Origin of the sequence: Massilia sp., assembly GCF_046293535.1 — a bacterium.
In the GTDB taxonomy this organism is placed as follows: domain Bacteria; phylum Pseudomonadota; class Gammaproteobacteria; order Burkholderiales; family Burkholderiaceae_D; genus Telluria.
On sequence record NZ_JBKBOV010000020.1, the window covers coordinates 1 to 56,864 of the forward strand.

Sequence of the window (56,864 nt, forward strand, 5' to 3'; positions counted from 1 at the left end):
ACTATTACAACCACAACCGCATCAAGCTCAAGTTAAAAGGCCTGAGCCCTGTTCAGTACAGGACTCAGGCCTTGGCTGCCTAGAGAACTTAACCGTCCAACTTTATGGGGTCAGTTCAGACGCCGGCTTTTCTACCCGCCCGGCGCCGCGTGCGTGTACGCGGCGCCGGGTGCGATTGATTACTCCTGGCCCTTGCGCTTGAACGCTTCGACGCCATTGGTGATCTCGGCCTTGGCGGCTTCTGCGTCGGCCCAGCCTTCGATCTTGACCCACTTGCCCGGCTCGAGGTCCTTGTAGTGTTCGAAGAAGTGCTGGATCTGCTGGAGGCGCAGTTCTTCCAGGTCTTCCAGCTTCTGGATCTTCTTGTACATCGGCAGGACTTTCTCGACCGGCACCGCGATGACCTTGGCGTCGCCGCCGCCGTCATCGGTCATCTTCAGCACGCCCAGCGCGCGGCAGCGCACCACCACGCCCGGCGGCAGCGGGAACGGGGTGATCACGAGCACGTCGCACGGGTCGCCGTCGTCGGCGATGGTCTGCGGCACGTAGCCGTAGTTGCACGGATAGTGCATGGCGGTACCCATGAAGCGGTCGACGAAGATCGCGCCGCTGTCCTTGTCGACCTCGTACTTGACCGGGTCGGCGTTCATCGGGATCTCGATGATGACGTTGAAGTCGTTCGGCACGTCTTTGCCGGCTGGGACGTTATTCAGGCTCATGGAATTCCTTGCTTGCTGAAGTTTTAATAAGGTGCGTCATTATAGCGAAAGCGGCAAGCGGATGGCGCGTCAGGTGCTGGCCTGCACGGCATGCGGGGCCGTAGGGTGGGCGGCTCTACCCGCGACTGTGGCTGGCCGCATTGCCGGCGCCGCCCACGCGGTGATACCTGGCGGCTCCGATCGCGCGCGGGATGATCTTGCCGCTAACTCTCACCGCGTGGGCGGCATCGATGGCGCAGCTCGGCATGGCCCCGGTCGAGCCGCCCACCCTACGAAAACAAGCTTGGATCAGAGAATGCTGGCCAGCGCGCACTGCCGGTAATGATTCGCCGCTTCCTGCTCCTGCCCCAGCGCCTCGTGCATCTGGGCCAGTTTCAGGTGCGCCTCGCGCACCATCGACGCTTCGGTGGCATCCGACAGCGCCCCTTCCAGGTAGCGCTGGGCCTTACCCCAGAGCTTTTGCTTGAGGCAGAGAGAACCCAGGGTCAGGGACAGTTCGGCATCCAGCGGGCGCTCCTTGAGCCAGGCTTCGCAATGCTCGATCTGGGCCAGCAGGGTCGGCGAGCCGGCCGGTCCGGCCGCTTCGCGGTAGGCGCGCACCACGCGCTCGTCCCAGTTCGCCTTGAGCGCTTCCTCGGCAATGGCGCGCGCCTCGTCGTGCAGGCCGCGCGCATTGAAGGCGCCGGCCGCGCGCGCCGCGATGTAGGGCACCAGGCGGTCGCTTGCCGGCACGCCGGCCCAGACGCGGCGGATCGATTCGGCATCGTGGCCGGGCGAATCGAGCAGGGCCTCGTAGGCCAGTTCGCGCAGGCGGCTCGAGAGCGCCGGATGCAGGGCCTTGCGCTTGTCGAGGATGCGCACCAGGCGCAGCACTTCCGGCCAGTTGCGCGCCTGCTGGTGGGCCTTCATCGACCATTGCAGCGCATGGATGTGGCGCTGGCCGCTCGCGTTCAGTTCGGCGACCGCCTCGAGCGCGGCTTCCGGCTGGTGGTCGTCGACCAGCAGCTCGGTCACCGTCATCAGGCGCGCCGTCTTGAGCGAGGCATCGTGGGCGATGCCGGCCAGCCAGGCGTCGCGCCTGCCCGGTTCGCGCATGCGGTGCGCGGCGCGCGCGCCGATCAGGGCCGCCAGGCCGGCGTTCTCCGGCAGCTCGGCGGCGCGCATGGCGGCTTTTTCGGCGTGGCCGAAGCGCCCTTCGAACAAGGCCTTGAGCGCGTCGCGCAAGCCCTTGTTGCCTTCGCGCTCGCGCTTGCGCTGGCGGTAGGCCGCTACCCGCTGCGGCATCTTGAGGGTCGACTTCAGTGCCCGCACCAAGCCGTAGGCGACCAGGAACAGCAGCACCAGCAGCACCACGAACAGGTTGAGCGACATGTCGAGCCGGTGCGGCGGGTAGAACAGCACCACGTTGCCCGGGTTGAAGCGCGCCGTCACGGCGATGCCGATGGCCGCGGCCATCAGGGCGACTAACCAGAGGAGGAGCCGCATCTTATTGCTTCGCCTTGTAGTTGCGCACCGCGTTCAGGCTCTCGGACAGCGTCGGCATCTCGATCGTCAGGTTGTTGGCCTGCACCTGGCGCAGCGCGCCCTGCGCCGACTGGGTGGCGCGCGAACGCGTGTCGAAGTACTTGAGCAGGATTTCCTGGCTGCTGGCCAGGTCGTCGCGGAAGGCCGTCTCGTTGCGCGACAGCAGGGCCAGGCGCGCGTTCAGCAGGCGCAGCTTGAGGTTCTCGCGCACGAAGAAGGACTCGGTGGGCGACAGCATCAGCGCTTCCGGCGTCTCCACGCTGCGCACCCGCACCAGCTGGCGCACGTCGTCCCACATCTCCTGGCTCCAGTTGCGCCAGGTCTGGATCATGCGCTGGCCCAGGCCCAGGTTTTCCGGGGCCGGCTCGGCGCCCTTGCCCGCTTGACCGCGGGTGCTGCGCACCGGCGCCGCCGGCAGCAGCGGCTTTTCGTCGGACAGCATCGGCAGCGTGTCCACCTGGGCGATGACGTTGTCCAGGCGCAGCGCCACGCCGGCCAGGTCGACCGCCGGCAGCGCCTTCAGGCGCTCGATGTCGGCGCCGATCGCGCGGCGGATGTTCAGGAATTGCGGCTTGTCCGAACGGCCCAGCGAGCGGTCGGCGTTCTGCAAGGCGATCAGGGCGCCCTGCACGTTGCCGGCCAGCTGCAGCTGCTGGCTGGCGGTGTTGAGCACCTGCTCGACCTCGGTGAGCGCCCATTCGTCGCGGTTCTTCGACAGGTCCTGGTAGAGCTGCTCGAGCGCCAGCTGCTGGGTCTGGGCCTCGGACTGGCGGCTTTCCAGCACGCCGACCTTGATCTGCAGCTCCTTGGCCGTATCCGATACCTCGCGCGCCAGCGCCGCGGTCTCGGCATTCACGGCATTGCCTTTCTGCAGGCTTTGCGCCATGTCGCGGCGCAGGGTGTTGATGCGGCTGTGCGAGCTCCAGGTCTGCACCGCCAGCAACAAGGCCAGGATGGCGACCGCCAGGGGCAAGGGGCGCTGCAGCGCCGCGATCAGGCCCTGCCCCGGCGGGCGCGGCGGCGCCTTCTGGACCGCGACGCTGCCCGACGAAATTTGTTCTGGATTATTTTGTTGTTCGTTCATTCTGAGATTGTAACGCGGCAAGTAAGCGTGCGTCGCCAGAGCCCGTGAGGGTAATCCGATCGCACCCGAGGGCGTGCGCGGTCTCCGCGATGCGCCCATGCGGGACGATCAGGTGCTGCGCCCGCAGCCGCCCGAGGCCGGCATCGGGATCGAGCCGGCTCACCATTCCTGCGAGCCCGCGCAGCGCTTCCGAACTCGTGATTATCCAGTCGTTTGGCTGTGCCAGCAAGGCGCCCAGCTCGGCCGCCAGCGAATTGTCGAGCTGCGGCACGCTGCGGCGGTAGGCCGCCACGGTATCGACCCGGGCGCCGGCCGCGCGCAAGGTGCTGGCCATCAGTTCGCGTCCGCTTTCGCCGCGCACGATCAGCACGCGGCGCCCGGCGAAGCCGGCCAGGTCGAGGCTGGCCAGCAGGTGCTCGGAGTCGCTCGCCGCGGGATCGGGCGGGCAATGGATGGTGGCCTTGTCAGCCGTGACCCCGTGGCGGGCCAGCGCCGCCCGGCTGCCCTCCCCGACCACGCCGATCGGCACGCCGGCCGGCCAGCCGTCCAGGTGGGCAAACGCGGCGTCCACCGCATTCGGCGACACGAACACGACCAGCGCATACGAGGACAGCCCGGCCAGCGTCGCCCGCAGGACGGAGGTATCCTCGAGCGGCGCGATCTCGAGCAGCGGCAGCAGCACGGCGCGGCGCCCGAGCGCGCGCACGGCCTGCGCCAGCGGCTCGGCCTGGGCGCGCGGCCTGGTGATGACGACTGCCCGCTCGAGCATGCCTCAGCCGCCCTGGCCCGGGGCCGGCAGCACGTCGGTGGCGGCCTCCTGCGCCGCCTCCTGCTTGCAGGCTTCCAGGATCGCATGCGCATCCTGGTCTTCCAGCAGGATGGCCACCTGCTCGCCGAGGAATTCCGGATGCTCCCAGGAGCCCGCCACCTCGGCCCGCGCGCTGCGCTGGCCGTCCGGGGTCGCCACCATCGCGCGCAGGCGCATGGTGGCGCCGCTGACGGTCGCGAAAGCGGCCAGCGGGATCTGGCAGCTGCCACCGAAGATTTTCGACACCTTGCGCTCGGCCGTCACGGCGCGCGCGGTGGCCTCGTGGTTCAGCGGGGCCAGCAAGGCGCGCAGGTCGACGCCGTCGCTGCGCGGGCCGCTTCCGATCTCGATCGCCATCGCGCCCTGTCCGGCTGCCGGCAGGCTGTCCTCGGGCTCGAGCAGCGCGCGGATACGCTGGGGCAGGCCGAGGCGCTTGAGGCCCGCCGCCGCCAGGATGATGGCGGCATACTCGCCGCGGTCGAGCTTGCCCAGGCGGGTGTCGAGGTTGCCGCGCAGCGGCTTGATCACCAGGTGCGGATAGCGCGCGGCGACCAGGGACTGGCGGCGCAGGCTGCTGGTGCCGACGATGCTGCCGGGCGGTAATGCATCCAGGCTGGCATGGTCGTTCGAGACAAAGGCGTCGCGCGGATCTTCGCGCTCGAGCACGGCGGCCAGCTCGAAGCCTTCCGGCAGTTCCATCGGCACGTCCTTGAGCGAGTGGACCGCCAGGTCGGCGCGGCCCTCGGCCATCGCCACCTCCAGCTCCTTGACGAACAGGCCCTTGCCGCCTACCTTGGAAAGCGTACGGTCGAGGATCTGGTCGCCCCGTGTTGTCATTCCGAGAATTTCAACACTACACTCCGGATATAATGCGGCGAGCCGGGCACGCACATGTTCCGCCTGCCACATGGCCAGGCGGCTCTCGCGGGATGCGATAATGAGCTTTTGAGGCGTCAGCATCGCGGGCGCTCCCTGCGCCGATTCATTTGCTTTCAACACGGATTCTTTCACTGTCATCTAGCCCACCAGGACGATGCCGGTTAACGGCCCTTGCTCAAGATCACAAATTTTAGCATGGGCCTCCTGCAGACGATGGCCAACCGCCATGGCACTAACAATTCATTTGTGGTCGATATGGAAAACCCAGCTGCACTAGACAACCCTGCAATGCCCGGCGCCGGCGACAAGGACGCGCCGCTGAAAGAAGACATCCGCCTGCTCGGCCGCCTGCTCGGCGACGTGCTGCGCGAACAGGAAGGCGAAGCCGTGTTCGCGGTCGTCGAGACCATCCGCCAGACGGCGGTGCGTTTCCGGCGCGACGCCGACCCGGTCGCCGGCGAGGAACTCACCACCCTGCTGCACCGGCTCACGCGCGACCAGACCATTTCGGTGGTGCGTGCCTTCTCCTACTTCTCGCACCTGGCCAACATCGCCGAGGACCAGCACCACATCCGCCGCCGCCGCGCCCACCTGATGCGCGGCGCCGCGCCGCGCCAAGGCAGCGTCGGCCACGCGCTCGGCAAGCTGGTCGATGCCGGCGTGCCGCGGGAGGTGGTCGAGGACTTCTTCAAGGACGCCCTGATCTCGCCGGTCCTCACCGCCCACCCGACCGAAGTGCAGCGCAAGAGCATCCTCGACGCCGAGCACGACATCGCGCGCCTGCTGGCCGAGCGCGACCGCGGCCTGACGCCCAGGGAACTGGGGCGCAACACGCAGCTGCTGCAGGCGCGCATCGCCACGCTGTGGCAGACCCGCATGCTGCGCTATTCCAAGTTGACCGTGGCCGACGAGATCGACAACGCCCTGTCCTACTACCGCATCACCTTCCTGCGCGAAGTGCCGGGCCTGTACGACGACATCGAGGAAGAGATCGCCAGCGTGTACGGCGGCGAAGCCGATCTGGGCGAGGCGCAGTACTTGCAGATGGGCAGCTGGATCGGGGGCGACCGCGACGGCAACCCGAACGTGAACGCGGACACCATGCGCCATGCGCTGGTGCGCCAGTCGACCACCATCCTCGACTTCTACCTGGACGAAGTGCACGCGCTCGGCGCCGAGCTGTCCACCTCGACCCTGATGGTGCCGGTGACGCCGCAGATGCAGGCGCTGGCCGACGCTTCGGTCGACAATTCCCCGCACCGCAGCGACGAACCCTACCGCCGCGCCCTGATCGGCATCTACGCGCGCCTGGCCGCCACCGCGCGCGAACTGGGCGTCGACCACATCCTGCGCAAGGAAGTCGGCGAAGCCCCGCCCTACCTGGACGCGGCCCTGTTCGCGGCCGACCTCGAGGTGCTGGCCGATTCGCTGCGCGCCAACCATGGCGCCGTGCTGATCGAGCCGCGCCTGGCGGGCTTGAAGCGCGCCGCGCGCATCTTCGGCTTCCACCTGGCTTCGCTCGACATGCGCCAGAGCTCGGACGTGCACGAGCGCGTGCTGGCCGAACTGTTCGCACGCGCCGGCAGCCAGACCGACTACGCCGGCCTGGACGAGGCGGACAAGGTCGCGCTGCTGCTGCGCGAACTGGCGCAGCCGCGCCCCCTGTATTCGCCCTACGAGAGCTATTCGGACGAGACCAATTCCGAACTGGCGATCCTGCGCGCCGCGCGCGACATCCGCCAGCGCTACGGCAGCCGCGCGATCCGCAACTACATCATCTCGCACACCGAGACCGTGTCGGACCTGCTGGAAGTGCTGCTGCTGCAGAAGGAGACCGGCCTGATGCGGGTGTCCTCCGGCGCCAGCGACGTCATGGTGATCCCGCTGTTCGAAACCATCCCCGACCTGCAGCGCGCCAGCGGCATCATGGACGAATGGATGTCGATCCCGCTGGTGGCCGGCATCATCGAGCGGCAGGGCCGCCTGCAGGAGGTCATGCTCGGCTACTCGGACTCGAACAAGGACGGCGGCTTCCTGACCTCGAACTGGGAGCTGTACCAGGCCGAACTGAAGCTGGTCGACGTGTTCGCCGCCAAGGGCGTCAAGCTGCGCCTGTTCCATGGCCGCGGCGGCACCGTGGGCCGCGGCGGCGGCCCCAGCTACGACGCGATCCGCGCCCAGCCGCCGGGCACCGTCAACGGCCAGATCCGCCTGACCGAACAGGGCGAGATCATCGCCTCGAAGTTCTCGAATCCCGAGATCGGCCGGCGCAACCTGGAACTGCTGGTGGCGGCGACGCTGGAAGCGAGCCTGGTGCCGCACCCGGCGGACGAGGTGAACACCGCTAGATTGGCGCGCTTCGAAGCCGTGATGGCCGAGCTGTCCGAGCGCGCCTATCGCGCCTACCGCAACCTGGTGTACGAGACCCCGGGCTTCACCGACTACTTCTTCAGCGCCACGCCGATCGCCGAGATCGCGGAACTGAACCTCGGTTCGCGTCCCGCCTCGCGCAAGTCGACGCGCCGCATCGAAGACTTGCGCGCGATCCCCTGGGGCTTCTCATGGGGCCAGTGCCGCCTGCTGCTGCCGGGCTGGTACGGCTTCGGCACCGCGGTGAGCGGCTGGCTGGCGGACGGCGTGCGCGAGGAACGCCTGGCGCTGCTGCAGGAAATGCACCAGAGCTGGCCCTTCTTCGCGACCCTGCTGTCGAACATGGACATGGTGCTGGCCAAGACCGACCTGGCGATCGCCTCGCGCTACGCCGGGCTGGTGGCGGACGTGGAACTGCGCGAGCGCATCTTCCGGCGCATCACCGCCGAGCATGGCGAAGCGCTGCGCTGCCTGGAGGCGGTGACGGGCGTGAGCGAGCGCCTGGCCGGCAACCCGCTGCTGGCGCGTTCGATCCAGAACCGCTTCGCCTACCTGGACCCGCTCAACCACCTGCAGGTGGAACTGATCCACCGCCGGCGCAAGCTGGGGGACAATGCGGATCCGCGCGTGCACCGGGGGATTCACCTGTCCATCAACGGCGTGGCGGCGGGCTTGCGCAACACCGGCTAAGCGGATTTTGTAGGGTGGGCGGATTCTCCGCCGACGCGGTGATAGTTGGCAGCAAGATCATCCGGCGCGAAAGCGGAGCCGCTACCGATCGCCGCGTGGGCGGGAAACCCGCCCACCCTACGGACATCAACGAGCGCACGCTCCCAGCGCACTCCCCTTCCTCAGGAAGGCCGGCACCGCGTTCGGCGACACGCACACCTGCGCGCCCGGATTGCCCGCGCTGCCGGTCTTGTTACACACCAGCACCTTGTCCTCGCCGCAGCGCGCATCGATCACGTTCACGGTGGTGCTGGCCTGCGCGAAGCAGCTCTCCGGGCTGGCCGCCTGCGCCGTGAAGCTGAAGCTGCCCGCAGCGCTCGGCGCAAAGCTGGTCACCGCGCCGCTGGCGGTCGACAGCCCACCGACAGGGTTCCAGGTGAAGGTCGACGAACCGGCCGCATCGCTTGCGCTCAGAGTCACGCTCTGCGGACCGTAGCCCAGCGCGATCGTGTTCGCCGGCAGGCCGGTGGCTTCGCCCGCGCCGGGCGCCACGCTGATCGACGGCTGCGGCACGTGGCCCAGCACCTGCACGATCCCTTCCGCGCTGGCGCTGTTGCCGCCCTTGTCGACGGCGCTGAGCATGACCTTCTGGGCGCCGATATCCGAGCACGCGAAGCTCGTACGCGATGCCGTGAGCGACTCCACGCCCCAGTTGTCGCTGGTGCCGCCATCCAGGTCGCTCGCCGCGATCGAGGCGGTGCCGTTGGCGAGCCGCACCGACACTTCGCGGGTGCGCACGCTTGGCGCCTCGAAGTCGTTGCTGACCGTGCCGGCGCGCGCGCTCTCGGTGCTCAGGCGGTTCAAGGCGGTGACGGTGTAGTAGTAATACTGGCCGGGTGCGACGCTGCCGTCGGCGAACGCGTGGGTGGCGGTGTCGGTCACGCCGAGCAGGTTGGCCTGGTTCTCCAGGTCCATCTCGCGCTCGCTGGCGCGATAGATGGCGTACTTGCGGGTCTTCTCGAATTCGTCGGCGGCCTCAAGCGCCGGCGCCCAGGACAGGTTCACCGTATTGGCGTCGCCCACGCTGGCGGCCAGCCCGGCCGGCGCGGCCGGCGCAGCGGTCCCTTTCCACGCCATGGTCGGCAGCAGGGCCGGACGCGCGTAGGTGCTGTTCTTCAGCGAGCTGCGGTAGCCGAGCGGGTCGTTCTGCAGGAACTGGTGGCGGAAGTGGACCTGGCCCGAGATGTTGGCGTGCGCGCGGTTCATCGCGATCTGGTTGTTGATCTGGTTCGGATCGAACCAGCCGGTCGTGTTCATCTTGTAGTCGGCCAGGCCGATGTACATGTGGCGCTCGTAGGCGTTGTCGTTCCACCACGGCACCAGGAGCTTGTAGTCCGAGCCGCCCTGGCCAATGTACCAGTAGACCTGCGGCGCCAGGTAGTCGACCCAGCCTTCGCGGATCCACTTGCGGCTGTCGGCGAACATGCTGCTGTAGTGCTGCGAGGCCCCGGTGCTGGTGGGCGAACCGATCGCCGGATCGGTGGGGTGGCTGCGATAGATGCCGGAGGGCGACACGCCGAACTTCACCCAGGGCTTGAGGGCGCGGATGCTGTCGTTCACGCGCGCGATCAGGATGTTGATGTTGTCGCGGCGCCAGTCGGCCAGGCCCTCGGCCGTGTTCGGGAAGCCGCGCGGATCGGCGGCGAAGGCCGCCTCGTCGCCGGTGGTGCCGCTCGGGTAGAAGTAGTCGTCGAAGTGGATGCCGTCCACGTCGTAGCGCGTGACGATGTCCATGATGACGTTCACGACGTGGTCGCGCACTTGCGGCAGGCCCGGGTTCAGGATCTTCACGGTGCCGACCGTGAGCAGCCAGTCCGGATGGGCGAGCGAGACGTGGTTCGGCGCGTACATCGCCGCGTTGTTCTGGTTGGACGCCGTGGCCACCGCGCGGTAGGGATTGATCCAGGCATGGAATTCCATGCCGCGCTTGCGCGTCTCGTCGATCGCGAACTGCAGCGGATCCCAGGCCGGACTGGGGGCGCGGCCCTGCTGATTGGTCAGGTAGTAGGACCAGGGTTCCAGCTCGCTCGGGTACATGGCGTCGGCCTGGCTGCGCACCTGCAGGAAGGCGGCGTTCATGCCGGTCGCTTTGTTGTGGTCCAGGATGGCCTTGAGCTTGGCCTGCTGCTGGGCCGGGGTGTCGAGACGGCTGGGCCAGTCCAGGCTGATATGGGTGCTGATCCACACGCCGCGCATCTCGCGCTTCGGCGCAGGGGTTTGGGCATCGGCGTGGGAAATGGAAGCGACGAGCATGGCGGCTGCCGCTGCAAGCAAAAGTTTTTTCATATTGTCTTTTTTTGCAGGTTGAGGTGAGCGCACCAGGGGAGCGCTGGCGGCGGTCCCCGGCGCCTCTCCACGCGCCGATGTGTTGCCATCCGCGAAACAGAGTACGCGCGAGCAATTTTGACAACCAATGAAATTCGGAACAGGCGGCATAACCGGGATGCATGAGAGCATCCCGGGCAAGGAAAACTGCTGGAGGCGGGGTTCAGTGCCGGATCGACAGGCCGATGGTGAAGGCGAAGTCGGGCGTGCGGCTGTTGAGTCCGCGCGACACCATCGCGTCCAGCTGCACATCCTTCGACAGGAGGTAGGCGGCGCCGACGTCGAAGCTGGCCTCGGTGCCGCCGTGCCGGCTGCTGGCGATGTGCGGCAGCGCCACTTCGACCAGTCCGCGCAGGCGCTCGCCAAAGCCCTTCGCCAGCACGATGCCGAACAGGCCGTAGCGATAGCGCCCCGCGCCCTCGTCGTCGCGTTCGACGCCGATTCCCGGCATGAGGCCGAGCGCCATCCCGTTCGGCAGCGACCACTCGCCGATCAGGCGCAGCGCGGGGCGCACGCCCTGGCCGCGAAAGGCGCGCGAGCCGCTGTCGAAGTCGGCCGAGGCCAGCAGGCCGACCGAGGGCCGGCCGGCGTCGGCATCGAGGAGGTGCCAGCCGAGGGCCAGGCTGGTGTCGCCATAGCCGGCATCGGTGGCGCGCCCGCCATCGAGCCGCAGATGGCGGTTCATCCGCCCCTCGGTCTCGACGCGCAGTTCGAGCGTGTCGGCGACGCCGATCCGCAGCACGGCGGGCGTGGACAGGACGCGCTCGCGCCCTGCCCCGTTGCGCTCGCGTTCGTACTGCAGGCCGGCTTCGACCTGGACGCGGCCCTTGCCCACGACCGTGCTCGACTCGACGAAGTCGGGCCGGCCGCTTTCGATGAGGTCCTGGGCGCCCCCCCCGGCCGCCCCCAGCGCCAGGGCGACGCCCGCAGCGACTGCGAGAATGGCGGATGAAGGCATGGCTGCACCATACCGCAAGCCCGCAAGCGGCGACGCACGGGCGAAAAAAATGCCGCTCAGCCATAACTGAGCGGCATTTTTACCAAACGGTAAAAATTACTGGTTGTGCAGGAAGGTCTTGAGCTTGTCCGAACGCGACGGCTGGCGCAGCTTGCTCATCGCCTTGGCTTCGATCTGGCGGATACGCTCGCGGGTGACGTCGAACTGCTTGCCCACTTCTTCCAGCGTGTGGTCGTTCGACATCTCGACGCCGTAGCGCATGCGCAGCACCTTGGCTTCGCGCGGGGTCAGCGAGTCCAGCACTTCCTTGATCACGTTGCGCATCGAGGCGTGCAGCGCGGCGTCCAGCGGCGCCAGGGTGGTGTTGTCCTCGATGAAGTCGCCCAGTTGCGAATCGCCGTCCTCGCCCATCGGGGTTTCCATCGAAATCGGTTCCTTCGCGATCTTCATGATCTCGCGAACCTTGTTCTCCGGCATTTCCATCTTGGCCGCCAGGGTCGGCAGGTCCGGCTCGCTGCCGGTTTCCTGCATGATCTGGCGCGAGATGCGGTTCATCTTGTTGATCGTCTCGATCATGTGCACCGGCACGCGGATGGTACGGGCCATGTCCGCGATCGAGCGCGTGATCGCCTGGCGGATCCACCAGGTCGCGTAGGTCGAGAATTTATAGCCGCGGCGGTACTCGAACTTGTCCACGGCCTTGAGCAGGCCGATGTTGCCTTCCTGGATCAGGTCGAGGAATTGCAGGCCGCGGTTGATGTATTTCTTGGCGATCGAGATCACCAGGCGCAGGTTGGCCACGGTCATTTCGCGCTTGGCCTGGCGGGCGCGCTTCTCGCCGGCCGCCATCTGCTTGTTGATGCGGCGCAGGTCGGCCAGCGGCAGCGCCACGCGCGCCTGCAGGTCGATCATGCGCTGCTGCAGCTCCTTGATCGCCGGCAGGTTACGGCTCAGCACCGCGCTGTACGGGTAGGCGCAGTCGACTTCGCGGTCGCCCCATGCGAGGTCGGTCTCGTTGCCCGGGAAGACCTTGATGAAGTGGGCGCGCGGCATGCCGCAGCGGTTCACGCAGATGTCCAGCACGGCGCGCTCGATCGAGCGTACTTCGTCCATCTGGCCGCGCAGGGTGTCGCACAGCTTCTCGACGATCTTGGCGGTGAAGCGGATACCCAGCAGCTCGTTCGAGATGATGGCCTGGGCTTCTTCGTACTCGTCCGAACCATAGCCGGTGGTCTTGAAGGCGTGGCCCATGCGGTCGAACTGCTTCTCGATCAGGGCGAACTTCTCCAGCGCGCTCTTGCGCAGCTGCGCCAGCTGCTCGGTCGAGTAGCCGGCCGCGCCGCCGCCGGCGGAGCCCTCTTCTTCCTCTTCCTCGACTTCGACCTCTTCTTCATCCTCGTCGTCGCCGGCGCGCGAGGGGGCGGCGGCCGGGGCCGGCGCAGGTGTGGAAATTGCGTTCAGGTCGACGAAGCCGTCCACCACGTCGTCGATCTTCATCTCGTCGCTGGCGATCTTGTGCGACAGCGCGATGATTTCCGAGATCGTGGTCGGGCAGGCCGAGATCGCCTGCACCATGTCCTTCAGGCCTTCCTCGATGCGCTTGGCGATTTCGATCTCGCCTTCGCGGGTGAGCAGCGACACCGCGCCCATCTCGCGCATGTACATGCGCACCGGGTCGGTGGTGCGGCCGAAGTCGGAGTCGACGGTCGACAGCGCGGTGGCGGCCGCGGCCTCCACTTCGTCGTCGCTGGTCGCGGTCGGCACGTTATCCGACAGCAGCATCATTTCGGCTTCCGGGGCGCGCTCGTAGATGGCGATGCCCATGTCGTTGAAGGTCGCGATGATGCCTTCGATCGCTTCCGGATCGACGATGTTTTCCGGCAGCTGGTCGTTGATCTGGGCATGGGTCAGGTAGCCGCGCTCCTTGCCCATGTTGATCAGGTTCTTGATCTGCTGGCGGCGCTTTTCCAGTTCCGCTTCCGAGAAGCCGCCGTCGCCGCCCAGCATGCCGGCCAGGCCCTTGGCCTTGCGCTCGCGCAGCTTGGAGGCGGCCTTCATTTCGGCGCGCTCGACCGCGTTCAGTGCCGCGACTTCGTCGTTCTCCGGCACGAACTCGCTCGGCTTGCGGCCGCGGCGGCCCGGGACCTTCACCTGCGGCAGCAGGTAGCCCGAGGTATCGATCGCGGCCAGCGCGGCGGCATCGGTGGTGGCGCTGACGGCGCCCACGGCGCTCGCCGGCACGGCCGGCGCCGGCAGTGCGTTGGCATCGGTACGGCGGGTGCGGGTGCGCACGACTTTCGGCGCGGCCTGGGCTTCCTCCACGGCTGGCGCGGCCGGCGCGGCGGGCGCCGGCGCCTCAGCCGCCGGGGCGGACGCGGCCTCGGCCTGCGGGGCTTCGGCAGCGGCGGCTTTCAGCGCGGCCAGCTTCGAGCCGCGCTTGCGCACGACCACGGTCGCGGCGCTGTTCGGCACCGCGGCCGTGTAGTCCTCGAAGACCGCCGGTTCGGCCGCGATCACGGCTTCGGCCGCCGCTTGCACAGGCGCGGCAGCCTCGGCAGCGGTCTCGAGCGCCGGCTCGAGGGCTTGCGGCGCGTCCAGCACGGCCTCGTTCGCCGCGGCTTCCAGTTCGGCCGGGGACTGCTGCGCTTCCAGCGCGGCCTTGGCCGAGGCCAGGCGCGAGCGGGTCTTCACCACCGTCACCTTGGCCGCCGCTTCCGTCTCGAGGAAGTAGGAGGTCGCGGTTTTCGGCACTGCCAGCTGTGCCGTAGCCTTGGCGGGCGCTTTCTTGGCGGTCAGTGTCAGTGTCTTGGCGGTGTTTTTCATAGTAAAACTCTCTCCAGTCGAGGCATGCGGCTGCCTGCGAATCAATGTCGGCGGGACCCTCGGTCGGGTCCGGTGTGGGTTTGGAAGCGGGATGGCCCTAGCTGAGGGCGGACACGCGGACTTCAAGCACGTTCTCCCCGGAGCGGCCTGCCCTCCTGGAGGAGTGGCGGCGGGCGGGCGGGAAGTGAACGGTCTTTAAAATCACGGTGTACATGTCGGAACGAAAAAAAGCCCGTCGGATGAAACGGGCTTGCATCTCATGTTCAGGGCAGAACAGAAGGAAGACGATATTATGCCGTATTGCAAGAATTGGTGACAATTGAAATATCCCATAATGGGTATCACCAAACTGAATATGTCACAGGTGCTTCGCCGGTCCTTCGGACCATCTGCGACGGCGCAAGCCGTGCGCAAGGCAAGGGGCGGATCATACACGATTTCACGCCAGCACGCCCGCCTGCCCGCATCGAATCTTCAATCAAATTCTCAAGATTAATGGAACAAGTACAATACGGCCCGCACTGGCAGTCGGGCGCCGTGCTATCCTTCGTTTTCCCGTTCTTACAATGAAGTCAATGAATACCACTACCGCTGCCGAGACCGTCGACACCACCGCTCCTGCCACGCCTGACACGCCGGATACGCCATCCGTGGACACGTCCACCCCGGCTTCCGCCCAGGACGGCGCCGCCGGCGACGCCCTCGGCGCAGCAGCACCTGCCGCCGCCAGCGCCGCCCCGGCCCAGGCCGCCCCGTCGGCCCCTTCGGCCCGCGCCCTGCTCAAGCAACTGCAGCAGCAATTTCCGGCCTTCCGCGACTGCCTGCCGCTGGCGATCGGCATCGACAAGCAACTGCTGGCGCAGATGCCCGACCTGAACCGCAAGGCCATGCGCGCCGCGCTCGGCATCCACACCGGCTCGATGCGCTACCTGCGCGCCATGGAAAAGGCCAAGCTTCGCTACAACCTCGACGGCAGCCCGGGCGCCGAGGTCACGGATACCCACCGCCAGCACGCCAAGGAACTATTGCAGGAACGCTTCAAGAAGGAAGCCGAGCGCAAGAAGGCCGAGCGCGACGCTGCCGCCGCCGAAGAGGCGAACCGCCAGCGCCAGGAAAAGCTCAACGCCCTCGCGGCCAAGTTCTCGCGCAACTGATGGCCGGGCCGAGCGTCGCAGATCCCGACGAGCTGCTGCCGCCCTACGAAGGCATTCGCCTGGCGGACGTGCGCATCGTGCGCACGCCCGTCGAGGCGGCCGCCGCGCTGGCGGCGCTGTCGCAGGCCGACGTGATCGGCTTCGACACCGAATCCAAGCCCACCTTCGCCAAGGGCGAGGTCTCGACCGGGCCGCACCTGGTGCAACTGGCCACCGACACGACCGCCTATCTGTTCCAGATCGGCAGCGCCGCCAGCGCGCAGACCGCGCTGGCAGTGCTCAAGCCCGTGCTCGAATCAAGCAGCATCCTGAAGGTCGGCTTCGGGCTGGGCGACGACCTGAAACGCCTGCGCAGCAAGCTCGGCATCGAGGCGCAAAAGGTGCTGGACCTGGCCACCGCCATGCGCCGGCGCGGCGAGCGCAACACGCTCGGCGCCAAGACCGCGGTGGCGCGCTTCTTCGGGCAGCGCCTGCAGAAATCGCGCCGCATCACCACCACCAACTGGGCCCTGCCTCAGCTGAGCGAAAAGCAGCTGCTGTACGCGGCCGACGACGCCCACGTGGCGCTGCGCCTGTACCGCCACTGGCTCGCCAATCCGCCCGCCGACGACACCAGGCCGCCGCCGCGGCGCGCTTCCTGACCTACAACAGCCCCTTCCGCGTTATCATGCCGGCATTGCTACTGCCGAGTTCGCCCATGAATCGACGCCGCATGCTGTTCGCAGTCCTGACCCTGTCCGCGAGCGCGCTCCAGGCCGCGCCGCAGGCCAGCCCGCCCGTCCAGGTGCCGGACACCCTGGCCCAGCGCCTGCTCGCCTGCGCCTCCTGCCATGCGCGCGTCGATGCGCGCGGCAATCCGGTGAACGACAGCTACTTCCCACGCATCAGCGGCAAGCCGGCCGGCTACCTGTACAACCAGTTGCTCAACTTCCGCGAAGGCCGGCGCCAGTACCCGCTCATGACCTACCTGGTGGACCACCTGCCCGACGCCTACCTGCGCGAGATCGCCGGCCATTTCGCGGCCCAAGCGCCCGCGGCGCATGCCGCCAGTCCCGGCGGCGCGCCGGCCCGGCTGCTCGAGCGCGGACGCCAGTTGGTGATGCAGGGCGACAGCGCGCGCCAACTGCCGGCCTGCGTCGCCTGTCACGGCCAGCGCCTGACCGGCGTCGAGCCCACCATTCCCGGCCTGCTCGGCCTGCCGCGCGACTACGTGAATGCGCAGTTCGGCGCCTGGCGCAACCAGGCGCGCCGCGCCCATGCGCCGGACTGCATGGCCGAGATCACCGCCAGGATGTCGCTGGAGGACGTGAACGCCGTCTCGCACTGGCTCGCGGCCCAGCCCGTCCCCGCCGACCCGCGCCCCGCGAGCTCGATCGCCCGTCCGCTGCCGCTGGCCTGCGGCAGCGCCCCGGAGGCGCCATGAGACGCTTTGTCCTGGTAATCGCGGCGCTCGCCGCCGCCGTCGTGGCGCTGGCCTGGCCGCGCGAAGAATTCGTCCCCTCGACCTCGCCCGCCGCCTGGGCCGGCACGCCCGAGAACATCGCGCGCGGCGCCTATCTCGCGCGCGCCGGCGACTGCGTGGCCTGCCATACGGCGCGCGGCGGTCCGGAATACGCGGGCGGGCGGGCGCTCGATACGCCCTTCGGCCGCCTGTACGGCCCCAACCTCACGCCGGACCCTGAGACCGGCATCGGCCATTGGAGCGCCGACGACTTCTGGAACGCCCTGCACAACGGCAAGTCGCGCGACGGCCGCCTGCTCTACCCGGCCTTCCCGTACACCAACTACACCCGGGTCTCGCGTACCGATTCGGACGCCATGTACGCCTACTTCCGCAGCCTGGCGCCGCAGCGCCGGCCGAACCAGCCGCACGAACTGGACTTCCCCTACGACCAGCAAGCCTTGCTGGCGGGATGGCGCCTGCTGTACTTCCGCCCGGCCGTGTTCACGCCGCAGCCGGCGCGCGGCGCCGAGTGGAACCGCGGCGCCTACCTGGTCGAGGGCCTCGGGCACTGCAGCGCCTGCCACAGCACCCGCAACCGGCTCGGGGCAAGCGGCGGCACGCTCTCGGGCGGCCTGATTCCGACCATCGGCTGGTACGCCCCCTCGCTCACCGCCAGCGGCGAAGCCGGCCTGGGCGACTGGGATCAGGACCACATCGTCGCCCTGCTCGGCACCGGCGTGTCGCCGCGCGGCACGGCCACCGGGCCGATGGCCGAAGTGGTGGCACGCAGCCTGCAGCACCTGAACGGCGCCGACCTGGGCGCGATGGCGACCTACCTGAAGTCGCTGCCCGCCACCGACAAGGCGCCCGGGGACAGCGGCGAGCGGCCGAGCGAGCCGCTGCTGGCCGAGGGCCGCCGCCTGTACGGCAAGTACTGCATGGATTGCCATGGCGCGGACGGCAAGGGCAAGGCCCCGGCCTATCCGCCGCTGGCCGGCAACCGCGCGGTGACGCTCACCCCGGCCGTGAACGCGATCCGGATGGTGCTGCACGGCGGCTTCCCGCCCGGCACCGCCGGCAATCCGCGCCCCTACGGCATGCCGCCCTACAGCCACGAGCTGGACGATGCCCAGGTGGCCGCCGTGCTGAGCTACGTGCGCGCCAGCTGGGGCAATGCGGCCGCGCCGGTGTCGGCGCCGGACGTCAACCGTTACCGCAGCGTGCCGCTGGACTAGGGAGCTCAGTCGGCCAGTTGCAGGCCGTTCGCGTCGCACCAGCTCTGCAGGGCGCCGCGGGTGGCTTGCGCGTGAAAGCGTTCCCAGGCCTCGCCCGCGCCGCGCGCTTCCAGCAGGCGGGCGAAGCCCTCGGTATCGCGGTCGCGGAACAGGTCGCGGACCGTGTCCTGGTCCCCGGCCAGGTGGGCGGCGGCGAAGCGAAGCACGAGTCCGTCTCCGATGCCGAGCGTGCCCGCCGGCGGCACCGCGACATAAGCGCCCTCGTCGCCGGAGGCCGATGGCGTCGGCGCCTCCTCGTCCATGTACTCGTCGTTGAGAAGGTGGATCATGCCGGTGTCGCGCGACACCAGGGCCGTGACCGTACCGCCGCCGTCTTCCACCATCATGGCGGCGCCTTCGAGTTCGTCCAGTTTGACTGTTGCCATGGCAAATCCTGTGCGCGTAGTCGGAAGGAGGCAGTATGAAGCGCCTGCCCGCGCCAGGCGCGCACGCTTGGCGCGGGCAGGCCCCGTTCGCGTGCCCGAGCCGCCCTGCGCGTCTGCTACACTGGTCCGTTCTTCAACCAGCATGTGCACCTGATTGACCCAGATCCCTTCCCCCGACGACCTGCCGCCCGTGCTTGCCGGTCCCATCCTGCGCCGCCTCGAGCCGGGCCGCCTGGTGCTATGGCTGGTCGGCAGCGCGCCGCTCGCGCTGAGCCTGGTGCTGGCGCCGGCCGGCGGCGCGCCCCGCCGCCTGGCGCTCGATGCAGGCCGCTGCCGGGTGATACGCGTCGGCCGCCACGCCTGCGTGCACCTGATCGACGTCGCGCTGCCCGAGCCGCTGCCGCAGGACACGCTGATCGAGTACGACCTGCTCCTCACGCAGGGCGACGGCCGGCAAGCCGGGATCGCGCAGTGGGCGCCGCACCTGGTGCACGAAGGCAGGGCGCGGCCGAACCTGGTGCTGCGCAGCCGCAGCGACAATATCCTGTTCGGCTCCTGCCGCAAGCCGCACCATCCGGCCCGCGACGGCCTGGCGCGCGCCGACGCCGTGCTGGCCGGGCAGCTCGGCCGGGCCGACCAGCGGCCCGCCATGCTCATGCTGTGCGGCGACCAGGTATATGCCGACGACGTGGCGGGGCCGACGCTGGCGGCGATCCACGCGCTGATCCGGCGCCTGGGCCTGTATGGCGAATCGCTGGAAGGCGCGGTGGTGGAAGACAGCGAAGCCTTGTACCGCCACCCGGCCGGCTACTACCGGCGCGAAGAACTGCTGCCCGCGTTCAAGTCCAACGACGCCCTGCGCGACCGCTTCTTCGGCGGCAAGGAAAAGCCCATCTTCACCACGGCCAATGCGCACAACCACCTGGTCACGCTGGCCGAGGTGGTGGCCATGTACCTGCTGGTCTGGTCGCCCGTGCCGTGGGAACTGGTGGCCGATGCGCCCGCGCCCCCGCTCGCGCCCAGGCATGCCGAGCGCTGGCGGCGCGAGTCGAGCCGGCTGGAGGGCTTCCGGCGCGACCTGCCGCAGGCCGCGCGGCTGCTGGCGCACGTACAGACCCTGATGATCTTCGACGACCACGACATCACCGACGACTGGAACCTGTCGGCCAAGTGGGAGGCCACCGCCTACGGGCACCCGTTCTCGCGCCGCATCGTGGGCAATGCGCTGATCGCCTACATGCTGTGCCAGGGCTGGGGCAACCGCCCCGAGGTGTTCGCGGCGGCGCTGGACGAGATGGACCTGCTGGCCGCCACGGCCGAGCTAGACGGGCGGCTGGACGCGCCACGGCAGGACGCGTTGATTCGACGCCTGCTGGCGTTCCGCCAGTGGGACTTCGTGCTGCGCACGACGCCCACGATCATCGTGCTCGACACCCGCACCCGGCGCTGGCGCAACCGGCGCCGGCCCGGCCATCCCTCCGGCCTGATGGATTGGGAATCGCTGACCGAGCTGCAGCACGAACTGCTCGACGAAACGGCCGCCGTCATCGTCTCGCCGACGCCCATGTTCGGGGTCAAGCTGATCGAGGTGGTGCAAGGGGTCGCCACCTTTCTGGGTGCGGCCCTGACCGTCGACGCCGAGAACTGGATGGCGCACCGCGGCGCGGCCAGCAGCATGCTGAACATCTTCCGCCATTCACGCACCCCCGGCAATTACGTGGTCCTGTCGGGCGACGTGCACTATTCGTTCGCCTACGATATAGAACTGCGCGAAGTGCACGAGCCGGAGCGCGCGCCGCATGTCTGGCAGATCACCAGCAGCGGCATCAAGAACGAATTCCCGCGCCGCCTGCTCGACTGGCTCGACCGCCTCAATCGCTGGCTGTACGCGCCGCGCTCGCCGCTGAACTGGTTCACCCAGCGCCGCGACCTTGCCCTCACGCCCTACCTGCCCGACCGGCGCCAGCATGGCGAGCGCGTCTGGAACGGCGCCGGGATCGGCCAGGTGTGGCTCGACGCGCAAGGGCGGCCGCTGCGCATCCTGCAGCACAATGCGGACGGCGGGCCCGCGACCCGGTTCCTGGCGCCGGGCCAGGATGCATCCCCCGGGCCGGCTGCCGGACAGGCTTCGGGAATGCCTTGACGCATGCGTGGCGGCGGCCACGCGTCGTCAATCGAGCTGCGACTCCACATCGCGCGGATCGGTCAGGCTGATCGCTCCCTTGGCGATATACAGCACGGCCAGGATACCGGCGATATCGCCGGCGACCATCGCCGTGAGCGCGGTCCAGTCCACCATGCCGGTCTGGGCCCACATGAACGCATGGTGCAAGGCGGGACTCATGACTCCGCATAAGAGCCCGGTAAACAGGAGCCGTCCGGCAGTCAGGTTCCTGAGGCGCGGCCCCAGGTCGAACCAGTGCTTGGCGAACAGATAGGCAAGATACGGGCCGCCCGCGCCGGCGATGGCGCCATACACGGCGCGCGCCTCGTCCGCGAAGGCGAAATGCTGGAAGTTGAGGTAGAAACCCGCCAGCAGCAGGCCGACGAAGCCGGCGAAGCCGAACAGGAGCGTGGCCAGCAGACGGATGCCGGCCGGAAGAAATATCCAGTTGACCCCGCTGCTATGCTCGAACCCGATGAACAGGAGCTCGTTGATCCAGTTCAGGCCGAGAAAGGCGATGACCGTGATGCCGACATGGCCGAGCTGCTTGACGACGCTCTGTTTCGGGTGAGGCATGATGTCTGGCGGCGGGAATCCGGGTTGCGGCAAGGGCCTGCATTGTATCCGTAGACATCGGTACTCCGCTCACCCATGCCGCATGAAACGCGACATGGGCAAGCGGCAGGCTGCGCGCGGCCGGCTACCGGTTCGGCACCACCCGCCACACGGTATTGGCCAGGTCGTCCGCGACGATCAGCGCTCCGCGCGGATCGACGGTGACGCCGACCGGCCGCCCGCGGGTCTTGCCGTCGGCGTCGCGAAAGCCCGTCACGAACTCGATCGGCTTGCCGGATGGACGTCCGTTACTGAACGGCACGAAGATCACCTTGTAGCCGACCGGATCGGCGCGGTTCCAGCTGCCGTGCTCGCCCACGAAGACGCCGTCGGCATAGGCCTGGCCCATCGCCGGCAGCGAGAACGCCAGGCCGAGCGCGGCGACGTGCGCGCCCAGGCTGTAGTCGGGCTTGACGGCGGCGGCGACCTTCTCCGGGTCGCCCGGCTTGACCCGGGTGTCGACGTTCTGGCCCCAGTAGCTGTAGGGCCAGCCATAGAAAGCGCCCTCGCGCACCGAGGTCAGGTAGTCCGGCACCAGGTCGGGCCCGATCTCGTCGCGTTCGTTGACCACCGCCCACAGCTGTCCGCTGCCGGGCTGGATCGCCAGGGCGGTGGGGTTGCGCAGGCCGGTCGCATACGGCTTGTGCGCGCCCGTCGCGGCATCGACCTGCCACACCATGGCACGGTCGACTTCGGCTTCCATGCCGCGTTCGGTGATGTTGCTGTTCGAGCCGATGCCCACGTACAGGAAGCGCCCGTCGGGGCTGATCGTGAGCGCCTTGGTCCAGTGGTGGTTGATCTCGGAAGGCAGCTTGGCGACGCTGACCGGCGGGCCGGCGGCCTGGGTCTGGCCCTCGGTATAGTCGAAGCGCACCAGTTCGTCCTGGTTGGCGACGTAGAGCTTGTTGTCGAAGAAGGCCAGCCCATACGGGGCGTTGAGCTTGTCGGCGAACACGGTCTTGAGTTCGTACACGCCGTCGCCATCGGCATCGCGCAGCAGGGTCAGGCGATTGCCGCCCTTGACCGAGGTATTGCCCTTGGCCTTGATATAGCTGGCGATCACGTCCTTGGGCTTGAGCTTGGCCGCGTTGCCGCCCCGCCCTTCCGCCACCAGGATGTCGCCGTTGGGCAGCACCAGGGTCTGGCGCGGAATCCGCAGGTCGGTGGCGATCGCGCTAACGGTGAAGCCCTGCGGGACCGTCGGCTTCTGCTTGCCCCATTCCGTAGGCTCGGCGATCTTCATGTCGGGCAACAAGCCGCGTTCCGGCGCGGGCAGGCGCGGATCCGCGCCGTAGGCCAACTCGCCGCCTTCCTTGCTGCAGGCGCCCAGCAGCAGCGCCACGCCCAGGCATGCCAGGGTAGAGGAGCGTTTCATTGCACACCTCCCGCACGCGCACCGCGCTGTGAACCGAGCCCCAGCCACGCGGCGGCGCAGCTGAGCACGGTGACGACGATCGACATGACCAGGCCGGACGGCATCGTGGCCCAGGCGTCCTTGGCATGGATGAAGGCATTGATCAGTCCGAGCACCCAGGTCGCCAGCAGGACCAGGAAGTAGAGCGTCGGACGCCCGGCCTTGCGCTTGGCAGTGAGCAGCGACACGAGCGCGAACAGGAGGGCGATCCCGGAGAGCAGGAGCGCGCCGGCGATCAGCCAGGAGGCGAAATTGCTCCACTGGATCTGGTAGGTCTGGTAATACGCGATATCGCTCAGCAAGGCGCCGAGGAACAGGGGGACGGCGCCGGCAAGCAGGACGGTATGCAACAGGCCCGGCGGGCTCCGGTAGGTCGTATCGACCGTGGCTTGAGAAGACATGGCGGATCCTTCGTGGGTTGGATTGGCCCGATCTTAGCGATAATGCAAAGCGCATGGCGCATTGTTGAGCCTTGTGACAATCCGCGACTTTCCCGGGGCCTTGTTCTGGTAGCGTCGACGCACACGATCCCACCAGAAGGAGAGCCGGTCTCATGCTGAAAAACCTGGTACGCAGCGCCTTCCTTTGCACGCTATTCACGGCGCCGGTGGCGCTTGTCCAGGCCGATCCCCCTGCCGCCATGAGCGAGCACGACCTCGACACCGGTTCCCGGATCAAGCTGCAGGCCCTGAGCGCGCTGCAGGTGGAGAGCCTCGCACTGACCGCCAGGGTGTGGGGCTTCCTGAAGTATCACCATCCCGCGGTGACCAGCGGCGCGCGCCAGTGGGACCTCGATCTGCTGGGCGTCCTTCCCGCGATCCTGGCGGCAGGCTCCCGCGACGAGGCGCAGGCCCTGCTGCAACGCTGGATCGGCACGCTCGGCCCGGTTGCCGATTGCAATCCCTGCGCGAGCCTGGACCGGCAAGCCTATCAACTGCTGCCGAACCTGAAGTGGCTGGACGACACCCGCCTGCTGGGCCCGGCGCTGCGCGAGGATCTGCACCGGATCCACCGCAATCGCAGCCCCGGCACGCAGCACTACGTCCGGCTCGCGCCCGGCGTCCAGAATCCGGTCTTCGACCGGGAGCTTGAATACAAGGAGCTGCGCTTCCCGGACGCCGGCTTCCAGCTCCTTTCCCTGTTCCGGCTCTGGAACATCGTCGAATACTGGGCGCCCTACCGCGACCGGATCGACGAGGATTGGGACAAGGTATTGCGCGAGTCGATTGCGCCGGTGGCGCTGGCACAGGATCGCGCCAGCCATGAACTGGCGATGCTCGCGCTGGTCGCGCGCATCCACGATACCCATACCAACCTGTGGAGCTCGCTCCACGTGCGGCCTCCACGGGGGCAGTGCCAGCTTCCGGTCCGGGTCCGCTTCGTCGAAGGGCGCGCCACGGTCAGCGCCTACCTGGGCGAGGACGCCGCCGCGGCAACGGGGCTGAAGACCGGCGACACCATCGAATCGATCGGCGGACTTCCCGTCGACACCCTGCTGCAGTCCTGGAAACCGTACTTCGCGGCGTCCAACGAACCGACCCGCCTGCGCGACATGGCGGCGGTCCTGACCAAGGGCGAGTGCGGCCCGGTGCAGCTCGCGGCGCGGCAAGGCGGTGCGCTGCGCGAGATGCGCCTCGCGCGGGTGCCGCGCAAGGACCTGAAGCTCCCCACCACCAACGACCGGGCGGGCGAAACCTTCCAGCTGCTCGGCGAGGACGTCGCCTACCTCAAGCTCTCGTCCATCAAGAGCGCCGACATCCCGGGCTACATGGCGCGCGCGGCGCATACCCGGGGCCTGATCGTCGACATCCGCAACTACCCGTCGGATTTCGTACCCTTCGCCCTGGGCCAGTATTTCGTCGACAAGCCGACCCCATTCGTGCGCTTCACGGTCGGCGACCTGAGTAATCCGGGCGGCTTCAGATGGGGCAAGGAACTGTCGCTGTATCCGCAGGCGGCGCGCTACACCGGCAAGCTGATGATCCTGGTCGACGACATTTCCCAGAGCCAGTCCGAATACACGGCCATGGCCTTGCGCGCCGGGCCGCGCGCCAAAGTCATCGGCAGCACCACGGCGGGCGCCGACGGCAACGCGTCCTGGATCCCCCTGCCGGGCGGCTTGCGCACCATGATCAGCGGCATCGGCGTCTTCTATCCGGACAAGCGCCCCACCCAGCGGATCGGCATCGTTCCCGATATCGACGTGAAGCCGACGATCGAAGGCATCCGCGCCGGCCGCGACGAGGTGCTGGAAGCGGCCGTCGCGGAAATCCGGCGCGACTGAGCGAGGGCATCCCCAGCATGAAGGCAAGCCTGCAATCGTACCTGCCGATGCCCGCCAAAGGGTAGCAGTGATTGTAGCAATCAGGAAATTACAATACCATCCAGAAAGTGGCCGCGTGCCGTTCTCTATTGTAAGGATCCGATTGCATGAAGATGTCTCCCCTGCCCCTCCTGCTGGCCGCGTGCTTCGCCTCGAGCGCCATGCTCCCCGCACAGGCCGCCAAGCCGGCCGTTGCCAGCCAGGCGGCCGGCCTGAAGGTGGACTACCAGAAGTTCACTTTGCCCAACGGCCTGGACGTGATCTTCCACATCGACCGCTCCGATCCGGTGGTGGCCGTGAACCTGACGGCGCACGTGGGCTCGGCCCGTGAAAAGGCCGGCCGCACCGGCTTTGCCCACCTGTTCGAGCACCTGCTGTTCCTGGAATCGGAAAACCTCGGCAAGGGCGGCCTGGACAAGATGAGCGCGCGCATCGGCGGCTCCGGCGCCAACGGCTCGACCTCGCAGGACCGCACCAACTACCTGCAGACGGTGCCCAAGGATGCGCTGGAAAAGATGATCTGGGCCGAGGCGGACAAGCTGGGCTGGTTCATCAACACCGTCACCGATCCGGTGCTGGCCAAGGAAAAGCAGGTCGTCAAGAACGAGAAGCGCCAGGGCGTGGACAACGCGCCCTACGGCCACACCCGCTACGTGATCAACAAGGCCCTGTACCCGCTTGATCACCCGTACAACTGGCAGGTCATCGGTTCGCTCGACGACCTGCAGAACGCCACCCTCGACGACGTCAAGGAATTCTTCCGCCTGTGGTACGTGCCGAACAACGTGACCCTGGTGATCGCGGGCGACTTCGATCCTGCCCAGGCGCGCAAATGGGTCGAGAAGTATTTTTCCGAGATCAAGCGCGGCGCGCCGGTCGAGGCCATGGCCAAGCGTCCCGGCGTGGTCAAGCAGACCGTCAAGCTGGCCCACGAAGACAACTTCGCCAAGCTGCCCGAGCTGACCATGGCCTGGCCGACAGTGGAAGACCTGCATCCGGATTCGTACGCGCTCGAAGTGCTGGCCGAATACCTGTCGCAGACCAAGCGCGCGCCTTTCTACCAGGTGGTGGTGGAAGACGCCAAGCTGGCCCCGAGCGTCCAGTCGAGCAACCAGACCGGCGAACTGGCGGGCCAGTTCATGCTGCGCGTGCGCGCCTTCGAGGGCAAGCCCCTGGACCAGGTGGCCGGCGCGGTGGAACGGGCCTTCGCCAAGTTCGAACGCGAAGGCATTTCCGAGCGCGACCTGAACCGCATCAAGGCCGGCCTCGAGACCCGCTTCTACAACTCGGTATCCAGCGTGCTCGGCAAGTCCGCCCTGCTGGCCGAGTACAACTACCTGACCGGCAACCCGGGCTATGTCGAGGAAAGCGTGCGCAAGACCCTGGCCGTCACCAGCGCCGACGTGCGCCGCGTGTACGACACCTATATCAAGGGCAAGCCCTATGTCGCCACCAGCTTCGTCCCGAAAGGCAAGCTGGAACTGGCCCTGAGCGGCTCCAGCAAGGCCGACGTGGTCGAGGAACAGGTCGTGCAGGGCGCCGAGGGCGCGGTCGACCCGAGCGAGAACGCCGAGTACACCCGCACCCCGTCCAGTTTTGACCGCAGCAAGGAACCGCCCTACGGCGCGGCCCCGAGCGTGAAGGTGCCGCAAGTCTGGGACAGCAAGCTGGCCAACGGCATGCGCGTCTACGGCATCGAGAACAAGGAAGTGCCGCTGGTGCAGTTCGACATCGCGATCGACGGTGGCCTGCTGCTCGACGATCCCGACAAGGTGGGCGTGGCCAACCTGATGGCGCGCATGATGACGCAGGGCACCGCGCGCAGGACCCCGCAGGAACTGGAAGAAGCGATCCAGCAGCTGGGCGCGAGCATCAACGTCTTCGCCCGTCCTGAAGACGTGCGCGTCAGCGTCACCACCCTGGCCCGCAACTACGCGGCGACGGTGGCACTGGTGCAGGAGATCCTGCTCGAGCCGCGCTGGGACGAGAAGGAATTCGCCCTCGTCAAGCAAAGCGTGCTGAGCCAGATCCGCCAGCAGGAAGCCGACCCGAACGCGCTGGCGAGCAGCAATTTCAACAAGCTCATCTACGGCAAGGACGACATCCGTTCGCGCAACATCCTCGGCACGAGCGCGAGCGTGAACGCCATCACCATCGAAGACCTGAAGGCCTACTACCAGGCCAAGCTGTCGCCCTCGAACGCGCGCATGCACGTGATCGGGGCCCTGCCGAAGGACGCCGTGGCGCGCCCCCTGGCGGTGCTGGGCCGCGCGTGGAAGGCCAAGCCGGTGGCGCTGCCGGCGCCGGGCGCAGGGAGCACCCAGGCCGGCGGAAAGGTCTATTTCGTCGACGTGCCGGACGCCAAGCAGTCGGTGCTGCACATCGGCTACCGCGCGCTGGCGGCGACCGATCCGGACTACTACCCGGCGAGCGTGGCCAACTACATCCTGGGCGGCGGCGGCTTCGCCTCGCGCCTGACCCAGGAACTGCGTGAAGGCAAGGGCTACACCTACGGCATCCGCTCGAGCTTCGCCGGCAGCAAGAGCGCCGGCCCCTTCATCATCGCCAGCGGCGTGCGCAGCAATGTCACGCTCGAGTCGGCCCAACTGGTCAAGCAGATCCTGCAGGACTACGCGCCGACCTATTCGGCAGCCGACCTGGAGACCACCAGGAACTTCCTGGTCAAGAGCAATGCGCGTGCCTTCGAAACCGCGGCCGCCAAGCTCGACATGCTCGACAACATCAGCAAGTACGGCTGGCGCGCCGACTACGTCAAGGAACGCGAGCGCATCGTCAAGTCGATGACGCTGCCGCAGGTGCAAAGCCTGGCGCAGAAGTACCTGGATCCGTCCAAGATGGTGTGGCTGGTGGTCGGCGACGCCAAGACCCAGCTGCCGCGCATGAAGGAGCTCGGCTTCGACGAGCCGGTGCTGATCCCGCGTTAAGCTCGTGCAGGGTGGTCGGCTTGGCCGCAAGCGCAGCGCCCCATCGCCGCCGCCCTGCAGTATCAGGAAGCTTGTCTTGCGCGGAGTGGAAATCCGCGCATTTTCGACCATGGATTTTCGCTAGTCTTGCACGGATCGTCACGCAGTACCTACCCCATCCTCTCCAGGGAAACCCACATGAACCAGCTCCGCTGCTTCGCACTGATCGGCGTATTCTGGCACGTCGCGGCGGCGGCGCAGCAGCCGTTCCCGGTATCAGCCGCAAGATTGGCTGACATATCGGCTGATATCCGGCTGTCCCGCGTCGCCGACGACACCTGGCGCGCCGATTACGTGTTTTCGGCCCCTGTGAGCGCGCTGACGATGGATGCGGCCGGCGATTTCCGGCGCGATGCGTGGACGATTCTTTCGCCAGGAATCGTGCTTGCGAACGATGCGGCGACCAACACCGACGTCGTGTCGATGGGCGGGCGGCCATTCCAGCGATTCAGCGTGGAGATCAAGAGCTACGACGTCGCAATCCCAAAGGCATATATCGCCGTCGACCGCTTCTCGGACGGCGGGCGCCTGTTCTACCTGGGCTTTCTCGGCGGCGCGGTCGCATCCGGCGCAGGCAGCCGGCCATTGACCACCCACATCGTGCTGGCCGGCCGCCCCGGCGAGACGGCGCTCGCGCCGCCGCAGCCGCGTACAGGGGCGCCTGGCGCCTATGCCTATTTCGGCGCGCGGCAGCCGACTCCGGCGGGCGCGGCCAGCGCCATCTTCGACCCAGCCGTTCCGGCATGGGTGAAGGAGGCAATGCTCGATACCACGGCAAGAATCTCGCGCTATTACGGACAGGCCTACGGGCGGGTGCCGACCCCGCCGCTCGTCATGATGGTGACGATGGGCGACCGTAGCGCACCCGGCCTGTCGATGAAGGGGGGCGCGGTCGGCTCCCAGATCGCCTACCGTCTCGGCGGCGAACAGTTCCTGGCCGATCACCCAGCCAAACGCGCCTACATCGCGCAGCAGGTGGCGCATGAGATGGCCCACGTGTGGCAACAGCAGGTGGCGCGCGGCGGCGTGGGCGAGGAAGCGCCCTGGGTGCATGAGGGCGGCGCCGAGGCGATGGCGCATGACGCACTCCTGAAGACGCAGGTGTGGACCGCGGCCGACGGCGCTGCGTTCGTCGCGCGCAGCCTGAAGCGCTGTACCGATGAAGGCGGCAGCTTCGACTCCTATGACGGCATCTACGCCTGCGGTTTCAGGCAGTTTCATGCAACCGGGCTCGATACGGCGCAGCTGTGGCGGACAATGATGCGCCTGACCGAGCAGACCGGAGAACCGTATTCGCCCCACATGGTCGAGCACGCCGGGAAGGAGGTCCGGCAAGGAGCCGCGAGCACGCAACCCCGGGCCGACTGACAGCCTGGCCAGTATTGCCCGGTGTGCCCGCTACACCATGTCCGCGAAGCCCACCCGGTCGGTAGTGGCATTGCGCGCATCCTCCACCCGCACCTTGTGCGAGGCCAGCAGCCCTTCGAGCGATGCATTCATGGTGTGGCAGCCCGGATCGCGCCCGGTGTTCATGTGGGCGCGGATCGCCCCGACGTCGCCGGTTTCCAGCATCCGCACCACGGCCGCGCTGGGCGTGAGGCATTCGGTGGCCAGGTGGTAGCGGTTGCCCTCCCTCGACGGCAGCAGGGCCTGGCACAGCACGCCGCGCAGGGCGTGCGCCAGGGCCTGGGCCTGGGCTTCCGAATTGCCGAGCAGGCGCAGCATCTTCTGCAGGCCCAGTTCGGTGGAGCGCGCATGCAGGGTGGCCAGCACCAGCGGACCGGATTCGGCCAGGGCCAGGGCTTCCTGCGCCGTCTCGGCGTCGCGGATCTCGCCGATCACGATCACGTCCGGCCGTTCGCGCAGGGCGTCCAGCGCGCCCAGGTAGTAGCTGGCCACGTCGGCGTCCTCGCCCACTTCGCGCTGGGTGATGATGCACTTGCGCTGCGGGATCAGGGTCTCGACCGGGTCTTCGATGGTGATGATGTGGCCCGAGCGCTGCTTGTTGATCTCGTCGATCATCGAGGCGATCGTGGTCGATTTGCCCTGGCAGGTATCGCCGATGATCAACACGAGACCGCTATTCAAACGGGCGAACTCCTGCTCGTGCGGCCACAGGCCAAGCTCCGACAGCGCCAGCGGCTCCTTGGGGAAGCGCCGGATCACGCAGCCCAGGCGCTTCTTGCCCTGGAAGCTGAAGCAGTTGGCGCGGATGCGCGCCGTGTGCAGGTCGATCGAGCGATCGAAGGCGCGCACCGCGATGCGCTCGGCCCAGTTCGGCTCGATGACGTCGAAGAACTCCTCCAGCTCTTCCTTGGTGATGGGCGAATCCGTCACCGCCACCAGGCCCTTGGGCTGGCGCAGCATCAGCGGACTGTTCTGGTGAATGATGATGTCCGAGAACACCAGGCGCGAATTCAGCAGGTGCAGGATCTGCTCGACCAGGGTACCGAAGACCGGATGGTCTTCGTTCTCGATGTAGGACAGGGTGGGTATCTGCGAGGACTGGTGGTATTCCATCGGGCCGGCACATGGTAAAAGTTAAACAGTGCCGACCATTATAGAACCATGCTTATCCGAAAGATTGCAAATCTGAAATAAAAATGTTCCGTGTGCTACCAGCTTGCAACGCTAGGCGAACAGGTGCTTGTATTGCGCCTGGTAATACCAGTCGACCAGCTTGTCCGGCCGCACCGGCTTGCTGATGAAGAAGCCCTGCCCCAGGTCGCAGCCGATGTCCGCCAGCAGCTTGATGCCGGCCTGCGATTCGATGCCTTCGGCGATCACGGTCATGCCCAGCTTCTTGCCGAGCGCGATGACGGTCTCGGCGATGGCCAGCGAGCGCGGGTCGGTATCGATGTTGTGGATGAAGGACTTGTCGATCTTCAGCTTGTTGATCGGGAACTGGGACAGGTAGCTCAGGCTGGAATAGCCGGTGCCGAAATCGTCCAGCGCGATGCTGACGCCGTCATTCTTGAGCCGTTCCAGCATCTTCGCGGCATCTTCCACGTCGTTCATCACGGCGCTCTCGGTCACCTCGAACTCGATGCAGGACGGATTGATGCCGCTGCGGCGGATGATGGCGGCGGCGCGCTCGCTGAAGTTCTTCTCGCGGAATTGCACCGCCGAGACGTTCACGGCCATGCGGATGGCCGGCAACCCCAGGTTGCGCCATTTTTCGTGTTGGCGGCAGGCCTCCTGCAGCACCCAGTCGCCCAGCACGGTGATCAGGCCGGTGCGCTCGGCGGCGGCGATGAAGCGCTCCTGCGCGCCGGGCGAGGTGGCGCCGTTGCGCCAGCGCAGCAGCGCCTCCACGCCGACGAAACGCCGGTGCACCAGGTCGATGAAGGGTTGGTAGACCAGCTCGAAGTCGCTGTCGGCGATGCTGTGGCGCAGGCGCTGTTCGAGGTCGAAGGTCTGGCGCGCATGCAGGTAGATCTCCTGGGTGAAGAACTGGCAGCGGTTGCGGCCGGCATTCTTGGCATGGTACATGGCGGCATCGGCATGGCGGATCAGCGTGTCGAGCTCGTCGCCGTCTTCCGGATAGATGCTGATGCCGATGCTGGGCGAGGTCTTGAGGTCGAGCGTGTCGATCCGGTAGGGTTCGCGCAGCGCATGCAGCAGCTGGGTGGCCATGTGCAGCACCGCGTCGTCGGTACGGATGTCGGCGAGGATGGCGACGAATTCGTCGCCGCCCAGCCGGCCGACCAGGTCGTTGCCGCGCAGGTTGGACTTCAGGCGCTGCCCGACCTGCTGCAGCATGCGGTCGCCGATCGTGTGCCCGTAGGTGTCGTTGATCGGCTTGAAGCGGTCGAGGTCGAAGAACAGGATGGCGATCCGGTCGCCGTGGCGCTTGGCCGAGGCCAGCAGCTGCGCGCCCAGCTCGTAGACCAGCGCCCGGTTCGGCAGGCCGGTGAGCGGATCGTGGCGGGCCGCATGCAGCACCCGCCGCTCCGCTTCGCGCCGTTCGCTGATGTCGGCGATATGGCTGACCACCAGCCGCCCACCCGGCACGTCGGCCAGCGCCAGGCTGGCTTCGGCCGGGAACAGGCTGCCGTCCCTGCGGCGGCATTCGATATCCTGGATCTCGCCGACCGGTCCCGCCGGGGCGGCCTCGAACAGGTTGTCGAGGCCGCCGCCCCTGAGCTGGCGCAGGCCGTTTACGACCAGCACCTCGTAGGACTGGCCGATCAGTTCCTGCGGCGCGAAGTCGAACAGGCGCGCCACCGAGGCGCTGGCGAACTGGATCCTGCCGTCCTGGCCGATGCCGAGGATGGCGTGGACCGAGGCCCCGAGCAGGGCGCGCAGGGTGTGTTCCCTACCCTGCAGGTCGGACAGGTAGGCGTGCGCCTTGCGCTCGGAACGTTCCAGCACGGCGGCCATGCCGCAGGTAAACAGGCAGACCATGCCCAGCACCAGGATGGCGCCCACATCCTCCGGACGCGCGACGATCAGGGTGAATTCCGGCGCCACCAGCAAGGGGGACAGCAGCAGCGCCGACACCGACGCCAGCAGCGCGGGCCGCCATCCGCCCAGGATGGCGCTGGCCATGACCGGCAGGTACAGCAAGTCGAGCGGGGCACGCTGGCCGAACAGGTGGCGTCCCCGGTACTGGATGACTGCGCACAGCGCCACGAGGAGCAGCGTGAGGGCGTACGGGTGTCCGACCTTCCGCCGGTCAAGGCCCTTGCTTGCGAACATGACGCTCCCCTGTGTGACGGCCAAGCGCCTATCTTACGCTGTCGGCGTCAATACGCCAGCAAGGGAATCCGGCGTGTGCGCGGGCTTCCTAGTGGCGCAGGCCGGCCAGGATGCGATCGCCAAACAGGGTCACGGCGACGCCCAGCGCGACGATGCACGCGCCCAGCACCCGCACGCCCGACACCTTGCGCATCGCCATGTTGATCAGCCCGAAGTGGTCGATCGCCATCGAGGTGATCAACTGGCCGGCGATCACCAGCACGATCAGGCTCAACAGGCCGATGCGCGGCGCCAGGAACACCGTGCCGAACACGAAAGCCGCGCCCAGGAAGCCGCCCGCGAACTTCCAGAGCGGCTGGCCCGCCAGGGACGCGAAGGTGGGCCCCAGACCGCCGCGCGAGAGCGCGACCCCGGCAAGCACGATGGTGCCGCAGGCAAAGGAAACCAGGGCGGCGACCACCGAGTTGGCGCCGATCGATGCGGCCAGCTGGGTATTCACGGCCGCCTGGATCGACATGGCCATGCCGACGCAGAAGGCCATCAACAGGAAAATCAGGTTCATTGCTCCCTCCACCGGATGCGAACCGGGGCAAAAAGCGCACGATTCTAGTGCAATCCCGGCGTTCGTGATAGTCATGCACGCTGCATCGTGCGCGGCGGCCTGTCCCGGCCAGGCGCATTCTGGACGCGGGACCGTGCAATTCGTCGCATCCGGCATGCGCCGGGCCCGGCCATTGCCTAGGATGAGGGCATCGACCAACGCTTCAACAGGAGACAAGCATGAGCAAGACCTCTTCCCGCCCGGCCGGCGCCCTGCGCGCCGCAATGCTTTCCACCCTGGTGGCCGCCGCCCTCGCCGCAGGCCTGGCCACCACGGCCGCCCCGTCCGTCGCCGCCAGCTGGGCCTTCGGCGGCGAGCGCGTCGAGGGCAACGGCAGCATCAAGCGCCAGGCCCGCCAGGTCTCGCATTTCACCGGACTGGCCCTCGAAGTGCCGGGCAAGCTCGAGCTGCGCATGGGCGACAGCGAAGGCGTCACGATCGAAACCGACGACAACCTGCTGCCCCTGGTCGAGACCGTGGTGGAGAACGGCACCCTGAAGATCCGCCCGGCCAAGCGCAACCTGAACCTGCGCACCAAAAACCTGAAGATCGTCGTCAACGCACGCCAGATCGAGCGCCTGGCGCTGGGCGGCTCGGGCTCGGTGGATGCCGACGTGCTGCGCGCGCCGCGCCTGAACATCGACCTGGGCGGCTCCGGCGAAATCAATGTGCGCCAGCTGGACAGCGATGCGGTCTCGGTCACGCTGGGCGGCAGCGGCGACTTCAAGGCCGGTGCCGGCCAGGCGCGCAAGTTGTCGGTATCGATCGGCGGCTCGGGCACGGTGGACATGGGCCGGGTGCAGGCCGACAACGCCAGCATCAGCGTGGCGGGTTCGGGAGAAGCGACGGTGTGGGCGCGCCACGAGCTGAGCATGACCATCGCCGGCTCGGGCGACGTCAATTACTACGGCGATCCGCGCGTCAGCAAGTCGATCGTGGGCTCGGGGGATGCGCGCCGGATCGCCGCGGCGCCGCGCTGATCCCTTGGCGCCGGTCGGCCGGCCATGCCGGCCGGCCGGGAACATCAATGCCCGGCGTGGGCGCTGTGCGCCAGGGGGCGCACCGGCACGTTCACCTTCACGTCCTGGCGCTTGCCCGCCGCATCCTGTACCTGCAGGGTCAGCTCGACGCTCTCCCCTTCCTTCACCTGGCGCTTCAGGTCCATCAGCATGATGTGGTAGCCGCCGCTGGCCAGGTTGACGGGCTTGCCGGCGGGCAGCTCGATCGCTTCCACGCGGCGCATGCGCATGGTCTGGCCTTCCATCGCCATCTCGTGCAGCTCGGCGCGGCCGGCGACCTCGCTCTGCACGCCGACCAGGCGCGCGGGCGCGGCCGACTGCAGGCGCATGAAGGCGCCGGTCACCTTCTGGGCCGGCACGGTGGCGCGGATCCAGGGTTCGGACACGCTCACCTGGGCAAACGCGGAGACCGACAACAGGCTGCCGGCAAGGAGGGCGAGGAAGCTGCGTTTCATGGCGAAGAAAGTAAAATGAAGTGAACGGGGAATTATAGCTTCATGCGCCGCCGCGCAGGTATTCGCGCTCGACCAGCACCGTGTCGACGCCGTCGGTCAGCCACACCTGGCCGTCCTGGATCGTGCACTGCAGCTGCATGTTGCGCTTGGCCATCTTCTCGAGCCCGACGCTGGCCTCGTTCGGAATGTTCACCACCGCGACGTTCCTGGCCCGGCCGATCTTATTGGCCAGGCCCTTGAACCAGATGTCGCTGGTCGCGCTGTAGCTGTACACGAGCACCTTCTCCGAGCGGCCCGCCGCCTTCAGCAGGCGCTTCTCGTCGGGTTGGCCGACCTCGATCCAGGTCTGGATGGCGCCGGTCAGGTCCTTCTGCCACATGGCCGGTTCCTCGACGTCGAACAGGTCCTTGGTGAACACGAGCGCCGGGTCCGCGTGCAGCGCGAAAGCCAGCACCCGGATCATCACGCGCTCGTCGGTTTCCGAGGGGTGGCGCGCGATGGTCAGGGTGTGGTCGCCGTAGTAGTTGCGGTCCATGTCGGCGATCGACAGGTCGGCCTTGTAGATGGTTGCCTTGAGAGCCATAGGGTGTGAAGGGGTTTGGATGGGATCGATAAGCCCGCTATTGTCGCATGCGCCGCACGGGACCGGTAGGAGCGGCGCTCCAGAAGCGGTATAGTCACGTTGCCAATATTGTCGAACTTTCAGCGGAGACCTTCATGACCAATGCCTTCCCCCCGAACCAGCAGTTCTTGCTCGCCGCCCGCCCGCTCGGCCTGCCGCGCAACGAAGACTGGCAGTTCCACGAAGAAGCCGTGCCCGAGCCGCTCGAGGGCGGCATCGTCGTCAAGGTGCTCTACCTGTCGCTCGACCCGGCCATGCGCGGCTGGATGAACGAGGGCAAATCGTATATCCGGCCGGTGGCGATCGGCGAGGTGATGCGGGCCGGCGGCCTGGGCGTGGTGGTGGCGTCGCGCTCGCCGCGTTTCGCGGTGGGCGACCATGTGCTGGGGGGCACCGGGGTGCAGCGCTACTGGTCCGGCCCGGCGGACGACAAGACCGCCGCCTTCACCCGGATCGACCCGCGCCTCGCCCCGCCCACGGCCTGGCTCAACGTGCTCGGCATGCCCGGCATGACCGCCTTCTTCGGCCTGCGCGAAGTGGGCCAGCCCAAGCCGGGAGAAACCGTGGTGGTCTCGGGCGCGGCCGGCGCGGTCGGCATGACGGTCGGCCAGGTGGCGAAGAAGATGGGCTGCCGCGTGGTGGGCATCGCCGGCGGCGCCGAAAAATGCCGCTTCGTGGTCGAGCAACTCGGCTTCGACGCCTGCATCGACTACAAGGCCGGCTCGGTACACGCGGGCCTGAAGGAACACTGCCCGCAAGGCGTGGACGTCTACTTCGACAACGTCGGCGGCGATATCCTGGACGCGGTCCTCGCCCGCATCAACATGAAGGCGCGTATCGTCATCTGCGGCGCGATCTCGCAATACAACACCACCAGCCAGGTGAAGGGCCCGGCCAACTACCTGGCGCTGCTGGTGAACCGCGCGCGCATGGAGGGCATGGTCGTGTTCGACTATGCGCCGCGCTACCCGGAAGGCGTGGCGACCATGGCGGGCTGGATGCAGGAAGGAAGCCTCAAGAGCATCGAGTACGTGGTGGAAGGCTTCGAGCGCTTCCCCGAGGCGCTCCTGATGCTGTTCGAAGGCAGGAACCTCGGCAAGCTGGTGCTCAAGGTGGCGGAGGCCTGAATCTGCTGCCTGCCCCGGAAGTTCCTTGATCCGGCAACGAGGTGCCTCACGATTCGGTGAACTTCTTCCGGCGCGGCGCGTCAAATCCGGCTTGACGCGCCTTATTTCGCGGCGGAGACAACATGGTTCAGACTTCACAGACGAGCGCCGAGCCGCCCGGCGGCATCCTGGCCCAGTTGCGCGCCGACCATGCGCACGTGCGCGCCCTGTTCCACGCCTTCGCCATGCTCGACCGCGAAGAAGAAGCGCAGCGCGAGCGCGTGGTCGACGAACTGTGCGATGCCTTGAGCATGCACGCGCTGCTCGAGGACGAACTGTTCTATCCGGCGCTGCGCGGCGCGGTCGACGACAGCCTGCTCGAGGACGCCGCGCTGGAACACGACAGCACGCGCGAACTCGTCCTGCAGCTCGCTTCGCTGTTCCCGGACGACGAGTACTTCGACGTCTGCGTCGCGGTGCTGGCCGACGAAGTCGAACGCCACGTCGCCTTCGAGGAAAACCAGCTGTTCCCGGCGCTGGCGCGCACCGGGGCCGACCAGCTTGGCCTGGGCCTGCGCCTGCGCACGCGCCGCGCCCAGCTCGAATCCGACCTTGCCGCGGCCCCGCCCGCGATCGACGGCATCGCGCCGCGGGGCCTGCTGGGCGGCGCGAGCGGCCGTGTGCGCGAACGGCGTTCGCGTCCGCGCTGACACGCCGCGCCGCTACTTCGCTGCCGGTCCCGGCGCGAAGGAACTTACGCTTCAGCCTTCTCTCTAAACGGCACGAGCGCATCCATACGCGTTCGCGATGTTCGGTTTCGACGGACTTTGACACCTCAGGCCACACAAGGAGAGCGACATGGCGACAAGCAAAGAGAACGGAAAGGGCAACGCCCAGAAGGGCGGCGCGGGCAGCGGCCAGGCGCCGGCCAAGCGCGGTTTCGCGGCAATGGACCAGAACCAGCAGCGTGAAATCGCCAGCAAGGGCGGACAGGCGGCACACCAGAAAGGCACCGCGCACGAGTTCGATTCGGAAGAAGCACGCCGCGCCGGCCAGAAAGGCGGCGAAGCAGTCAGCCGCAACCGCGCCCACATGGCCGACATCGGACGCAAGGGCGGCGAGAGCCGGCAGTCGGCCCAGCGGGCCGCCGCAGCCGCCAAGAACGCCGGCAACCGCCAGGGCGAAAAGGAAAGCTGACCCGCTTTCCACCGATCGTCTTTCCACTCCAAGCACCTTCGGCTGCCGCAGCCGCTGAAGGCTCCCCCCAACGATGCATTCCTGCCACGGCGCCCACCGGCGCCGTGGCCGCCTCCAGACGCAGGCGCCGGCGCCATGGTACATTGCCGGGCTTATGCATAGCCTTCCCTACCTCACTGCTTATTCCGACAGCCTGCGGACCCAGGTCGGCCAGCTGATCGACGCCGGCCAGCTCGGCGCCGTGCTCTTGCAGCGCTACCCCGAGGCGCACGGCATCCGTACCGACAAGGCGCTCTATGCCTATGTGCAGGCGCTGAAGGACGACTACCTGCGCCAGGCCGAGCCGGTGGTCAAGGTCGCCTTCGACAGCAAGATCCATGTGGTGCAGCACGCGCTTGGACTGCACACCGCGATCTCGCGCGTCCAGGGCAGCCGCCTGAAGGCCAAGCGCGAGATCCGCATCGCCAGCGTGTTCCGCGATGCTCCGCTGCCCTTCCTGCGCATGATCGCGGTGCACGAGTTGGCCCACCTGAAGGAAAAGGAACACGACAAGGCCTTCTACAAGCTGTGCTGCTGGATGGAGCCGCACTACCACCAGTTCGAGTTCGACCTGCGGCTCTACCTCACCTGGCTCGACCTGGGTGGTGGGCGGCTGTGGGGCGCCGCACCAGATCACGTTGCCCAAGAACAACAATTCTTATCAAGTTGATTCTTTTCCTTAAGTAAATGTCTCGACTTTACTTCTTCCCTTGGGTAAAGTCTGATGTCGTTTTTTCCCCTTGCAGGGCCTGGTTTCGTGGCCCTGCCGCACAGCAAGCTGAACCATGACGCACCTGTTTTCCTTCCCCGGCAAAGCGCTGCCGGCAGCCCTGCGCGGCGGCGCGCTCGCCTGCGGGCTGCTGGCCGCCATGACCGGTAACGCCCTCGCCGGCGGCAGGGCCGGCGCCGATGCGGCGGCCGGCAATCCCTCCGCTGGGCCGGCCTGGAAATTTTCCGGCTTCGGCACGCTCGGCGCCGTCTATGCGAGCGTGCGCAATGCCGACTTCAGTTCGACCATCCTGCGCGCCAACGGCGCCGGCCGCAGCGAGCCTTGGAGTCCGAACGTCGACAGCCGCCTGGGCGCCCAGCTCGACCTGTCGCAGGGCCGCTGGTCCGCCGTGCTGCAGGTGGTGAGCGAGCAGAACATGGAAGGCAACTACCGCCCGCGCGTCGAATGGGCCAACGTCAAGTACCAGGCCACCCCGGACCTGGCGCTGCGCGTCGGACGCATCGCGCTGCCCGTGTTCCTGGCGGCCGATTACCGCAAGGTCGGCTATACCATGGCCTGGGTGCGCCCACCGGTCGAGGTGTATGGCGGGCTGCCGATCTCCAGCAGCGACGGCGTCGACGCCACCTGGCGCTGGGGCGCCGGCGACACGCGCCATGCCACCCAGGCCTTCTTCGGCCGCACCGACACCCGCCTGTTCGACGACCGCCGCGTGGAAGCGCACGGCATCGCCGGGCTGTCCCACAGCATCGAGCACGGTCCGCTGAGCGCCCGCCTGTCGGCGCTCACCGCCCACCTGACGACCGGCATCGGCGAAGAAATATTCACCGCCTTGCGCGCCTTCGGCCCGCAAGGCGTGGCGCTGGCCGAGCGCTATGCGATCGAGCACAAGCGGGTCAGCATGGTCAGCGCCGGCTTCAGCTACGATCCGGGACAGTGGTTCCTGAACGCCGAAGCCGGGCATGCCCAGACCCACTCGCTGCTCGGCCGCACCACCACCATGTATGCCGGCGGCGGCTACCGCTTCGCCAGCCTGACGCCCTACCTGGGCTTTGCCAAGGTGCGCGCGCACGGCGCCACCCGCGACCCGGGCCTGCCGCTGGCCGGCCTGCCGGCGCGGGCGCGTGCCACCGCTAGCGCGCTCAACGCCGGCTTGAACACCTACCTGGGGACGATCCCGATCCAGACCACGCTCAGCGCCGGCCTGCGCTGGGACCTGGCCCGCGATGCCGCGCTCAAGGTCCAGTACGACCGCCTGCGTCCGACCGACGGCTCGCGCGGTACCCTGATCAATACGCCGTCCAGCTTCCGCTCGGGCGAGACCGTGCACGTGGGCAGCGTCGCCCTCGATTTCGTCTTCTGAGGCCGCGCATGGTTATCCGCATCCGACACCTGGCGGCTGCCGCCGCGCTCGCGCTGGCGGCCTGCGCCAATGCCTCGGCCGAACTGGTCGTGATCGTTTCGGCACGCAATCCGGTGCCGGCACTGTCCCCCGACCAGGTCGCCGCGATCTTCCTCGGCCAGGCCGGCCGCTTCCCCGGCGGCCTGGAAGTGGTGGCGCTCGACCAGCGCCTAGGCTCGCACGAACGCGAGCAGTTCTACGCCCAGGTCACCGGCAAGAGCCCGGCCCTGCTCAAGGCGCACTGGTCGAAAATGGTCTTCACCGGCCGCGGCCAGCCGCCGCGCGAAGCCGTCGACAGCGCCAGCGTGCGCCGCATGGTAGCCGACAATCCGTCCATGATCGGCTACATCGACCGTGCCGCGCTGGATGCCAGCGTGCGTCCGGTACTGGTGCTGCGCTGAGCCCATGAACGGCATGGTCCCGCCCGCCACTGCCCGGCCGCCACGCCCGCGCCGCAGCGCTGTGCTGGGCTGGCTCGGGCGCGGGCTGGAAACCCACATCTCGCTGCCACTGTTCGCGCTGCTGCTGGTGGCGGCGCTGTGGACCGCCGCCCTGCACATGATCGGCGCCGAGGAGCGCGCCGCGCACGGGGCGGCCCGCGAGGCCACGCGCGAACTGGTCGACACCTACGAGGCGCAGATGGCGCGCAGCCTGAGCGGCATCGACCAGACCCTGCGCGTGCTGCAGTACGCGGTCGAGACCAACGGTCCGGGCGGCGCCCTGGCGGCGATGAGCGCCAAGGGCCTGCTGCCGCCGGGTTTGGTGTTCCAGGTCGCGATCGTCGGCGCGGATGGGCGGGTGCTGGCGAGCAATCCGCACAGCCGGCCCGGCGGCGACGTCTCGCGCGCGCCCTGGTTCACCTGGCACCGCGAGCGCAACAGCGCCGCGCCCTATGTCAGCGCGACCGTCGGCCGGCGCGAGCCGCACGTGGTGTTCTCGCGCCGCATCTCCAGCGTCGACGGCCGCTTCGCGGGCGTGGCCACCGTCGCCGTGGACCCGGCCTTCTTCACCAGCTCCTACGAACACTCGCGCCTGGGCGAGCGCGGCCTGCTCGGGGTGGCCGGCAGCGACGGCATCGTGCGCGCGGTGCGCGTCGGCGAGCAGGTCTCGTGGGGCCAGCACCTCGCCGTCGGCAAGGACGAGGACATCGTGCTGAGCCGGGACGGCATCGACCGCGAGCTGCGCTACACCGGCACCCGCGCCCTGGCCGGCTTCCCGCTGGTGGCCGTGGTCGGCCTGTCCGAAGCCGAGCAGATGGCCGAATTCCGCGCGGAGCGGCGCGCCTGGCTGCTCGGCGCCGGCGCCGGCACCGCCCTGCTGCTGCTGGTCGTCACCCTGGTGAGCGCGTGGTCGTGGCAACTGGCCAAGGCGCGAAGGCGCGAACGGCTGGCGCAGGAAACCTATGCCGCCGCGTCCGAGGCCAGCCTGGACGCCTTCTTCGTGCTGCGCACCATCTTCGGCGCCGACGGCGGCGTGATGGACTTCCTGGTCGAGACCACCAATACCCGCGCCGAACAGCTCACCGGCCTGCCCAAGGAGCGCATGCAGGGCAAGCGCATGTCGGTGCTGCTGCCGACCCACATGGGCCTGGGCATCTTCGACGACCTGTCGGCGGTGGCGACCGACGGCGTGGCGCGCGAAGCCGAATGGCTGGCCCACATGATTCCCGTGGAGGACCGCTGGCTGCACCGCCAGGTGGTGCCGGTGGAAGGCGGCGTGGTGGCGATCGTGCGCGACATCACCGAGCGCAAGCTCGCCGAGCAGCGCATCCGCCACCTGGCCCACCACGACGACCTGACCGGGCTGCCGAACCGCAGCCTGCTGCGCGACCGCCTCGGCCAGGCCATCCGCGACGCCGAGCGCAAGGGCGGCGCGGTGGGACTGGCCTTCATCGACCTCGACGGCTTCAAGCTGGTCAACGACGGCCTCGGCCACAATGCCGGCGACGAACTGCTGAAGGTGGTCGGGACGCGCATGGGCCAGTGCCTGCGCCGCAACGACACCCTGGCGCGCTTCGGCGGCGACGAGTTCGTGATCCTGCTGCCCGACATCTCGGGCGACCCGCTGGCGATCACGCCGCTGCTGGAAAAGGTGCGCCAGGCGGTGACCGAGCCGGTCGAGGTCGAGGGCCAGGAAGTGCAGGTCAGCTGCAGCATGGGCGTGGTGCTGTACCCGCGCGACGGCGAGGACGCCAACACCCTCATGATGAACGCCGACGCGGCGATGTACCGCGCCAAGGAACACAAGGACAGCTTCCAGTTCTATGCCAGCGAGATGAACGCCAGCGTGGAAGAGAAGCTGGTGCTGCTCGAGGGCCTGCGCGCCGCGCTCGACGAATGCGTCGACGCCGGCGCCGATCCGAACTGCCGGGACGACGCCTGCCAGTTCCAGCTGCTGTACCAGCCGAAGGTCGACCTGCGCAGCGGCCGCGTGTTCGGGGTCGAGGCCCTGATCCGCTGGAAGCATCCCGAGCAGGGCATGATTTCCCCGCTGCGCTTCATCGGCCTGGCCGAAGAAAGCGGCCTGATCGTGCCGCTGGGCGAATGGGTGGTGCGCACCGCCTGCGCCCAGGGCGTGGCCTGGCGCGCCGCCGGCCTGCCGCCGCTGAGCATTTCGGTCAACGTCTCGGCCCGCCAGTTCGAGGAAAAGCGCCTGGTCGAGCGCATCGCCGGCGCCCTGCGCGACTCCGGGCTGCCGCCGGATGCGCTGGAAGTCGAGGTGACCGAAAGCTCGATCATGCGCGATCTCGGACGCGCGGTGGACAAGATGCGCGAACTCAAGGCGATGGGCGTGTCGCTCTCGATCGACGACTTCGGCACCGGCTATTCGAGCCTGTCGGCCCTGAAGTCCTTCCCGATCAGCCGCCTCAAGATCGACAAGAGCTTTGTGAGCGACCTGGCCGACAGCCTCGATGACCAGGCCATCGCGATGGCGGTGATCTCGCTGGGCCACAAGCTGAACCTGCGTGTCATCGCCGAGGGCGTGGAAACCGCGCAGCAGCGCGACTTCCTGCGCGCCAACGACTGCGACGAGATGCAGGGCTACCTGTTCAGCCGCCCGGTGCCGCCAGAGCGGATTGCCGAACTGCTGGCCGCGGTGCCGGCCGACTGCCTGCAGGAACCGGCATGACATTGCTGCGCTCACTCGTCTCCCTGCTCTACGGCGACGACCCGAAGCTGCGCCGCGCGCTGCAGTACTGGGGAGCGACCTGCACGCTGTACGTCGCCTGCAGCTTGCTGCTGCTGTTGCAGGCCGGCCAGGGCATGACCGACCCGGTGGCCGCCGGCCGCCTGATCGCCGCCGCCGGCGGCGGCGCGCTCGTCTTCTATGTCCTGATCCGCTTCAGCGGGCGCCTGAAGCTGGCGCCCGACCAACTGGCGGTGACGCAGGCGCTGTTCTCGCTGGCTTGCAGCATGGTGGCTTATGCGATCTCGGGACCGCTGCGCGCCGCCCTGCTGAGCATGACGGTGGTGGTGATCGTGTTCTGCATGTTCGCTGCGAAACCGAGCCAGACCCTGCTGCTCACGGCCGCCGCCCTGGCCGGCATGGGCGCCACCATGTACTGGATGCAGGCCGGCGACCCGCTGCGCTACCCGCCGGCGACCGAAGCGCTCACCTTCGGCTACCTGGCCGGCGCCCTGCTCTCCACCGCCGTGCTGAGCGGCGAGATGAGCAAGCTGCGCGCGCGCCTGAAACGCCAGCGCCGCGAACTGAGCGAAGCGCTGGACACCATCCGGGTGCTGGCCACGGTGGACGAACTCACCTCGCTGGTGAACCGGCGCCGCATGCACGAAGTGCTGGCGGACGAGGAGCGGCGCCAGCCCAGCGGGCGGGGCACCTGCATCGCCCTGCTCGACCTCGACTTCTTCAAGCAGGTCAACGACCGGCACGGCCACGCCGCCGGCGACGCCGTGCTGCGCAGCTTTTCGAGCACGGCACGCGCCTGCCTGCGCGCCAACGACGTGCTGGCGCGCTGGGGCGGCGAGGAATTCCTGCTGCTGCTGCCGGACGCCGCGCCCGAGGATGCGCGCGCCGTGCTGGAGCGGATGGCCCAGCGCGTCCACGGCATGCAGGTCGCGGGCCTGCGGGACCGCCGCATCAGCTTCTCTGCGGGCCTGGCCGCGCGCGGCGCCGGCGAACCCTACGCCGACGCCATCCACCGCGCCGACAAGGCGCTCTACCAGGCCAAGGAGGCCGGGCGCGACCGCATCGTGCTGGCCTGAGCACGATTGGCGCGGCGCTCATCCATGTCATTTGCTAGCATGCGGGCATGGCAATCAAGGTACTATTGGTAGACGACCTGCTGCTCGACGTGGCCCTGACGCGCCGCGCATTGGAAGATTGCGAGGTCGCGCACCGCATCGTGGTGGCGGCAGACGGCGAGGAAGGCTACCGTCTGGTGGGGGAAATGTCCTTCGACCTGCTGCTGCTCGACATCAAGATGCCGCGGGTCGACGGCTTCGAACTCATGCAACGCCTGCGCGAGCGCGCCGCCGGCCACCTGCCGGTCATCGTCCTGTCCGGCTCGGGGCGATCGGGTACGTGCACAAGGCGGTCGACTATGGCGAATTCCGGCATGCCTTGAAGACCGCCCTCGGACGGCACGGCTTCTGCTGAATCTCCTTTCGGGCGCGGGCCGGCGCCAGCTTGTCGCCTCCATCCCATTCCAGTTCCTGCTGCACGGGCGTCAGGCTGCGTGCCGTCGCCCATTTCGCATAACGATCTAGGGCATGCAGAAGAAATAAAACTACTTGCAGGCGCATTATTGGTTGTTTCGGCGAATTTAGTCTGTTACTTTACTACATCAAGATCTTTCGGCGGAGGTTCTGGTGTACAGGTTTTTCCTTGTAGTCGCTGCCTTCCTGCCGGCCACCTGGGCCGCAGCAAGCCCTTACCAGATCCAGCACGTCGAGCCGCCCAACTGGTGGGCCGGCATGAAACAGCCCGCGCTCCAGTTGATGGTGCACGGCGAGCGCATCGCCGAACTGGCGCCCGCCCTGGCCCGCTCCTACCCGGGCGTGCGCCTCACCGGGGTCGAGCGCACCGACAATCCGAACTACCTGTTCGTGAACCTGGCCATCGGCAAGGACGCCCGGCCAGGCGAACTGCAGTTGCAATTCCGGCGCGGCAAGGACACCGTGGCCAGTCATGCCTACCGGCTGGAGCCGCGCCGTCCGGGGTCGGCCGAGCGCCGCAGCTTCGGCGCCGGCGATGCGATCTACCTGCTGATGCCGGACCGCTTCGCCAACGGCAACCCGGCGAACGACCGGGCCGGCATGCTCGAAGGGGCCGAGCGCGCCAACCCGGTCAAGCGCCATGGCGGCGACCTGGCCGGCATGCGCGCCCATCTCGACTACATCCGCGACCTGGGCTTCACCATGGTCTGGCCCACGCCGGTGCTCGAGAACAACCAGCCGGCCTATTCCTACCACGGCTATGCGCTGACGGATTACTACCGGATCGACCCGCGTTTCGGCAGCAACGAGGAATTCCGCGACTATGTCGCCGCCGCGAAGGCCAAGGGCCTGGGCGTGATCCACGACATCGTGCTCAACCACATCGGCACCAGCCACTGGTGGATGCGCGACCTGCCGGCGCGCGACTGGATCAATCACGGCACCACGTTCAAGCCCACCAACAACCAGCACACGCTGGCCCAGGACATCCACGCGGCGCCGGAAGAAAAGGCGCGCTTCTTCGACGGCTGGTTCGTCGAGACCATGCCCGACCTGAACCAGCGCAACCGCCTGGTGGCGCGCTACCTGATCCAGAATACGCTGTGGTGGATCGAGTACGCCGACCTGTCCGGCATCCGCGAGGACACCTATTCGTACGCCGACAAGGACTTCCTGAACGAGTGGAACCGCGCCGTGGCCGCCGAATACCCGCACATGAACGTGGTCGGCGAAGAGATGGATGCGCGGCCCCACATGGTGGCCTACTGGCAGAAGGGCGTCGTCAACCGCGACGGCTATGCGTCCGAACTGCCGACCGTGATGGACTTCCCGCTGTCCGACACCGCCGCCGAAGCGCTGGCCGAGCCGGAGTCGTACAACAAGGGCCTGATCCGCATCTATGAGACCATCGCGGCCGACTACTTGTACGCCGACCCGATGCGCCTGATGGTCTTCCCCGACAACCACGACCGGCCGCGCATGCTGGCCACGGTCGACAACAAGGTCGAGCTGGCGAAGTCCAACCTGATCCTGATGGCGACCACGCGCGGCATCCCGCAGGTGTTCTACGGCACCGAGGTCCTGATCGGCAGTCCGAAGGTGCGCGACGACGGCGTGCTGCGCGCCGACATGCCCGGCGGCTGGGCGGGCGACCGCGCGAACGCCTTCACCGGGGCCGGCCTGTCGCCCGCCCAGCGCGACATGCAGGGCTTCGTGCGCACGCTGTTCAACTGGCGCAAGACCAGTTCGGCGGTCACGCAGGGCAAGCTGACCCACTACCTGCCGAAGGACGGCAGCTACGTCTACTTCCGCCATGACGGCCGGCAGACCGTGATGGTGGTGCTCAACAAGAACGCCGGCGACACCCGTCTCGACCTCGGGCGCTTCGCCGGCATGATCAAGGGCGCGCGCAGCGCCACCAATGTCCTGACCGGGGCCCGGGTCGACCTGGGCGCGCCGCTGGCGCTGCCGGCCATGACTTCGGTGGTGCTGGCGTGGTAGGCGCCGGCGGCAGGCGGGTGCTGGTGGCCGGCGGCGTCGGCATCGACACCATCGTGCGGGTGCCCGCCCTGCCGCTGGCGATGGCCGATTCGATCCACGTGCCGCCGGTCGCCGACTACGTGGCGCACACCGGCAACGGCGTCGCCCTCGGCCTGCTGGCCCTCGCCCACCTGCCGGTGCTGATCGACTTCATCGGCCAGGACCCGCAGGCGGAACTGGTCCATGCCCGCTACCGCGAGCGCGGCCTGGCATTCGAGTACCTGGTCCACCCGAGAGGCACCCGGCGCAGCGTCAACCTGGTCGCCCCCGACGGGCGCCGGATATCGCTGTACGACGGCCGCCATCCCGATACCCTGCGCATGCCGCGCTCATTCTACATGCCGCACATGCAGGCGTCGGAACACGTCCACCTGAGCATCGTGCCCTGGGCGGCCGCGCTGTTCGACGACGCGGCCGCGCTCGGCCTGCCGGTGTCGACCGACCTGCACGACTGGGACGGCAGCAATCCCCACCACCTTCGCTTCGCGCGGCGCGCCGACCTCGTGTTCCTGAGCGCCGCGGCGCTGGGCGATGGCGTGTTCGACGCGATGCGCGCCATCCTGCGCGAAGGCCGGGCGCGACTGGTCGTGGCGACCGCCGGCGCGGCCGGAAGCCACGTGCTGGAACGGGGACAGGAGCGGATCCGACACACCGCCTGCGCCGTGCTGGACGGGCCGGTGGTGGACAGCAACGGCGCGGGCGACGCCTTCTCGTCCGCTTTCCTGCACGCCTGGTTCGCGGGCGCCACGGTGGACGAATGCATGCGCACCGCGGCCATCGGCGGCGCGTTCGCCTGCCGCTTCCACGGGACGGCCGAGCGCAGCCTGGGAGCGGACGAACTGGCGCGGTATCGCGCCGGCTCCGGCCCCCGGGAGGCGCGCTAGGAAAGGACGGCGGCGCGCAGCGTGCGGATCAGCGCATGCGGGTCGGCCTCGACCCGCATCAGGTCCACGTGTTCCGCACGCACGAAGCCTTGCTCGCTCTGGTGGCGCACGAAGCCCACCAGGCCGTCCCAGAAACCGTTCGCATTGAGCAGGCCGATCGGCTTGGCGTGGATGCCCAACTGGGCCCAGGTCAGCATCTCGAACAGTTCTTCCAGCGTGCCCATCCCGCCCGGCATGGCGATGAAGCCTTCGGACAGCTCGGCCATCATGGCCTTGCGTTCGTGCATGTCCTTGACCACGAACAGGCGGGTCAGGCCGGCGTGGCCGACTTCGCGCTCGACCAGGGCCTTGGGGATCACGCCGGTGGCTTCGCCGCCCAGGCGCAGCACCTCGTCGGCGATCACGCCCATCAGGCCGACCTTGCCGCCGCCGTAGACCAGGCCGATGTTGTGTTCGACCAGCGCGCCGGCCAGGGCGCGCGCGCAATCGGTGTAGATCGGGTTGACGCCGTGCGAGGCGCCGCAATAGACGGCCAGGGTCTTCATCGTCGTGGAGTAGAGAGTTACAGGAATTCGGCGCCGGGCCGGGCCTCGGCGGAGAGCTTCTTGAGGTATTCCTCGGACAGCTTCTCGAACAGCAGGCGGGTGTCGCCGCGCAGGTAGGGCCCGAGCATCGCCAGCACCTGGTAGCAGCCGCGCGCGAGCGCGTCGGCGATGGCCTGCTGCTCGCTGTACTTGCGCGGGTTGCGCACGTACTCGTAGGACAGCCAGTAGGTCGCCACCACCACCATGTTGGTCGCCATCGCGCCGATCTGCTGGTCGCCCGCTTCCAGCGAGCCTTCGCTGCGCAGGTCTTCGCACAGCTGGCGCGCCACCTTGATCTTGTGGGCCAGGATGGCCTTGAAGTGCAGCTCGAGCTTGCGGTTGCGCGACAGCAGGTCGTTCAGGTCGCGGTAGAAGAAGCGGTAGCGCCAGATCAGCTCGAACATCAGGTGCAGGTAGAGCCACACGTCCTCCATGTTGGAACGGCGCCCGGCCGGCACGGTGAGGATGCGTTCGATCTCCGTCTCGAACTGGACGAAGATCGAGTTGACGATGTCGTCCTTGTTGCGGAAGTGATAGTACAGATTGCCGGGCGAGATGTTCATCTCCTCGGCAATGACCGTCGTCGTGATGTTCGGCTCGCCGAACTCGTTGAACAGCCTGAGCGAGAGCTCGAGGATGCGTTCGCGGGTCCGGCGCGGAGCTTTTTGTTGCATGAAGGGCGAAGTTTGTGATTCCAGCCGCGAGGATAACACCAAATGCTGTCAATGAAACAGCTGGAAACGCCCTTCAGGCCCCTTCTTCTTGCTCGGCTTCGTCCAGCCCGGGCGGGCGGCGCGTGCGTTTTTTGGGCGCCGCGGCGGCCGGCAGGCGCGCGCCGAGTTCGGCCAGCATCATTTCGAGCTCGTCGACGCGGCGGCGCAGCGCCTCGACCTCGCTCGCGGCCGGCACGCCGATGGTCGCCAGGGCGCGCGCCACGCGCTCCTCGAACACCTGTTCCAGCTTGCCCCAGGACGAGGAGCTGCGCCGGCTTGCCCGTTCGGCGGCCCGCCCCACGGTGCCGGAAGCTTGCTCGACCTCGCGCGCGCGCTTGGCCAGCACGCTGCCGTCACGCACCAGGCGCGTGAACGAACGGCCGCCCTCGCCCGCTTCCTGCGCCTTGGCGAAGGCTCCCAGGCCGGCCTGCCAGATCTGCTGGGCCGATGCGCGCACGGCGCGCGCCAGCGCGTCGTCGTCGTCCGGCACGGGAAGTTTCTTGCTCATGGATGTTCCTTGCGAATCTCGTGCAGCCCATTCTAGGCACGCACGCTAGAAACAAGATTCTAAAGCGCGCGCCTGCGCGACCTTGCCAGCGCCAGCGCGGCGCGGATGCGTTCGCGCAGGCTGCTCGCCGATACCGGCTTGGCGTAGTGGGCGTCGATCAGGCCCGAGCGCTGCGCCGCGTCGATCTCGGCCAGGTCCTGCTGCCCGGTCAGCATCAGGCGCACGCTGCGCGGGTACTGCGCGGCGACCCGCGCCAGCACCTCGGTGCCGGTCATGCCGGGCATGGCCTGGTCGCACAGGATCACATCGACCGGCTCGCGCCCGAGCAGGGCCAGCGCCTCGGGACCGGAAGCGGCGCTCAGCACCCGCAGCGGCTCGCCGCCGAGCATGTCGGCCAGCACGGCCAGCATGAAGGGATCGTCGTCCACCAGCAGCACGGTCGGCCAGGCGGATGGCGCCGGCGCGCTGGCCTCCGGCGCCGGGCCGGCCGCCTGCGGCGCTGCGGCGGGAACGGCAGCGCCTGGGGCGGCGGCAGGCAGGAAGGCTTCCAGCTCGGCCACGAAGCTGTCCGGGTCGATCGGCTTGCTGATGTAGCCGTCGAAGCCGGCGGCCAGCACCTTCTCGCGGTCGCCCGCCATCGCCAGCGCGGTGACGGCCAGCACCGGCACCTCGGCGAGGGCGGGTTCCGCCTTGAGCGCGGCCAGCACCGCGAAGCCGTCCATGCCGGGGAGGTTGACGTCGCAGGCCACCAGGTCGGGCGGTGCGGCGCGGGCGGCGGCGAGGCCGCGCGGTCCGTCGGGGGCGCTGGCGGTGCTGTGTCCGTAGGCGGTGAGCAGAAACGCCATCAGCTCAACGTTGGCTGGGTTGTCTTCGATGATCAGGATGCGGGCCAAGATCGGCGCTCCAGTTGCGGCGTTGCGGCTACTGTAACACGGCGCCCGTCAATACAACTAGCCTCGGGTTCGCTTGACCTGCTCCTGTCCCGCAGCCGCGCGGCCCGCGCGGGCGATCTCTTCCATCAGCATGTCGAGCACGCGTGGATTGCGCCCTAGCGCCACGTGGCCGACGCCGCCGACGGCCAGGTTGCGCGCGCCCGGCAGCTCGCTCGAGGTCTGCGGCGCGATGATGTTGTCGTGGTGCGAGAAGATCGAGGTGACCAGGGCGCGCGCCGCCGCATCCTCGTTCGCGGCGAGCGCGCGCAACCAGGCGCATTCGGGCGGCTCGGCGCGCCCGGCGCGGCCTTGCGCGGCCCGGCCTTGCGTGGCCCGGCGCATCTGGGCCGCATTCAGGCCGAGTCCGAAGGCGGCCAGGCAGGTGCCGTAGTGCGGCGTGCCGAGCGTGATCACGCGCGCCACCCGATCGGTGCCGCAGGCGCGCATCCAGGCGCGCGCCACCAGCCCGCCCATGCTGTGCGCGACCACGATCACCTTGCCGGCGCCGGTGGCCGCGCACAGCGCCTCCACCGCGCGCTCGACCAGCGGCGCGTAGCCGTCGATGTCGCCGGTGATCGGCTCGAGGTCGACCGAGGCGTGGCTGATGCCTGCCGTATCCAGGCGCGGCAGCAGGTGCGACCAGTAGCCGCTGTTGCAGCCGTAGCCGTGCAGCAGCAGGACCGGCGGCATGCGCGAGCCCGGATGGATGCGGGTACACGCGCTGGCGCGCGGCATGGTCCACGAGGACTGCAGCATGCTGGCGCTGAACTCTTCCAGGAACATGCGCACGCGCGCCGTGAACCCGAGCCGGTATTCGCCCGGCGTGGGGCTGGCGAAACGCGCGCTCATGAAGAAGTTGTTGAGGTTGATGACGAGACGCACCAGCACCACGCTGCCCAGGCCCAGGGCCAGCCCCTGCCAGCGGCTGGCGCCGAGAATCTGCACGGCGGCCAGGCCGATGCCCAGCGCGGCGAGCGCCTGGACCAGGAGCAGCAGCTGCAGCAGGCGGCGCGCGCTCATGTCCATGCCCTCATGCGTCCAGCCGGGCCGCCGGCCTGCCGGTGAGCGAGGCCGCCAGGCTGCTGGCCAGCTTGGCGGCCAGGCCGTAGATCGTCAGCTGCGGATTGGCGCCGAGCGAAGTCGGGAACAGCGAGCCGTCGTGCACCGACAGGTTGGACAGGCCGCGGTAGCGGCCCTCCGGCGTGGTCACGCCCAGGCGCTCGTCGCCCGACATCGCGCAGCCGCCCATCACGTGGGCCGAGGCCACGCGCGTGCGCTGCAATGCCTGCGGCAGGGCCGTGATGGCGGCCTTCGCCTCGCGCCAGGAGCCATAGCGGCGCGCCATCTCGTGGGCCGGCTGCACGCTGCCGGCGCCGGCGGCGAACTGGATCTCGGCCATGCTCAGGAGCGCGCGGCGCGCGCCGTCCCACAGGTAGCTGGTCAATGGATAGTCGAGTTCCGGGCCGCCGTCGGCGCGCAGGCGCACGCTGCCGCCCGGCGCCCCGTCGTGGAAGCCGTCGCGCAGCAGGGCCAGCATGCCGTGCAAGTGGGGAAAGTCGCGCATCATGGCGGCGTGGGATGCGCCGAAGCCGTTCATCGTGGTGGCCAGCAGCACGGGATGCAGCGGCGGGGCTTCCAGCTTGTAGCCGATCGGGCCGTCCATCCGGCCGGCCAGGTAATGGTCGGAGTACACGGTCTGCGGCGCGCCGGCCCAGGCCTCGACGCGCTGCGGGAAGAACGCGGCCGAGATGACGGTCGGGTGCAGGAAGGTGCGCCGGCCCAGCTGGCCGCTGGGGTCGGGCGCCTTCGAGCGCAGCAGCAGCGCGGGCGAATTGATCGCGCCGCCCGCCGCCACGTAGTGGCGCGCGCGCAGGCGCAGCACCCGGCCGGTGGGCAGGATGCCGGGCGCATCGAGGGCCTGGCACAACAGCTCCCCGATCCGCTCGCCCTCGATGACGAACTGCTGCGCGCGGGCCCGCGTGACGAGCAGCGCGCCCTGCTCCAGCGCGGCCGGGATGGTCGTCACCAGCATCGACTGCTTGGCATTGGTCGGGCAGCCCATGCCGCAGTAGCCCAGGTTCCAGCAGCCGTTGACGTTGCGGCGGATCAGGCCGGTTGCGATGCCGAGCCTGTCGGCGCCGCGGCGCAAGATGGCGTTGTTCTCGTTGGGCGCGCCCGGCCAGTCGGCGATGTGCAGGCGCGCCTCCATCATCGCGAACCAGGGCGCCAGCGCGTCCGGCGTGCTATCGGTCAGCGCATAGTGGCGGCGCCACCAGTCGAGGGTGGCGGGCGGGGTGCGGAAGCTCGAGGTCCAGTTGACGACCGTGGAACCGCCCACGGTGCGGCCCTGCAGGATGTTGATGCCCTTGTCAAGCGTCTTGCGCGCGGCCGACTCCTGGTACAGCGCTGGATAGGCCTCGGCTTCGCGCATCTTGAAGTCGCGCGAGGATTTCAGCGCGCCCTCTTCCACCACGATGACCGACAAGCCGGAGCGCGCCAGGATCTCGGCGGTGACGCCGCCGCCGGCGCCGCTGCCGACGATGACCACGTCCGCTTCCAGCGTGCGGTCCTCGACCAGCGCCGCGGCGTCGATGATCTTCCAGCCTCTGGCGATGCCGGCCGCGATCGGGTCCGGGACGATCGGCGTGTTCATGCCAGCTCCTTCATCGGGCCGGGATAGCCGATGGCAGCCCAGCTGGCCGGCTGCGCATACCAGGCGCCGAGCACCAGGTCGTGCAGGGCGTGGTAGGCGCTGCGCAGCAGGCCGAGGCGGTGCAGGCGCCAGTCCTGCAGGAAGGCCTCCACCTCCTCGCTGCGCGCCCCTTCCCAGCCGCCGGCAATCCCGGTCAGCAGGCGGCGCGCGGGGGCCAGCGCGAGCAGGCCGAACAGGTCCTGCACTTCCTTCTGGGTGCCCGGGGGCAGGCCGAGGATGGCCTGGTGGACGCCTTCGGTGGTGGTGGCGAGCGCAGCCTCGCGGCCGGCGCCCTGCGGCAGCGCGCCGGCCAGGAGCGCCGGCAGCATCGCATGCAGGGCGGCGCGCGCCTCGCCGTCGAGCGCGAAGCGATGCGGCTGGCCGCTATGCGTGGCCCGGTACAGCGCGCCGCCGCCCGCGAGCGCCAGCGCGGCCAGGCCGCCGGCTTTCAGGAAAGTCCGTCGTGGTGTCCCCATGTATCTGCCCAAGAATGCCTCTTGTTTTTTGGCTAGTGTACGCCAAAGGGAAAACCGGAAAACTAGAGGAGAAAGTCTAGGCCGGACGCGTTTCTCGCCTGAAGTACGGCCTGACGGCGGCTTGATTGCAAAGAATATTTGCCCAGCGAGCTCTACAGGCAAATATTCTTTGCACGCCTAGGTCTTCGGCGTCCGGTCGATGATGGCGCGCGCGATACCGCGCAGGATGTTGACCTCTTCGGTCTCGAGCCCGGTCCGCGCGAACAGGCGCTTCAGGCGCGGCATCAGCTTCTTCGGGTTGTTCGCATTGAGGAAGCCGATCGCCACCAGCGCCTCTTCCAGGTGGGCATACATGCCGTCGATCTGCGCCACGCTGGCCGCGTCGCCATGGAAGCCCACGCCACGTTCCTCGACGCTGTCGCCGGTGGCGGCGAGCCGGCACTCGTAGGCCAGCACCTGCGCCGCCTGCGACAGGTTGAGCGAGGAGTAATCGGGGTTCGAGGGGATGTTGATCAGGACGTTGCACTGCTGGACGATCTCGTTCGGCAGGCCGACCCGCTCGTTGCCCAGAACCAGTGCGGGCCGCAACTCGCCCTGCCCCGCCGCGTGGGCCGCGAAGGCGCGCGGCGTCCACACCGGCGGCGAGAATTCGCGCAGGCGCGCCGACACGGCGGCGGCGAAATTGCAGCCGTCCAAAGCTTCGCCGATGCTGCCGACGATGCGGGCACCCGCCAGCACGTCGCCGGCGCCGCTGGCGAAGGCCACCGCCTCGGCATCGTTCAGCGGATCGTCGCAGCGCGGCGACACCAGCACCAGTTCGCCGAATCCCATTGTCTTCATGGCGCGCGCCACCGAGCCGACATTGCCCGCGCGGCTGGTCTCGACCAGCACGAATCGGAGCCTTTTGAAGAGAGATGTGTTGATTTCGGTCGGGTTCATTTAAAATAGCGCCAACGCGCGGTGCGGGCTGTTGTGATCCGGGGCTGGAAAGTCGTGGATTGTAACGGGTTCGGCACCGCTTTGCTCTTTGTCATTCCCTATTCAGCTGACCGTTCACGGCGCATCCAGGCGCGGTGGGCGTTCGCGTTTTTTCCACGGAAAGCCCATGCACCCAATGCTCAACACGGCCGTCAAGGCCGCCCGCCGCGCCGCCACCGTCATCAACCGCGCGTCCTTCGACCTCGATCGCATCACCATTTCTGAAAAAAATCACAACGATTTCGTCACCGACATCGACCAGGCGTCGGAACAGGCGATCGTGGAAACGCTGCTGAAGGCCTACCCGGACCACGCCATCCTGGCGGAGGAAAGCGGCGCGTCGAAGAACCTGAATGACGAGAGCGAAAACGTGTGGATCATCGACCCGATCGACGGCACCACCAACTTCCTGCACGGCTACCCCAACTTCTGCATCTCGATCGCCCTGCAACAGAAAGGCGTGATCACCAACGCCCTGGTGTACGACCCGGTGCGCAACGACCTGTTCACCGCCACCAAGGGCGCCGGCGCCTACCTGAACGACAAGCGCATCCGCGTCAGCAGCAAGGACCGCATCGGCAAGGCCCTGCTGGCCTCCGGCCATGGCCCGGACCCGCGCGCGCTGGCCGAATACCTGCGCATGTACGAAACTGTCGCCTCGCGCTGCCACGGCGTGCGCAGCGGCGGCTCGGCCGCGCTGGAACTGGCCAACGTGGCCGCCGGCCGCATCGACGGCTATTTCGAGAAGGGCCTGAAAGTGTGGGACATCGCCGCGGGCGCCCTCCTGGTCACCGAAGCGGGCGGCATCGTCGGCGAATTCAACGGCGAGTCGGATTATCTGCACAAGGGCGACATCATCGCCGCCGGCCCGAAGGTGTTCGGCGCCATGGTGCCGCTGATGGCGGCGTTCGCCTAAGGCCGGCTTCAGGGATTTCGCGTAGAATACGCCTTGTGGTTCCGGGTGCAGACAATGCACCCGCTTCACCGGACGGAAAGTCCCGGTCAGAAACTTTCCATAGAGAAACAAGTCCTCTATAATCCCGGCTGCCAGCGCGCGTCTACCACGCGCGGCAGCGTCCGGCGTTCCCGCGGTTTGTACTGCGTCCCGCCTGCAATGACTAATCCGATTTGCCTGGACCGGCGCTGTGTTGCGCAGGCCCTCTTTTTATAAAGAATCTATGTCATTTTCTACTCTCGGTTTGTCCGATGCGATCGTTCGCGCGGTGACTGAACAAGGCTATACCAATCCGACCCCGATCCAGGCCCAGGCGATCCCCGCCGTCCTGAACGGCGGCGACCTGCTGGCCGGCGCCCAGACCGGTACCGGCAAGACCGCCGGCTTCACCCTGCCGATCCTGCAACGCCTGTCGACCGATGCGGTCGGCAGCGCACTGAAAAGCAAGACCGCCCCGCGCGCCATCCGCGCCCTGGTGCTGACCCCGACCCGCGAACTCGCGGCCCAGGTCGAGGAAAGCGTGCGCCTCTACGGCAAGTACACCAACCTGAATTCGGCCGTGATCTTCGGCGGCGTCGGCATCAACCCGCAGATCAAGCTGCTCAAGCAGGGCGTCGACGTGCTGGTCGCGACCCCGGGCCGCCTGCTCGACCACGCGGGCCAGGGCACCGTCGACCTGTCCAAGATCGAGATCCTGATCCTGGACGAAGCCGACCGCATGCTCGACATGGGCTTCATCCACGACATCAAGAAAGTGCTGGCGCTGCTGCCGCCGAAGCGCCAGAACCTGCTGTTCTCGGCCACCTTCTCGGACGACATCAAGGCCCTGGCCGACAAGCTGCTGAACAACCCGCAGTCGATCGAAGTGGCGCGCCGCAACTCGACCGTGGAAGTGATCGCGCAAAAGATCCACCCGGTCGACCGCGACAAGAAGCACCCGATGCTGTCGCACCTGATCAAGGAGAACAACTGGCACCAGGTGCTGGTGTTCACCCGCACCAAGCACGGCGCCAACAAGCTGGTGGAACAGCTGGGCCGCGACGGCATCGGCGCGATGGCCATCCACGGCAACAAGAGCCAGTCGGCGCGCACCAAGGCGCTGGCCGAGTTCAAGGACGGCAGCCTGCAGGTGCTGGTGGCGACCGACATCGCGGCGCGCGGCATCGACATCGACCAGTTGCCGCACGTGGTGAACTACGACCTGCCGAACGTGCCGGAAGACTATGTGCACCGGATCGGCCGTACCGGCCGTGCCGGCGCCACCGGCGAGGCGGTCTCGCTGGTGTGCGTGGACGAGCACCAGATGCTCAAGGACATCGAGAAGCTGATCAAGCAGACCCTGCCCCGCCACGTGATCCCGGGCTTCGAACCGGACCCGACGGCAAAGGCACAGCCGATCCAGCTGCGCAGCGGCGCGCCGGGCCACGCCAACCGCGGCGGCGGTCGTCCGGGCGGCAACCGCGGCGCCCAGGGCCAGCCGCGCAGTGCCAGCGCCGGCAACGGCGGCGGCAATGGCGGCCGTCCGGCAGGCAACCGTCCTGCCGGCGCGAATGGCGGCAACCGCAACGGCAGCTCGGCCA

At 68.1% G+C, this 56,864-nt stretch carries 50 protein-coding genes (1 of these 50 running past the window's edge); 24 read left to right on the top strand and 26 right to left on the bottom strand.

The genetic code is table 11. The features are described 5' to 3' along the window. Positions 1-83, top strand: an 83-nt coding sequence (locus ACK4S9_RS12275; RefSeq protein ID WP_409721870.1) for an IS3 family transposase, incomplete at its 5' end; no start/stop codon positions are given. Positions 84-179: 96 nt separating this feature from the next. On the opposite strand, the gene ppa is transcribed toward ACK4S9_RS12275, so the two are convergent. The 6 genes from ppa to hemC all read right to left on the bottom strand — a co-directional run bounded on the left by ppa (position 180) and on the right by hemC (position 5,095). Next, positions 180-719, bottom strand: a complete 540-nt coding sequence (gene ppa / locus ACK4S9_RS12280) for an inorganic diphosphatase (RefSeq protein WP_036250464.1) — start codon at positions 717-719, stop codon at positions 180-182. Between the two features lie 115 nt (positions 720-834). Further along, positions 835-966: a hypothetical protein gene (locus ACK4S9_RS12285; RefSeq protein WP_409725941.1), complete on the bottom strand. Its 132-nt coding sequence runs from the start codon at positions 964-966 to the stop codon at positions 835-837. Positions 967-1,007: 41 nt separating this feature from the next. Next, positions 1,008-2,204 carry a heme biosynthesis protein HemY gene (locus ACK4S9_RS12290; RefSeq protein WP_409725943.1) on the bottom strand — a complete coding sequence of 399 codons (1,197 nt, stop codon included), beginning with the start codon at positions 2,202-2,204 and terminating at the stop codon, positions 1,008-1,010. Position 2,205: 1 nt separating this feature from the next. Then, a complete protein-coding gene (locus ACK4S9_RS12295; RefSeq protein ID WP_409725945.1) occupies positions 2,206-3,327 on the bottom strand; it encodes a uroporphyrinogen-III C-methyltransferase in 1,122 nt (373 codons plus the stop codon). Continuing rightward, positions 3,308-4,096: a uroporphyrinogen-III synthase gene (locus ACK4S9_RS12300; RefSeq protein WP_409725947.1), complete on the bottom strand. Its 789-nt coding sequence runs from the start codon at positions 4,094-4,096 to the stop codon at positions 3,308-3,310. Before ACK4S9_RS12300 ends, ACK4S9_RS12295 begins: the two co-directional genes overlap by 20 nt. Before the next feature lie 3 nt (positions 4,097-4,099). Continuing rightward, positions 4,100-5,095, bottom strand: a complete 996-nt coding sequence (gene hemC, locus ACK4S9_RS12305) for a hydroxymethylbilane synthase (protein WP_409725949.1) — start codon at positions 5,093-5,095, stop codon at positions 4,100-4,102. A gap of 174 nt (positions 5,096-5,269) precedes the next feature. Here hemC and ppc point away from each other — a divergent pair, with 174 nt between their 5' ends. Next, positions 5,270-8,074 carry a phosphoenolpyruvate carboxylase gene (ppc, locus tag ACK4S9_RS12310; protein ID WP_409725951.1) on the top strand — a complete coding sequence of 935 codons (2,805 nt, stop codon included), beginning with the start codon at positions 5,270-5,272 and terminating at the stop codon, positions 8,072-8,074. 126 nt (positions 8,075-8,200) lie between these two features. On the opposite strand, the gene ACK4S9_RS12315 is transcribed toward ppc, so the two are convergent. From ACK4S9_RS12315 to rpoD, 3 genes are all read right to left on the bottom strand, one after another. Continuing rightward, positions 8,201-10,399, bottom strand: a complete 2,199-nt coding sequence (locus tag ACK4S9_RS12315) for a family 10 glycosylhydrolase (RefSeq protein ID WP_409725953.1) — start codon at positions 10,397-10,399, stop codon at positions 8,201-8,203. 202 nt (positions 10,400-10,601) lie between these two features. Continuing rightward, a complete protein-coding gene (locus ACK4S9_RS12320) occupies positions 10,602-11,396 on the bottom strand; it encodes a transporter (RefSeq protein ID WP_409725955.1) in 795 nt (264 codons plus the stop codon). Positions 11,397-11,492: 96 nt separating this feature from the next. Further along, positions 11,493-14,219: an RNA polymerase sigma factor RpoD gene (gene rpoD / locus ACK4S9_RS12325; protein WP_409725957.1), complete on the bottom strand. Its 2,727-nt coding sequence runs from the start codon at positions 14,217-14,219 to the stop codon at positions 11,493-11,495. Between the two features lie 776 nt (positions 14,220-14,995). Here rpoD and ACK4S9_RS12330 point away from each other — a divergent pair. Genes ACK4S9_RS12330 through ACK4S9_RS12345 form a run of 4 tightly spaced genes read left to right on the top strand, consistent with a single transcriptional unit; the run spans position 14,996 to position 18,052 of the window. Beyond that, the gene (locus tag ACK4S9_RS12330) at positions 14,996-15,373 is read left to right on the top strand and encodes a ProQ/FINO family protein (RefSeq protein ID WP_409726077.1); all 378 of its coding nucleotides are present in this window, start codon (positions 14,996-14,998) and stop codon (positions 15,371-15,373) included. Further along, on the top strand, positions 15,373-16,014 hold the full coding sequence (locus ACK4S9_RS12335; RefSeq protein WP_409725959.1) for a 3'-5' exonuclease: 642 nt from the start codon (positions 15,373-15,375) through the stop codon (positions 16,012-16,014). Before ACK4S9_RS12330 ends, ACK4S9_RS12335 begins: the two co-directional genes overlap by 1 nt. 56 nt (positions 16,015-16,070) lie before the next feature. Continuing rightward, positions 16,071-16,796 carry a c-type cytochrome gene (locus ACK4S9_RS12340; RefSeq protein ID WP_409725961.1) on the top strand — a complete coding sequence of 242 codons (726 nt, stop codon included), beginning with the start codon at positions 16,071-16,073 and terminating at the stop codon, positions 16,794-16,796. Next, on the top strand, positions 16,793-18,052 hold the full coding sequence (locus tag ACK4S9_RS12345; protein ID WP_409725963.1) for a c-type cytochrome: 1,260 nt from the start codon (positions 16,793-16,795) through the stop codon (positions 18,050-18,052). Before ACK4S9_RS12340 ends, ACK4S9_RS12345 begins: the two co-directional genes overlap by 4 nt. Before the next feature lie 5 nt (positions 18,053-18,057). On the opposite strand, the gene ACK4S9_RS12350 is transcribed toward ACK4S9_RS12345, so the two are convergent. Next, positions 18,058-18,477 carry a hypothetical protein gene (locus ACK4S9_RS12350; protein ID WP_409725965.1) on the bottom strand — a complete coding sequence of 140 codons (420 nt, stop codon included), beginning with the start codon at positions 18,475-18,477 and terminating at the stop codon, positions 18,058-18,060. Between the two features lie 190 nt (positions 18,478-18,667). On the opposite strand from ACK4S9_RS12350, the gene ACK4S9_RS12355 reads away from it, so the two are divergent. Further along, positions 18,668-20,620, top strand: coding sequence for an alkaline phosphatase family protein (locus ACK4S9_RS12355; RefSeq protein WP_409726079.1), 1,953 nt, complete (start codon positions 18,668-18,670; stop codon positions 20,618-20,620). Between the two features lie 27 nt (positions 20,621-20,647). Here ACK4S9_RS12355 and ACK4S9_RS12360 read toward each other — a convergent pair whose 3' ends face one another. The 3 genes from ACK4S9_RS12360 to ACK4S9_RS12370 form a co-directional block, all read right to left on the bottom strand. Next, positions 20,648-21,217, bottom strand: a complete 570-nt coding sequence (locus ACK4S9_RS12360; protein WP_409725967.1) for a hypothetical protein — start codon at positions 21,215-21,217, stop codon at positions 20,648-20,650. A gap of 124 nt (positions 21,218-21,341) precedes the next feature. Continuing rightward, positions 21,342-22,631, bottom strand: a complete 1,290-nt coding sequence (locus ACK4S9_RS12365) for a PQQ-dependent sugar dehydrogenase (protein ID WP_409725969.1) — start codon at positions 22,629-22,631, stop codon at positions 21,342-21,344. Next, positions 22,628-23,071 (bottom strand): DUF2231 domain-containing protein, encoded by a 444-nt coding sequence (locus ACK4S9_RS12370; RefSeq protein WP_409725971.1) that lies wholly within the window; start codon positions 23,069-23,071, stop codon positions 22,628-22,630. The genes ACK4S9_RS12365 and ACK4S9_RS12370 overlap by 4 nt, the downstream gene beginning before the upstream one ends. Positions 23,072-23,223: 152 nt before the next feature. Between ACK4S9_RS12370 and ACK4S9_RS12375 the strand changes: the two genes are divergently transcribed. The 3 genes from ACK4S9_RS12375 (at position 23,224) to ACK4S9_RS12385 (ending at position 29,345) form a co-directional block, all read left to right on the top strand. After that, a complete protein-coding gene (locus ACK4S9_RS12375) occupies positions 23,224-24,954 on the top strand; it encodes a S41 family peptidase (RefSeq protein WP_409725973.1) in 1,731 nt (576 codons plus the stop codon). Positions 24,955-25,100: 146 nt separating this feature from the next. After that, a complete protein-coding gene (locus ACK4S9_RS12380) occupies positions 25,101-27,938 on the top strand; it encodes a M16 family metallopeptidase (protein WP_409725975.1) in 2,838 nt (945 codons plus the stop codon). A gap of 177 nt (positions 27,939-28,115) precedes the next feature. After that, a complete protein-coding gene (locus ACK4S9_RS12385) occupies positions 28,116-29,345 on the top strand; it encodes a hypothetical protein (protein WP_409725977.1) in 1,230 nt (409 codons plus the stop codon). A 30-nt stretch (positions 29,346-29,375) separates the two neighbouring features. Here ACK4S9_RS12385 and ACK4S9_RS12390 read toward each other — a convergent pair whose 3' ends face one another. The 3 genes from ACK4S9_RS12390 to ACK4S9_RS12400 form a co-directional block, all read right to left on the bottom strand. Further along, positions 29,376-30,497: a type IV pilus twitching motility protein PilT gene (locus ACK4S9_RS12390; protein WP_409725979.1), complete on the bottom strand. Its 1,122-nt coding sequence runs from the start codon at positions 30,495-30,497 to the stop codon at positions 29,376-29,378. A 111-nt stretch (positions 30,498-30,608) separates the two neighbouring features. Then, positions 30,609-32,678, bottom strand: a complete 2,070-nt coding sequence (locus tag ACK4S9_RS12395) for a putative bifunctional diguanylate cyclase/phosphodiesterase (protein ID WP_409725981.1) — start codon at positions 32,676-32,678, stop codon at positions 30,609-30,611. Between the two features lie 88 nt (positions 32,679-32,766). Next, complete coding sequence (locus ACK4S9_RS12400) at positions 32,767-33,240, bottom strand: DMT family transporter (RefSeq protein WP_409725983.1); 474 nt, start codon at positions 33,238-33,240, stop codon at positions 32,767-32,769. Between the two features lie 218 nt (positions 33,241-33,458). On the opposite strand from ACK4S9_RS12400, the gene ACK4S9_RS12405 reads away from it, so the two are divergent. Beyond that, positions 33,459-34,259: a head GIN domain-containing protein gene (locus ACK4S9_RS12405; RefSeq protein WP_409725985.1), complete on the top strand. Its 801-nt coding sequence runs from the start codon at positions 33,459-33,461 to the stop codon at positions 34,257-34,259. A gap of 44 nt (positions 34,260-34,303) precedes the next feature. Here ACK4S9_RS12405 and ACK4S9_RS12410 read toward each other — a convergent pair whose 3' ends face one another. Continuing rightward, positions 34,304-34,753: a copper chaperone PCu(A)C gene (locus tag ACK4S9_RS12410; protein WP_409725987.1), complete on the bottom strand. Its 450-nt coding sequence runs from the start codon at positions 34,751-34,753 to the stop codon at positions 34,304-34,306. A 40-nt stretch (positions 34,754-34,793) separates the two neighbouring features. Then, positions 34,794-35,336 (bottom strand): YaeQ family protein, encoded by a 543-nt coding sequence (locus tag ACK4S9_RS12415; protein WP_409725989.1) that lies wholly within the window; start codon positions 35,334-35,336, stop codon positions 34,794-34,796. 134 nt (positions 35,337-35,470) lie between these two features. On the opposite strand from ACK4S9_RS12415, the gene ACK4S9_RS12420 reads away from it, so the two are divergent. The 11 genes from ACK4S9_RS12420 (at position 35,471) to ACK4S9_RS12470 (ending at position 47,446) form a co-directional block, all read left to right on the top strand. Next, positions 35,471-36,502 (top strand): NADP-dependent oxidoreductase, encoded by a 1,032-nt coding sequence (locus ACK4S9_RS12420; RefSeq protein WP_409725992.1) that lies wholly within the window; start codon positions 35,471-35,473, stop codon positions 36,500-36,502. 122 nt (positions 36,503-36,624) lie between these two features. Further along, positions 36,625-37,191 (top strand): hemerythrin domain-containing protein, encoded by a 567-nt coding sequence (locus ACK4S9_RS12425; protein ID WP_409725994.1) that lies wholly within the window; start codon positions 36,625-36,627, stop codon positions 37,189-37,191. A 148-nt stretch (positions 37,192-37,339) separates the two neighbouring features. After that, positions 37,340-37,678: a KGG domain-containing protein gene (locus ACK4S9_RS12430; protein ID WP_027866076.1), complete on the top strand. Its 339-nt coding sequence runs from the start codon at positions 37,340-37,342 to the stop codon at positions 37,676-37,678. A gap of 154 nt (positions 37,679-37,832) precedes the next feature. Beyond that, complete coding sequence (locus ACK4S9_RS12435; protein ID WP_409725997.1) at positions 37,833-38,387, top strand: YgjP-like metallopeptidase domain-containing protein; 555 nt, start codon at positions 37,833-37,835, stop codon at positions 38,385-38,387. A gap of 115 nt (positions 38,388-38,502) precedes the next feature. Continuing rightward, on the top strand, positions 38,503-39,807 hold the full coding sequence (locus ACK4S9_RS12440; protein WP_409725999.1) for a hypothetical protein: 1,305 nt from the start codon (positions 38,503-38,505) through the stop codon (positions 39,805-39,807). An 8-nt stretch (positions 39,808-39,815) separates the two neighbouring features. Next, complete coding sequence (locus tag ACK4S9_RS12445; RefSeq protein ID WP_409726001.1) at positions 39,816-40,247, top strand: phosphate ABC transporter substrate-binding protein; 432 nt, start codon at positions 39,816-39,818, stop codon at positions 40,245-40,247. A 4-nt stretch (positions 40,248-40,251) separates the two neighbouring features. Continuing rightward, on the top strand, positions 40,252-42,975 hold the full coding sequence (locus ACK4S9_RS12450; RefSeq protein ID WP_409726003.1) for an EAL domain-containing protein: 2,724 nt from the start codon (positions 40,252-40,254) through the stop codon (positions 42,973-42,975). Continuing rightward, the gene (locus ACK4S9_RS12455) at positions 42,972-44,069 is read left to right on the top strand and encodes a diguanylate cyclase (RefSeq protein WP_409726005.1); all 1,098 of its coding nucleotides are present in this window, start codon (positions 42,972-42,974) and stop codon (positions 44,067-44,069) included. Before ACK4S9_RS12450 ends, ACK4S9_RS12455 begins: the two co-directional genes overlap by 4 nt. Before the next feature lie 47 nt (positions 44,070-44,116). Continuing rightward, positions 44,117-44,431 (top strand): response regulator, encoded by a 315-nt coding sequence (locus ACK4S9_RS12460; RefSeq protein WP_409726007.1) that lies wholly within the window; start codon positions 44,117-44,119, stop codon positions 44,429-44,431. Positions 44,432-44,675: 244 nt separating this feature from the next. Next, positions 44,676-46,523, top strand: coding sequence for a glycoside hydrolase family 13 protein (locus tag ACK4S9_RS12465; protein ID WP_409726009.1), 1,848 nt, complete (start codon positions 44,676-44,678; stop codon positions 46,521-46,523). Next, positions 46,517-47,446, top strand: coding sequence for a PfkB family carbohydrate kinase (locus tag ACK4S9_RS12470; RefSeq protein ID WP_409726011.1), 930 nt, complete (start codon positions 46,517-46,519; stop codon positions 47,444-47,446). Before ACK4S9_RS12465 ends, ACK4S9_RS12470 begins: the two co-directional genes overlap by 7 nt. On the opposite strand, the gene ACK4S9_RS12475 is transcribed toward ACK4S9_RS12470, so the two are convergent. The 8 genes from ACK4S9_RS12475 to ACK4S9_RS12510 form a co-directional block, all read right to left on the bottom strand. After that, positions 47,443-47,991 (bottom strand): TIGR00730 family Rossman fold protein, encoded by a 549-nt coding sequence (locus ACK4S9_RS12475; RefSeq protein WP_409726013.1) that lies wholly within the window; start codon positions 47,989-47,991, stop codon positions 47,443-47,445. The genes ACK4S9_RS12470 and ACK4S9_RS12475 overlap by 4 nt on opposite strands. 17 nt (positions 47,992-48,008) lie before the next feature. Continuing rightward, the gene (locus ACK4S9_RS12480) at positions 48,009-48,704 is read right to left on the bottom strand and encodes a TetR/AcrR family transcriptional regulator (RefSeq protein ID WP_409726015.1); all 696 of its coding nucleotides are present in this window, start codon (positions 48,702-48,704) and stop codon (positions 48,009-48,011) included. Between the two features lie 73 nt (positions 48,705-48,777). Continuing rightward, positions 48,778-49,251, bottom strand: a complete 474-nt coding sequence (locus ACK4S9_RS12485) for a phasin family protein (protein ID WP_409726017.1) — start codon at positions 49,249-49,251, stop codon at positions 48,778-48,780. A gap of 59 nt (positions 49,252-49,310) precedes the next feature. Continuing rightward, positions 49,311-50,144, bottom strand: coding sequence for a response regulator (locus ACK4S9_RS12490; RefSeq protein WP_409726019.1), 834 nt, complete (start codon positions 50,142-50,144; stop codon positions 49,311-49,313). Positions 50,145-50,201: 57 nt separating this feature from the next. Beyond that, a complete protein-coding gene (locus ACK4S9_RS12495) occupies positions 50,202-51,203 on the bottom strand; it encodes an esterase/lipase family protein (RefSeq protein WP_409726021.1) in 1,002 nt (333 codons plus the stop codon). 10 nt (positions 51,204-51,213) lie between these two features. Continuing rightward, positions 51,214-52,836: a GMC family oxidoreductase N-terminal domain-containing protein gene (locus tag ACK4S9_RS12500; protein ID WP_409726023.1), complete on the bottom strand. Its 1,623-nt coding sequence runs from the start codon at positions 52,834-52,836 to the stop codon at positions 51,214-51,216. Then, complete coding sequence (locus ACK4S9_RS12505; RefSeq protein ID WP_409726025.1) at positions 52,833-53,351, bottom strand: hypothetical protein; 519 nt, start codon at positions 53,349-53,351, stop codon at positions 52,833-52,835. Before ACK4S9_RS12505 ends, ACK4S9_RS12500 begins: the two co-directional genes overlap by 4 nt. Before the next feature lie 177 nt (positions 53,352-53,528). Further along, on the bottom strand, positions 53,529-54,290 hold the full coding sequence (locus ACK4S9_RS12510; protein ID WP_409726027.1) for an RNA methyltransferase: 762 nt from the start codon (positions 54,288-54,290) through the stop codon (positions 53,529-53,531). 175 nt (positions 54,291-54,465) lie between these two features. Between ACK4S9_RS12510 and ACK4S9_RS12515 the strand changes: the two genes are divergently transcribed. Further along, positions 54,466-55,245: an inositol monophosphatase family protein gene (locus ACK4S9_RS12515; protein WP_409726081.1), complete on the top strand. Its 780-nt coding sequence runs from the start codon at positions 54,466-54,468 to the stop codon at positions 55,243-55,245. Between the two features lie 262 nt (positions 55,246-55,507). Next, positions 55,508-56,864, top strand: partial view of a DEAD/DEAH box helicase gene (locus ACK4S9_RS12520; RefSeq protein WP_409726029.1) — the 5' portion only. 44 nt of this gene lie beyond the right edge of the window; the window shows 1,357 of its 1,401 coding nt (coding positions 1-1,357); it begins with the start codon at positions 55,508-55,510; its stop codon lies off the right edge, out of view.

Excerpts from the sequence above, each read along its gene's own strand:
- ppa (WP_036250464.1), bottom strand. The coding sequence starts at position 719 with ATGAGCCTGAATAACGTCCCAGCCGGCAAAGACGTGCCGAACGACTTC.
- ACK4S9_RS12285 (WP_409725941.1), bottom strand. The coding sequence starts at position 966 with ATGCCGAGCTGCGCCATCGATGCCGCCCACGCGGTGAGAGTTAGCGGC.
- ACK4S9_RS12290 (WP_409725943.1), bottom strand. The coding sequence starts at position 2,204 with ATGCGGCTCCTCCTCTGGTTAGTCGCCCTGATGGCCGCGGCCATCGGC.
- ACK4S9_RS12295 (WP_409725945.1), bottom strand. The coding sequence starts at position 3,327 with ATGAACGAACAACAAAATAATCCAGAACAAATTTCGTCGGGCAGCGTC.
- ACK4S9_RS12300 (WP_409725947.1), bottom strand. The coding sequence starts at position 4,096 with ATGCTCGAGCGGGCAGTCGTCATCACCAGGCCGCGCGCCCAGGCCGAG.
- hemC (WP_409725949.1), bottom strand. The coding sequence starts at position 5,095 with ATGCTGACGCCTCAAAAGCTCATTATCGCATCCCGCGAGAGCCGCCTG.
- ppc (WP_409725951.1), top strand. The coding sequence starts at position 5,270 with ATGGAAAACCCAGCTGCACTAGACAACCCTGCAATGCCCGGCGCCGGC.
- ACK4S9_RS12315 (WP_409725953.1), bottom strand. The coding sequence starts at position 10,399 with ATGAAAAAACTTTTGCTTGCAGCGGCAGCCGCCATGCTCGTCGCTTCC.
- ACK4S9_RS12320 (WP_409725955.1), bottom strand. The coding sequence starts at position 11,396 with ATGCCTTCATCCGCCATTCTCGCAGTCGCTGCGGGCGTCGCCCTGGCG.
- rpoD (WP_409725957.1), bottom strand. The coding sequence starts at position 14,219 with ATGAAAAACACCGCCAAGACACTGACACTGACCGCCAAGAAAGCGCCC.
- ACK4S9_RS12335 (WP_409725959.1), top strand. The coding sequence starts at position 15,373 with ATGGCCGGGCCGAGCGTCGCAGATCCCGACGAGCTGCTGCCGCCCTAC.
- ACK4S9_RS12340 (WP_409725961.1), top strand. The coding sequence starts at position 16,071 with ATGAATCGACGCCGCATGCTGTTCGCAGTCCTGACCCTGTCCGCGAGC.
- ACK4S9_RS12345 (WP_409725963.1), top strand. The coding sequence starts at position 16,793 with ATGAGACGCTTTGTCCTGGTAATCGCGGCGCTCGCCGCCGCCGTCGTG.
- ACK4S9_RS12350 (WP_409725965.1), bottom strand. The coding sequence starts at position 18,477 with ATGGCAACAGTCAAACTGGACGAACTCGAAGGCGCCGCCATGATGGTG.
- ACK4S9_RS12360 (WP_409725967.1), bottom strand. The coding sequence starts at position 21,217 with ATGCCTCACCCGAAACAGAGCGTCGTCAAGCAGCTCGGCCATGTCGGC.
- ACK4S9_RS12365 (WP_409725969.1), bottom strand. The coding sequence starts at position 22,631 with ATGAAACGCTCCTCTACCCTGGCATGCCTGGGCGTGGCGCTGCTGCTG.
- ACK4S9_RS12370 (WP_409725971.1), bottom strand. The coding sequence starts at position 23,071 with ATGTCTTCTCAAGCCACGGTCGATACGACCTACCGGAGCCCGCCGGGC.
- ACK4S9_RS12375 (WP_409725973.1), top strand. The coding sequence starts at position 23,224 with ATGCTGAAAAACCTGGTACGCAGCGCCTTCCTTTGCACGCTATTCACG.
- ACK4S9_RS12380 (WP_409725975.1), top strand. The coding sequence starts at position 25,101 with ATGAAGATGTCTCCCCTGCCCCTCCTGCTGGCCGCGTGCTTCGCCTCG.
- ACK4S9_RS12385 (WP_409725977.1), top strand. The coding sequence starts at position 28,116 with ATGAACCAGCTCCGCTGCTTCGCACTGATCGGCGTATTCTGGCACGTC.
- ACK4S9_RS12390 (WP_409725979.1), bottom strand. The coding sequence starts at position 30,497 with ATGGAATACCACCAGTCCTCGCAGATACCCACCCTGTCCTACATCGAG.
- ACK4S9_RS12395 (WP_409725981.1), bottom strand. The coding sequence starts at position 32,678 with ATGTTCGCAAGCAAGGGCCTTGACCGGCGGAAGGTCGGACACCCGTAC.
- ACK4S9_RS12400 (WP_409725983.1), bottom strand. The coding sequence starts at position 33,240 with ATGAACCTGATTTTCCTGTTGATGGCCTTCTGCGTCGGCATGGCCATG.
- ACK4S9_RS12405 (WP_409725985.1), top strand. The coding sequence starts at position 33,459 with ATGAGCAAGACCTCTTCCCGCCCGGCCGGCGCCCTGCGCGCCGCAATG.
- ACK4S9_RS12410 (WP_409725987.1), bottom strand. The coding sequence starts at position 34,753 with ATGAAACGCAGCTTCCTCGCCCTCCTTGCCGGCAGCCTGTTGTCGGTC.
- ACK4S9_RS12415 (WP_409725989.1), bottom strand. The coding sequence starts at position 35,336 with ATGGCTCTCAAGGCAACCATCTACAAGGCCGACCTGTCGATCGCCGAC.
- ACK4S9_RS12420 (WP_409725992.1), top strand. The coding sequence starts at position 35,471 with ATGACCAATGCCTTCCCCCCGAACCAGCAGTTCTTGCTCGCCGCCCGC.
- ACK4S9_RS12425 (WP_409725994.1), top strand. The coding sequence starts at position 36,625 with ATGGTTCAGACTTCACAGACGAGCGCCGAGCCGCCCGGCGGCATCCTG.
- ACK4S9_RS12430 (WP_027866076.1), top strand. The coding sequence starts at position 37,340 with ATGGCGACAAGCAAAGAGAACGGAAAGGGCAACGCCCAGAAGGGCGGC.
- ACK4S9_RS12435 (WP_409725997.1), top strand. The coding sequence starts at position 37,833 with ATGCATAGCCTTCCCTACCTCACTGCTTATTCCGACAGCCTGCGGACC.
- ACK4S9_RS12440 (WP_409725999.1), top strand. The coding sequence starts at position 38,503 with ATGACGCACCTGTTTTCCTTCCCCGGCAAAGCGCTGCCGGCAGCCCTG.
- ACK4S9_RS12445 (WP_409726001.1), top strand. The coding sequence starts at position 39,816 with ATGGTTATCCGCATCCGACACCTGGCGGCTGCCGCCGCGCTCGCGCTG.
- ACK4S9_RS12450 (WP_409726003.1), top strand. The coding sequence starts at position 40,252 with ATGAACGGCATGGTCCCGCCCGCCACTGCCCGGCCGCCACGCCCGCGC.
- ACK4S9_RS12455 (WP_409726005.1), top strand. The coding sequence starts at position 42,972 with ATGACATTGCTGCGCTCACTCGTCTCCCTGCTCTACGGCGACGACCCG.
- ACK4S9_RS12460 (WP_409726007.1), top strand. The coding sequence starts at position 44,117 with ATGGCAATCAAGGTACTATTGGTAGACGACCTGCTGCTCGACGTGGCC.
- ACK4S9_RS12475 (WP_409726013.1), bottom strand. The coding sequence starts at position 47,991 with ATGAAGACCCTGGCCGTCTATTGCGGCGCCTCGCACGGCGTCAACCCG.
- ACK4S9_RS12480 (WP_409726015.1), bottom strand. The coding sequence starts at position 48,704 with ATGCAACAAAAAGCTCCGCGCCGGACCCGCGAACGCATCCTCGAGCTC.
- ACK4S9_RS12485 (WP_409726017.1), bottom strand. The coding sequence starts at position 49,251 with ATGAGCAAGAAACTTCCCGTGCCGGACGACGACGACGCGCTGGCGCGC.
- ACK4S9_RS12495 (WP_409726021.1), bottom strand. The coding sequence starts at position 51,203 with ATGAGCGCGCGCCGCCTGCTGCAGCTGCTGCTCCTGGTCCAGGCGCTC.
- ACK4S9_RS12500 (WP_409726023.1), bottom strand. The coding sequence starts at position 52,836 with ATGAACACGCCGATCGTCCCGGACCCGATCGCGGCCGGCATCGCCAGA.
- ACK4S9_RS12505 (WP_409726025.1), bottom strand. The coding sequence starts at position 53,351 with ATGGGGACACCACGACGGACTTTCCTGAAAGCCGGCGGCCTGGCCGCG.
- ACK4S9_RS12510 (WP_409726027.1), bottom strand. The coding sequence starts at position 54,290 with ATGAACCCGACCGAAATCAACACATCTCTCTTCAAAAGGCTCCGATTC.
- ACK4S9_RS12515 (WP_409726081.1), top strand. The coding sequence starts at position 54,466 with ATGCTCAACACGGCCGTCAAGGCCGCCCGCCGCGCCGCCACCGTCATC.